Genomic DNA, 57,671 nt, shown 5'->3' with positions numbered 1-57,671 from the left:
CAGCCAAACGCAGTGAATTCGCTCCAGCCATGGGCTTTTCGCCAAAGGCTTCTGTTACTTCATGCTTTGCTTCATTTACTTCGCGGTTTGTTACGATAAACATAGTGCTCTCCGTCGTTAACTCCCTGCCACGAAATATGGCTTAACTAAAAGTAGTCACTATTTGCATGGCCGCAACGGCCGGAATTGTTTCATAGCCACAGGTGGGTTTAATTGCGGATTTAGCCGCGCCCTCACCTTCGCCGCTTGCCATTTATGATAAAAAAGCCGGGCGCTGCCCGGCTTTTAATCTACTCATTTACCCGGTTACAAATAAAACCTCGTCCCAGTTCTATTCGGTTCCCTACTGCGCGGATTTGTCTGATTGTTCCAATCTACTTACAACAGGGTTTTGAATGCCGGATGCACTATCACTATTTAAGTCTTGCACGTATATAGCGCCAGACTGCTGGCCGTTAGCATCATGATGGGGGGTGGCTATCACGGCAACGCCCTTTGATAGCGCAACATTCCAGCCGAATTGGTCGCCAGACTTAGCATTCTCAGCAACAACCTTGCTGGTATATCGCCAACCATGTGGGCCTTTTTTGTATACGTACAATGCCCCCGTATCGGTGCCATTGGCATCGTGATTCATGGCACTGATAATGGCGGTATCGCCACTTAACGCTACACCGCGGCCAAATCTGTCGTCTGCCGCGCCGTCTGGGGAGATCAATTTAACCTCTTGCGTCCAGGCATCCCCCTCTCGCACAAAGAGATAGGCAGAGCCGGCATCTACCCCCAGCTCATCAATATCGTCTCGCCTGGCCGAAATTAATGCGGTGTCGCCTGAAATCGCGGCCCTGACGCCAAAAATATCGGTTTTACCGCCATCAGATGCCACAAGCTTAGCTTGTTGCTGCCACTGATTATTTTGCACCACATAAACGTACACGGCCCCGGCGTTTTCGGCTTTTTCATCATGTAAGTCCGCGCCCACCAGAATGGTATTGCCGTCTATAGCCACACTGATGCCAAACAAATCCCCTGCTGCGCCATCACTGGCAGTGATTTTGCTTTGATAGCGCCATATGCCGTTTTCCCGCTGGTAAATATACGCCGCCCCGGAGTCGACGCCCAAGGCATCACTATTCGGCGCACCAATAACGAGGTAGTTATCAGTAAGTGCAACACTCTGGCCAAACGCATCCCCAGGCATGGCATCAGGTGCGGTAAAAATCTGCTTCTGTGTCCAGGTATTGGCGACACGCTCAAAAGAAACAACGGCGCCCGCGTCTTCACCTTTGTCATCCCTTCGCATCCCACCGAGCATGGCCACATTGTTTTTTAATGCCACTTTGCCGCCCAGTGTGTCGTCTGTGAAGATAGGATCAGCAACGAGTTTGGCTTGTTGGTACCAGCCCCGGTCACCTAAAACATAAACATACGCAACCCCAGCATCTTTGACGCCATTGATATCCGCTTTATGGGCACCAACAATTAGCGTAGCGCCATCGATATCCGCGCTGTAGCCAAAGTAATCCTCGGCCTTGCCATCATTCGCCAAGATAATGTGTTGCGTTGCCAAACTATCACCAGCCACTACAGTGAGTACGGCACAAAATTGAAGTTTGAGGCTATTGATAAATCTCACCCAATCCACCTGATTTTTATAGGATTTTCGGAGTGTAAAGGTATCAGAGAGAACAATTCAACTGACGATTAAGAATGGAAATATCTTGTTACTACATAGCTAAAGTAGTGGAGTTAAGAGGTGCCATCTACTGGACTTTCAACTGCTAAGATCTCACCCCGAAGGACACAGAGAAAACGAAGAAAAAGAATAGGTAACTAATGATTGGTATTTATCTTTGGGGGAAAGGTCAGGAGAAGTGCAACCACTTCAGTTATCTACAGCCTCAATAAACCTGCCCTCGTTGATCTCATATAGATTCATTTCACTCCACCTAAGCACGTAATTAACTTTATGATGAACAAAACTAAGAATGCTGCTCCACATAAAACTGCAATTATTCCCAGTAGGATAAAGATATTTGAATTTCTCGGACACCCCCAAGAACACATAGTAATGACCATCACACCTGAGGCTATAGAAGTTATGAGTAAACCAATAGTCAAAATAAGTAATTTCATTACTCAATTTATACCTTGCGTTTTATACAGCAAAAAAACGTGAGCGTAGCGAGTAGTTTTCCAATGATTTAACTTGCCTTATTTATTAATGCTTTTCATCACTTTGCAGTATCAAAATAGATGGCTCACTTGGAACAATATACCTTTCCAGTTCTCCTAACATTTCTTTTAATTCTTTTGCATATCTCTGATTACCACCAATAACAATTCTAATTGGTTCGTTTTTCGATTTAGCTGCATCAATTTTTTTGCGCAAAGTCTCTAGTGAGATATCACTACCATCAAGTGTAAGAGTATGATTTTTAGTTAAACCGATATGTAGCTCAAGTGCTGAGGACAAGGTGGTTACAAATGACAATGCCAACAAAGCATATTTAAGTCTCATATCTTCCCCTGAAACGTAACAAGCGCATGACCCTGTGCACTCTTTATGCCATATATGACAAAAAGCTGAGAAATCACAGTTTCCACTCATTTTTATCATACTAACAACTACTTGAAGAAACTCGCCAGCATTTTGTCTTCCACGTATCTGAGTGAAGCAACACTTTGGCTACTCGCCACCGGAGGACAATAAACAGGCTTTTGAGGCGGCTTTGCCGCCTTATGTAGCGAATACGGCTTCCCGGCGCTGCGGTAAGCTTGCAGTGAAGCCGAAATCAGAAGCCGTTTTGAGCGCAGGAGCTTTTGGCTCGCTGGGAAGCGAGTCATAAACCGCAAGGATGCGAGAGACATCCTTGCACTCAAAACCTACGACTCACTTAACCTACAAAAAAGCCGGGCAACACCCGGCTTCCAACTTAACCATTCAACTTATTACAAATCGAACTTAATCCCCTGTGCCAGCGGCAGCGCAGTGGAATAGTTGATGGTATTGGTCTGGCGACGCATATAGGCCTTCCAGGCGTCGGAGCCGGACTCGCGGCCACCGCCGGTTTCCTTCTCACCCCCAAAAGCACCACCAATCTCGGCACCAGAAGTACCGATATTTACGTTGGCAATACCGCAATCCGAGCCCCAGTGGGCCAGGAACTGTTCGGCTTCCAGCAGATTCTGGGTAAAGATGGCAGAGGACAGGCCCTGGGCCACATCGTTTTGCAGATTAATGGCCTGCTGCACATCACCGCTGTATTTAATCAGGTACAAAATGGGCGCAAAGGTTTCTTCCTGCACCATCTGGAAGTGATTTTCCGCTTCAACAATGGCCGGTTTTACATAACAGCCAGACGCATAACCTTCACCACTTAATACCTCGCCGCCGCACAGCAGTTTGCCACCTTCGGCCTGCACTCTATCCAGCGCCGCGCTAAAGGCCTGCACTGAGGCCTGGTCGATTAGCGGCCCTACATGATTATTCTGATCCAGCGGGTTCCCAATGCGTAGCTTGCCATAGGCGCCCACCAGGGCGTCTTTAACCTTGTCATACACCGACTCATGCACAATCACGCGACGGGTAGTAGTACAGCGCTGACCGGCGGTACCCACGGCACCAAAGGCCACACCGGGGATCGCCACTTTGAGGTCAGCATTAGGGGTGATAATAATAGCGTTATTACCGCCCAGCTCCAGAATGGTTTTACCAAAACGCGCCGCGACTTTCTGACCGGCATGGCGACCTACACGGGTAGAGCCGGTTACCGACATCAGTGGAACACGTTTGTCATCCAGCATCAGCTCGCCAATCTCGGCGCCGGTGCCCACCACCAGCGAGAACACGCCTTCTGGCAGGTTATTGCGAACCAGAATGTCCTTTAGGATATGCTGGCAAGCAATGGCGGTCAGCGGGGTTTTCTCAGACGGCTTCCATACTGTGACATTGCCGCACACCGCTGCAATCATGGCATTCCACGCCCATACCGCGACCGGGAAGTTAAAGGCCGACACTACGCCGACAATCCCCAGCGGATGATACTGCTCGTACATACGGTGCAGCGGGCGCTCGGAGTGCATGGTGGAACCACACAGCTGGCGAGACAGGCCCACAGCGAAATCGCAGATATCGATCATCTCCTGAACTTCGCCCAGGCCTTCCTGCAAGGATTTGCCCATTTCATAGGACACCAGTTCGCCAAGCGGCTGTTTGTAGTCACGCAGGGCCTGCCCAATCTGGCGGACAATTTCGCCGCGCTGCGGCGCGGTGACCTGACGCCAGGCCACAAAAGCCTGCTGTGCCTGTTCGATAACCTGCTGGTATTGGGCCTGAGTGCAGAGGCTAACCTTGGCGATCAGCTCACCGTTAACCGGGGAGTGAATGGCCAGTTGCTCAGCGCTGTCATCAGCTAACCATTGTTGGCCGGTGCTGGCACCTGCGTTGCTGGCGCCAAGGTTAAGTTGTTTCAGAAATTCCATCATTAATCCTCTTTTTGTCGTGGGCAGGGTTATTGACCCAAGCCCTTAAGACCGCTGCGTAAGGTGTCGAGGAAGCGGTCTGCTTCAGGTAGCCCAAATACCATGGGCGGCTTGATTTTCAGAATGTTGTTAAACGGCCCCTCAGTAGAAAGCAATATGCGCTGGGCCTTAAAGTGTTCGATCAGGGATTTGGTGTGCGCCGTGGCGGGGGCTTTACTGTCACGGTCGGTGACCAGCTCAACGCCGATAAACAGGCCAAGGCCACGTACATCACCGATAAGCTCAAACTCATTGGCCATGTCGTTAAGCTTGGCTTGCAGATAATCGCCGGTGCGTTTGGCATGGACTTGCAGTTGCTGCTCTTCAATCACCTCCAACACCGCCTGGCCGATGGCGCAGGAGACCGGGTTGCCACCAAAGGTATTGAAGTATTCCATGCCGGTGACAAAGGCATCAGCCACCTCGCGGCTGGTGATCACGGCCGCCATAGGATGGCCATTGCCTATAGGTTTACCCAGGGTGACGATATCCGGCACCACCTGTTGGGTTTCAAAGCCCCACATGGCCTCGCCAACCCGGCCAAAACCAATCTGTACTTCGTCAGCAATACAGATGCCACCGGCAGCACGCACTTGTTCATACACCGAAGCCAGATAGCCTTGTGGCATCACAATTTGCCCGGCCACACCTTGTACCGACTCACAAATATAAGCACCGGGCGTTTTGTTCTCAGCCTTCAGTTGCGCCAGCACCCGCTGAATGTCAGCAGCATACTGATGGCCGGTTTCCAGGCCGTAACCGGCATAGGGGCCGCGGTAAGGGTCGGGCAGCATCACTTTATGTACATGGGCAGGCGCCCCTTCACCGCCTGGGCCATCGAATTTATAAGGGCTGGCATCAATACAGGCATTGGTATTGCCATGGTAGGCGCCGTCCACCACCAACAGTTCGCGGCTTTGGCTGGCACAGCGGGCCATACGAAAGGCCAGCTCATTGGCCTCGCTGCCAGAGTTAACCAAAAAACACACCGACAATTTATCGGGGAAATACCCCAGCAGTTTTTCGCCATAGCTGACCAGGTTGTCATGCAAATAACGGGTGTTGGTATTCAGCAGGGCCATTTGCTGCTGCGCAGCGGCGACCACTTTCGGGTGGCAATGGCCCACATGGCAGACGTTATTCACCATATCCAGATAGTCGCGGCCCTGCTCATCAAACAAGTAAGCACCGCGGCCACGTACTATCTTGAGCGGCTCCTGGTAGCTCAGGCTCAGAGTACGGCTGAAATGGCTTTGGCGGCTGGCCAGCAGTGACGCTTTGCTGCGCCCACCTTGGGCAATACCCAGCAGCTCGGCAACCAGGTTCAAACCAATAACGGCCAAATCCAGTTGCTTAAACTGCTCCAGCGCCTGCCACACCGGGCGGGCCGAAATTAGCAGGTAGTCATTGTCCGGCGTCTGGCGAATCGCATGGGCAGAGTTACATACGCTCACACACAAACGCAGACAAATCAGATAAGGCAGCGCCTTCAGCTCATCTTCACTCAGGGCACGCTGGCTGTGATACCCCTTGGCGATAGTGCCGATCACCGCTACAGGATCGGGCTGATCCAGCATGGCGTAAGTACAAGTAATGGCCAGCTCATTGACCAGCTGGCTAAAGCACATATCACCAAAATCAATCAACCCGCTGATCTGGCTGGGGTTAGCCAGGTCATCCACCAACAGGTTGTAGTCGTTGGCATCGTTATGAATGGGGCCAGCCGGCAGTTTGGATAAAAACGGCTTAACCTGAGTTTGGTATTGCAGCAAAAAGCCTTCCACCAGCTTGCGCCTGTCACCTTCCAGCGCCGCCAGTTTGTCGCGGCAGACCTCCAGGCCAAAGGCCAGATCCCAGTCCAGGTAACGGTTCAGACCGGAGTGGCGAAAATCACCGAAGCTTTTATCTAAACGCCCCATAAACTCGCCAAGGTGCTGCCAAAGGGCGGGAAAGCCCTGGCCTTTAGGCAAGTCAGCATAAAACTGGCCAGGCAGATAGGTCAGCACCCGAATCGGAAAACGCTCACCCGTGCTGTCGGCTATTTCACCCAAGGTTCGGCCCTGTGCGTCAGTGAGTACCTGCGGTACAGGCAAACCACGCTTGGCCAGATGATTCATGGCCTGATTTTGCAGGTCCAGATACACGGGCGCTTCGCCCTCTCCCGCCACTTTGATAATAAAGTGCTGACCGGCCTGGGTTTGCAGGCGCAGGTTAAGGTCGCAGTAACCGGGTAGCCGGGTCAGCTCACCCTCTAGCTGATAATGCGCTGCCACATACTGAGCAATATCCGCATCCAAAAGTCGCGCCGTCATAGTCTTTCCTATCAACGAAATCGAAAGAGGCGAGCCCACCGGCTCGCCGGTTTATTTGGTTCTGGCGAGCCTCGCCGGGTTATCGCCCGCGCTCAATGGGATCAAGGTAAAGCCATACTGATAATCCTGGGCAGGGACACTGTATTTATCATGCACAGGACGGCCCCAGGAGGTGTCACCACCCACGCCCATCTGTTTGTGATCCAGGTTTAAGATAACCAGATCGCGCATCGGTACTTCCAGGCCATGCTTGCTGGTCACAGGTACCAGGCCCGAGGCCGATGCTTCGCTGTCACCGGCATAGAAGTCGATATCCGACTGCAGATAAGGCCAGGCGCTGCCCGACATCAACTGTTCACCCACCGCCAGTAAACCCGCGCCTTGCTCGTTGGTCAGAGCAATCCAGCGTAAGTCCTGCTTATTAGCATTTTCTTGGGGACGCACATAATGATGAATTTGATCGCGCACCTGGGCCTGATACAAGCCTACCCGTGCCGAGCGGAAACGGTCGGCGTAGCTCTCGTGGGGGCCGCGACCAAACCAGCTAACAAAACCGTATTCACCCGGGCTTTGCAGTTGCATACCGAACTTGGGCAACTTAGGCAGTTCCTGCCCATCAGCCAGATCCAGCTTGCTGTTTACCGCCACCCGACCATCGGCACTAACACGGTATTGCACCTGATAACTGCCTTTAAAATCCGGGCTGTGATAAAGCGCACTCACCACCACCTCAGTTTTCTCGGCCTTACTGGTCAGGCTTTGCAGCTTAAGTCTGTCTTCAGCGTGTTGCCAGATAGCCGCCCAACGGGGCATATCGTTACCCAGATCATTATCCGTGGGTGGACGCCAGAATTTCACTTTCAGCGGCGCCTTTAACAGCGCCTTGCCCTGCACCTGATACTGGCTCAGCCAACCTGTTGTGGCATCAAAGGCTAGTTGTACCTGCTCGTTGCCCACTTTTAGCAGATCGCTGCCTTTGTCTATGCTCAGAGGCTTTGCTTTAACCACAGGTTGTGGCAGGTAAATAGTTTTTACCGGCAAAGCAAACTGCTCAAAGGCCACCTCGTGATTATCATCCAGCAGGCCCATGGAGCGATTCAAACGGGCCGATAAGGTCAGGATATATTCCTGGCTGGCCGATTTGGGCAGCACAGGCAAGGCCAGCTTAACCTTGGCGGTGCTGCCAGCAGCCACCTGCGGCATGGGCTCCCGGCCTTTGGCAATCAGCTCGCCATCGGCTTCAATCTGCCAGGCCAGGTCATAACCTTGCAGCGACGCAAAGATAAACTTATTGCGCACTTCAAACAGGCCCTTGCTGATATCCAGCGCCTTGAATTTCACCGGCTCGTAGACCTTCTTCACTTCCAGCAGATGCGGATGCGGCTCACGGTCTGGATTGACCAGGCCGTTATTTAAGAAATTACCGTCGGTGGGCAGCTCGGGGTGGAAGTCTTTGCCGTAGGCCCAGATTTTCTGGCCTTTGTCGTTGGTGTATTCCAGCGCTTGGTCTACCCAATCCCAGATATAACCGCCCTGCAGCACATCGTACTTCTCAATCACATCCCAGTAATCCTGCAGATTACCTACCGAGTTACCCATAGCGTGGGCGTACTCAATCATAATGCCGGGGCGATCCTTGTGGGTCTGGGCGTATTCTTCCAAACGCTCAATGCTTGGATACATAGGGGCAAAAATATCGGTGTAATGATCGGTACCAGCCGGTTCATATTGCACCGGTCGGCTACCGTCGTGCTCTTTCAGCCACTTATAGGTAGCTTCAAAAACCCGGCCCTCACCGGCTTCGTTCCCCAGTGACCAGACAATAATGGATGGGTGGTTCTTATCCCGCTCGAACATACGCTTGGTACGCTCAAGATGGGCAGGCAGCCAACTTAGCTCGTCGCCAATTTGGGTGTCTTTATTGATGGCCAGCGGGTGTGACTCGATATTGGCCTCATCAATCACGTACATGCCGTATTTGTCGGTGAGATCGTACCAATACGGATCATTAGGATAATGGCTGGAGCGCACCGCATTAATATTGTGCTGCTTCATCAGCTTAATATCCAGCTCCATCGACTCGCGGGTGACCACATGGCCGCGGCGTGGATCGGTTTCGTGACGGTTAACACCACGAATATAAATGGCTTTGCCGTTAACCTTTAACTGGCCGCCCTCAATGGCAATGTTACGAAAACCGATATCGTCACGTACGCTTTGCAGCACCTGGCCATCCGCATCTTTCATGGTCATCACCAGAGTGTACAGATTCGGGGTTTCGGCGCTCCACAGTCTGGGCTTTTTAACAGAGGCGGCAAACTGCACTGAGGCGGTTTTACTCAGCGTTACTGCCTGCTCGCCACTGGCGACCAGCTGCATCTCGCGACTAGGGTCCAGCAGTTGGTATGCAACTGACACCGCCGCCGGTTCGGCGTAGTTTCGCAGGTCCACTTCAAGGGCCATCTTGCCTTCATCCAGGGCCTTATTCAGGGTTGGCCTGACATGGAAGTCATATAAATGCTGCTTGGGTGTGGCGTATAAATACACGTCACGCTCAATCCCGGAAACCCGCAGCATATCCTGGCTTTCCAGGTAGCTGGCATCAGTCCAGCGACGGATTTGCATAGCAATCAGGTTTTTACCCGGCTTTAAATAGGGGGTTAAGTCAAACTCGGCCGGAGTTTTGGCGCCCTGGCTAAAGCCGATGTACTGGCCATTGAGCCAAATTTCCAGGGAAGAACGAGCACCGCCCACATGAATAAAGACCTGCTTACCCTGCCAGTTTTGCGGCAGTTCAAAGCTGTTGCGATACGAACCTATAGGATTGTAGTCTTTAGGTACATCGGGCCATTTGGCGTCAAAGGGATAGCGCTCGTCCAGGTAAATGGGATAGCCGAAACCTTCCACTTCCCAGTTACCCGGCACCCGGATCTGCTGCCACTGGCTATCGTCAAACCCTGGCTGTTCAAAGCCTTGCGGAGCATCTTTGGGGCTGCGTTGCCAGTTAAACTGCCACAGGCCGTTTAAAGACAAGTAATTAGCGCTTTGCTGATAATCATCAACCATGGCCGCCGCCACGCTGGAATAGGCAAAACCGCTGGCGCGCGGGTCTTGTTTATTGATGCCAAAAACCTGGTGATCTTCCCAAGGGGCGCGGGGTGTGGCCATGGCCGGTACACACAGGATACCGGCCAGCAACAGGCTGGAAACTTTCTTCATAACAACCTCTGACGACAAATTCGTGTTATTTATAATACAAATATTTAACCCGCTGACAAGAGGGGCTCAAGTTTATTAACATGGCTAACGCCGTCGACCTTGTCAGATAAGATACCCGAACTTCCTGTAGGAATAAGGGCTGGCATGCAATATTCGACACGCGGAAGGTAAAATTGGTTGTAAATAAATACTATAAATAATACATTGAATGTTATCTTTTAGTTAACCGGGTAAGTTAAGCATGTCGTCATTGTCCTCACTCGATATATCCCTGTTCGCCGCCTATGTGGTGATGCTGGTTGCCGTGGCCTTTTGGGTCTCACGGGAAAAAGCCGGCCATGAAAAAAACACCCAGGATTACTTCCTGGCTGGTAACAGCTTGCCCTGGTGGGCCATTGGCGCATCCTTGATCGCAGCCAATATTTCTGCCGAGCAGATTATCGGAATGTCGGGTTCGGGCTACGCCATTGGCCTGGCCATTGCCTCTTATGAATGGATGGCGGCGATTACCCTGATTATTGTCGGCAAATACTTTCTGCCGATTTTCCTCAAACACCGCATTTATACCATGCCGCAGTTTCTGGAACAGCGTTTCGGCCATGACGTACGCCTGACCCTGGCGATTTTCTGGCTGGGCGTGTATGTATTCGTCAACCTCACCTCCATTCTGTGGTTAGGGGCGCTGGCTATTAATACCATCACAGGGGTGGATATGACAGTAGGCCTGGTGTTCCTGGCGCTGCTATCCCTCACCTACTCCCTGTATGGCGGCCTCAAAGCCGTAGCCTACACCGATATTATTCAGGTGGTGGTGCTGGTTGCCGGTGGCTTACTGCTCACCTATATCACCCTTGGCATGTTGGGTGACGGCGGCATTATCAATGGCTTTACCACCCTGCTGGATAAAGCCCCTGAGAAATTCGATATGATCCTGGCCCCCGAGCACGAGCACTACATGAGCTTGCCCGGTTTGTCAGTGTTGATCGGCGGCATGTGGATTATGAACCTGTCTTACTGGGGCTTTAACCAGTACATTATCCAGCGCACCCTGGCGGCCAAAGATCTCAAAGAAGCGCAAAAAGGCATAGTATTCGCTGCCTTCTTAAAACTGCTGATGCCCATTATCGTAGTGCTGCCTGGTATTGTGGCCTTTGTGCTGCAGCCCGGTCTGGAACCCGCGGATAAAGCCTACCCCATGCTGCTTGGCATGATGCCTGAAGGCATTAAAGGCTTTGTATTTGCCGCATTGGTGGCGGCGATAGTGTCTTCGCTGGGCTCCATGGCAAACAGTATCTCAACCATCTTTACCATGGATATTTATACCCACTATCGCCCCAACCTGGGTGATAAACACTACCTGCGTATTGGTCGTATTGTCAGTGTCGCGGCCATGTTGCTGGCGGTGATTTGCGCCAAGCCGCTGCTGGGTCAGCTGGATCAGGCCTTCCAGTATATTCAGGAGTTCACCGGCTTCTTTACCCCAGGTATTGTTGTGTTGTTCCTATTGGGTATGTTCTGGAAACCGACCACCTCCAAAGGTGCCATGGCTGCGGCTTTGGGGTCATTTGCCCTGTCACTTGCGCTGAAATTTATGGCTCCGGAGCTACCCTTTATTGATCGGGTTGGCGTGGTATTTATCAGCTGTTTAGTGCTGGCCATGCTGGTCTCCAAGCTGGATCGCAATGCCCAGGCCCGTGGCCAGAACCTGCTGGACGGTGTGCAATTTGCCACGTCAGGCTCGTACAATGTGGCCACCCTGGCCGTCACTGCCATTCTGGCAGCCTTGTACATCACCTGGTGGTAAGCATGCAGCATTCAGCCATTCAGGCCGAACTCATTACCCGCCTGCCGGTACAAAACCGGCTTGGCGAGGGGGTGTTGTATCATCAGGCCTCAGATTCGGTTTACTGGACCGACATTAAAGGTAAAGCGTTCTACCGCTACGACCTGACAGAACAGAGACTGGCGCAGTTTGCGCCACCTTTTGCCATCAGCGCCTTTGGCTTTACCGATAAGCCAGGCTGCTTAATTGTGGCTTTCGTGCACGCTATTGCCCTTTACTGGCCTGAGTCAGGCCAGACTGAGATATTGCACGAAGGGGAAAGTCATCTGCCAGGCAACCGCTTTAACGACGGCAAAGTGGGCCCGGACGGCAACTTCTGGATTGGCACTATGGTGGAGAACCCGGCAATTAACCCATCCGGGGCCAGTGCCAGTTTATACCGCTTTGACGCTAACGGGCAGTTAACCCCTGCTTTTGACGGTATCCGTATCTCCAACGGTTTATGCTGGAGCCCGGATGCCAGGGTTATGTACCATGCCGACTCACCCCTTGGGCAGATTTGCCGCTATGATTTTGCTGACATGCCAAGTAGCGGTAAGCTTTTTGTTCAGACAGAAAGCGGTGCCAGCCCGGATGGTTCCTGCACCGACAGCCAAGGGCGGATTTGGAATGCCCAGTGGGGCGCAAGCCAAATATGTTGCTATGCAGCGGATGGCCAGTTGCTGGGCAAATTGCCAGTGCCGGTCAGCCAACCGACCTGTGTGGCGCTCGGCGGCAAGCAGGGCGATTTGCTGTTTGTTACCAGTGCCTGGGATGAGCTGACTGACGCCGAGCGTCAGGCTCAACCTTATGCCGGCGATCTGTTTATCTACCAGGTAAATGCCAGGGCGTTAACCGAGCCTACTTTTGTGACCACAACAACAGACGGGCCGTAATTCCCGTTTTGTTGAGTAAACAACTGTAGGAAAACCAAACAGATATCTGGTATCCATGACCAGAACCCTTTAACATACAAATAGTATAAAAATACGGTGGCCACCATGCTTCAACCCGCCAGTCACAACAATCTTACTCACCAATTGGTGCATGAATTGGGTAAAGCCATAGTGCGCGAGCAATTTGCCGTGGGCGAAGGATTGCCTTCCGAAGCGGAAATCTGCAATCGCTATCAGATTAGCCGCACCGCTACCCGCGAAGCAGTTAAGATGCTGGCCGCCAAAGGGTTGCTGGTTTCCCGTCCGCGTAAGGGGATTACGGTACAAAGCCGCGAGCATTGGAACCTGTTTGACCCGGATGTGCTGGACTGGATCTTATCCAGCACCCCCAGCCTGCAAACCTTACGTGATTTTCTGCAATTGCGTCTGGCCATTGAGCCGGAAGCCGCAGCCCTGGCAGCCCGTAATGCCGAACAGTCCGATTTGGATGCCATTGCCGATGCCCTGCGCAGAATCAAAGCCGCCGAAGAAGGTATTGAAGACCCGCTGATCGCCGACATTGATTTTCACTCGGCCATTCTGCGCGCGAGCAAGAACCCGTTCTTTATGCAGCTGCGCAGCTTTATAGAAACGGCATTGAAGGTCAGTATCCGCTTTACGAACCAATTTAAGGGTGTGGACAGCGCCAGCTACCTGGATCACCGTAAAATCTATGATGCCATTGCAGCCGGTGACGCTCAGCTTGCCCATCAGACCTCCCATGTGATGGAAGCCGAGGCCCTGCAACTTATCGAAGACCGCATCAAAGGCTGATAACCGAGCCCCTATACGCTAAGGTACAATCAATCGGCTGTGCCTTGGCTCCTCTCACCCAAGTATCTTAGTGGTCTACCACCTTCTCCCGCGACACTTATTCAGTCACTTTGACTCATTATCTTGCGTTCACTTTCTCTTTTAAAAACAAAATACTAGCCTGAGTGAAATCAGGCATTGGATTTTTCTTATACTGAAGAGAATTTGGTTTGATTTGACCAATGTATAATTATATTATAAATAATATATCAAGAGTGCCATCATAGGATGTGCCAGGAGGGTCTGATGTTCGGACAATATAACGATCTCGCCGATGCCCGGGTGTTTATCACCGGTGGCGGCTCAGGTATAGGTGCCGCATTGGTCAGGGCCTTTGTCGCACAAGGTGCCCAGGTGGCCTTTGTAGACATACAAACCGATGCCGCAGCAAGGCTAAATGCCGAGTTGCAAGCCGAGTTTTGCCGTCAGGCCTATTTTCAGTCTTGCGACATTCGCGACATAGCCGCGCTGCAACGCTGTATAGAAAATGCCTGCGCCGAAATGGACGGGGTGGACGTGCTGATAAATAACGCCGCCTCGGATAACCGCCATAGTCTGGCCAGCCTGACACCTGAGCAATGGGACGACAGTTTGAATATCAACCTGCGCCCGCATCTGTTTGCCGCCCAGGCCGTGGCGGCGCTGATGGCCAGCCAAGGGCACGGCAGTATTATCAATATTGGCTCCAATTCCGCTCTTTTGGGCCTGACCGGCTACCCTGCCTATGTAGCGGCTAAATCTGCGATTTTGGGGCTGAGCAAAGCCCTGGCCCGTGAACTGGGGCCAAATGGCATCAGAGTAAATAGCCTGATCCCCGGCTGGGTAATGACAGAGCGCCAGAAACAGCTTTGGGCCACCCCCGATGCAGTGGCACAGTGCCTGGACCAGCAAGCCTTAAAAGCCTGTATTGAAGAGCAGGATATTGCCGAAGCGGCACTGTTTCTGGCTTCCCAGGCCTCCCGCATGCTGACCGGCCAGGCCCTGGTGGTCGACGGCGGACGAGTATGAGCATGCTTGCGGTTGACTGGGGCTCCAGCAGCTTTCGCGCCTGGCATCTGGATGCGCAGGGCGAAGTACTGGCTACCCTCAGCACAGATCAGGGCATTTTAGGTTTTCAGGGCCAGGGCTTTGCAGCCTATCTGCAAAACCACTGCGGCCCCTGGCTGGCCCAATCCAAGCAGGTATTAATGGCGGGTATGGTGGGCAGTCGTAACGGCTGGCAGGAAGTACCTTATCTGTCCTGCCCGGCTGGTGCGCAAGATATAGCCCGTGCGTTGGTCAAGCTTGACACTGAATTGCACCCAAATGTGCAACTGGTACCCGGCCTACAATACGCCGGACACAGCGGCTTGATGGATGTGATGCGCGGTGAAGAAACCCAGATTATCGGCGCCTTGCAACTAACAGATATGGCTGACGCGCTGTTGTGCCTGCCCGGCACCCACAGTAAGTGGGCCAAAGCCGAAAGCGGCGATATCGGCGCGTTTTCCACCTTTTTTACCGGCGAGCTGTTTGCTTTGCTGACTAAACACAGTTCGCTGGCCGGGGTATGCAATACCCATATTTTTGATGAGCCGGCCTTTTTACTTGGTCTGGAGCAAGCCGCGGATGTACGCGGATTATCCCATTTGCTGTTCAGCCCAAGAGCGGCGGTAGTTACCGGCCAAATGCGCCCCGAGCAGGCAGGCAGCTATTTGTCCGGGCTGGTTATCGGTGCCGAGATCCAGGGCGCCCGTCAGGCGATGGCCGAGCCAGGTCTGATAAGCACAGATAACCCGCTGTTGCTAGTTGGCTCTGAGGTACTCACCCACCGTTATCAGCAAGCACTTGGGTTTTACCAATTACCCTGCCGGATCGTTTCCGGCGAGCAGGCGGTATTAGCCGGCCTGCACCGCCTGGCCACAGGCCAGTAATCCTATGTTTCAGAGGTAGCACATGTCTGAGTCTTCTTACCTGCCGCTGGTTGCCATCCTACGAGGAGTTCAACCGCACGAGTGCCTGAGTCTGGGGCGTATTCTGGTGGATGCCGGTTATCAGATGATCGAAGTTCCGATGAATTCGCCCACACCGTTGGCATCCATCGAGTTACTGGCCAAAGAGTTTGGCCAGGATGTGCTGATTGGTGCAGGTACAGTGACTAGCGTGGAACAGGTTAAGCAGATTACCGCAGTAGGTGGCAAGCTGATGGTGGCGCCCAATACCAATGCCGACGTAATTCGCACTGCCAAACAGGCGGGCATGTACTGCATGCCAGGCTGTATCACGCCCACTGAAGCATTAATTGCCTTGGACGCCGGTGCCGACGCACTGAAGTTTTTCCCGGCCGAACTCACGCCACCCGCGGTGATTAAAGCTATTCGCACTATTCTGCCAGCCGGTACTTTAGTTTGTGCGGTTGGCGGCGTTACCAGCAGCAATATGGCCGATTATATGGCCGCAGGCTGCCGGGGTTTTGGTTTGGGCGGCTCGCTCTATCAGCCCGGCATCAGCGTTGAGGCCTTTAAGCACAATGCCGAAACCTTGATAAACCGTTTCATTTCCCTTAGTCAGCCCCAGGAGAATCAGGCATGAAAAAGGACATTTCACTGCGTAGCCGAGCGTGGTTTAACGACGATTCCAACCCGGATATGACCGCCCTGTACCTGGAAAAGTATCTGAACTACGGCCTGACCATTGAAGAACTGCAAGGCGGTAAACCTATTATAGGTATTGCCCAGACTGGCTCAGATTTAGTGCCCTGCAACCGCGCTCATATTGAGCTGGCGGAGCGTTTAAAAGCCGGTATCCGCGATGCAGGCGGTATTCCCATTGAATTTCCTGTGCATCCCATCCAGGAAACCGGCCGTCGCCCCACTGCGGCGCTGGATCGCAATCTGCAATGTCTGTCGCTGATTGAAGTACTGCATGGCTACCCTATTGATGCCGTGGTGCTGACCACCGGCTGTGATAAAACCACCCCGGCCCTGCTGATGGGGGCCGCCAGCGTCAATATTCCGGCCATTGCCTACTCGGTTGGGCCAATGCTCAATGGCCGCTATAAAGGCCAGTGTGTCGGCTCCGGGACTATTATCTGGGATGCCAGAAAACGCCTGGCCAAAGGTGATATCGACTACAACGAATTTATCGCTGAAGTGGCCAGTTCGGCACCTTCCACCGGCCACTGCAATACCATGGGCACGGCGCTGACCATGAACTGCCTGGCCGAAGCCCTGGGGATGATGCTGCCTGGCTGTGCTTCTATTCCGGCGCCCTACCGCGAGCGGGCGCAAATGGCCTACCATACCGGCAAGCGAATTGTGGATATGGTCTGGGAAGATCTGACGCCAGAGAAAATCCTCACTCGCGAGGCCTTTGAAAACGCCATCCGGGTGTGCTCGGCACTGGGCGGTTCGACCAACGCACCGATTCATATCAACGCCATTGCTGCCCATGCGGGCGTGGATGTTAAAATTCAGGACTGGCAGTCTGTGGGCCAGCATATTCCGCAGCTGGTCAACTGCCAGCCGGTGGGTAAATACTTAAGTGAAGACTTCCATAACGCCGGCGGCCTGCCCGCGGTGATCGGCCAGCTACTGCAAGCCGGGCTATTAAACGCCCAGGCCCTGACCGTCACCGGCAAGAGTATTGGCGAGAACTGCCAAGGCGCACCGCTGTATAACAGCGACGTGATCTATGAAGTTGAGCGCCCTTTAAAGGCCCAGGCGGGCCTGATGGTGCTATCCGGCAACCTGTTTGACTCCGCCATTATGAAAGTCTCGGCCATCGACCCGGACTTCCGTCAGCGCTATCTGTCAAACCCGGCTAACCCTAATTGTTTTACTGCCCGCGCCATCGTATTTAACGGCCCGGAGGAATATCACAGCCAGATTGATAATCCAGAACTGGATATCGATGAAAACTGCATTCTGGTGATGCGCTATACCGGGCCCAAGGGCTACCCCGGCTCGGCAGAAGTCGTCAATATGCAGCCGCCTAAGGCCTTACTCGCCCGCGGCATCAGCTCGCTGCCGACTATGGGTGATGGCCGCCAAAGCGGAACATCAGGCTCACCGTCTATACTGAATGCCTCGCCGGAAGCGGCCGACGGCGGCGGTCTGGCACTGTTAAAAACCGGCGATCTGGTCCATGTAGACTTAAACCAGGGCCGGGTCAATGTGCAGATCAGCAACGAAGAACTGGCCGAGCGTCGCGCCGCCCTCGACCTGCAAAGCCAGTACCCGGCCAATCAAACCTGGTGGCAGGAAATCTACCGGGCCAAAGTCTCTAATCTCGACGAAGGCGCGGTATTTGTGGATATGCTCAAGTACAGCAAGCTGCGGGATAAGTTGCCACGCCACTCACATTAATCGAAGTCAGCTAGCATGCTGTTCACCGCCGGTGAACAGCATGGCTTTCCTACAAACCAGCCTCTTTTAGATGGCAAGGAAGCCAGTCGATTCGTATCATCTATACGGCGTGACCAAAAGCCAGCCAAGTTTTCCTTTAACGGCTCTGGCTTACCAATACCTTCAAAGGATGAGCGCCTAACGTCGTATATAAGCTGGTTTATTCTTTTAAGCGTCTTTTTGTCCTGGGTTTGCCAATACGGATAATCGCGCCCGGATTCGTCGGTCCATGACAGTAAACGACTACTCATCAATCAAGTCTCTGCGAGCTACCTTACCTGCTTTAAATTGTTCAATTGAGCGATTCAAATGCTCAGCATTTGCCGGTGAACGCAGTAAGTGCACCGTTTCCATCAGACTGTTGTAGTAGTCTAGCGACATCACAACAGCATTTTCCGAATCACGGCGAGTAATCACAGCAACATCGGCGTCATTAACCACGGAATCTAGTACCGCTTTGAGGCTATTTCTTGCTTCGGTAAAAGACACAGTTCTCAAAGTTTCCCCACATGTACAATTTACTGCATACCTATAGCCTTAACCTCTAACATGTACAATAAGATGAACATGTCACCTTTAACCGCTACCGCGATATTAAGCGGCTCTCAAGGGGTTACCCATTAATCCTGGCTGATGTTGCTCTGCTTAAAAACTGTAAAAGCCAGAACTCGGTGTGATGAAGGATACCTTCTTCGAGCCGCTTCCGATCTTAGTGATCAAAAATGCTGTTAGATACCCCCACTACGATGAATGAAGGTAATGCACACAAAATCAATATCTTAAACTGTAGTAGCAGCTATTAACCCCTTCGTGTATTTCGTGTCCTTCGTGTTGATTTGAATTTTGTTTTCTCACCACGAAGATCAGAAGAACACGAAGAGGGGACAATCTCTGTCGTCCTTCGCGTATCTATATTGCCCCCAAGGTCGTCAACAGGTATCTAGTAAAGCAAGGTGAGACATTTGCAAATATGCGGGTTATCAGTAACCTCTTGTTCCCGTAGCAATAAGTTGGATCAATTCGTTCTGACCCTATTGATTCCATGGTAGATAGGCGAAAATAGTATAGCCTCTACAGTCCTAAACAGTAGTGATCACGAAGTCGCGTATGCCTTTACAGCATCAATAATACTGCCCCTTCATCCAATTAATCTTTCCTAATTTGCCATGTTTGAGCATCGTTACTCTTATCGTCGTAAACTTGTATTTTAGTACCCTTACTTGGCGTATTTCCTCTCGGCCAATCAACATCCATTACCAAGTGAGGCAATTTTGCGTTGTGGATTTCAATGTTTGAGTTGTACATCACTCTTTTATCCAATTCTTTCTCTGCGTTAGCAAGAGCTAGCTTTTGACGCTCAGTTTCCGAAAAATAGAGCTCGAACTTTTCAATTTTTTCCTTATTATGGTTTCTATAAGCCTCGATCTCCTCAGTGTACCGACTTGCCTTTGCATGAAAGTCTTTGAGCTCAGCAATTGTTTTAGCCGCCGTGCTCGACTCCAAAGCATTTTTTGCAGAATTAAAACTTATAAAACCTACGGCAACGAGGACACCTAAAAAGCCGCCAAATAAAGACCACAGTCTTCCTTGAGTAATAAGCACGTATTCTTTACCTAGTGCTTCCTTTAACTTTTTATATTCTTCACTTTCCATTTTCCGCACCCTACCTTTGTTTGATTGCAAACCGCTCATATAAATGGCGAGCAACTTGTTGCGAGTCCAGCGCGCACCGCAAAGCAATGTCTCTAAATGTCCTGTATTTGATGCGCTTGTCAGCCCGTCAGCCTAAATATCATCTAGTTCGACTTTCATTTTAGATGGTAGTTGATACTTGCACGACATTACTTCTTGCCCACTTAATACAGCCTTTTCCAGCCATGGTGATAAAAGGGGTTGATAAAAAGGTAGATTAGGTAGAACGGACAAAGAGCGGCAACAGCATTGCAGAGCGTTGTTCAAACATCAGGTGGTGGGAAAGCTGTTAGAAGATATTCGTAAGGCGGCGAATAAAGGGTTGGTTTTGGGTAATGAGCGATTTGTAGGCGAAGTTGAAGCACTTACGGGTAAAGCGTTGCGGGAAGGTAAACGCGGCAGACGGACAGGGTGGCGAAAAGAGAACACTCTGAACTAATTTGGATCTGACCCTGTTTATCCTTTTGTTATCCTTTTGTTAGCAGAAATTCTCACTCTATACATAAGAGGCTCGCCTTCTTTGTAGGGCCATACCGCAAAAACACTAGTGCCGATTTTTTGTTTATTCCCAGCAACCACAAACCTCTGGCCTATTTCATTAGGCCAGTATTGGTCATCTTCAAACCATGGTAAGCCGTTTATGCCGCAATCCGGAGTTAATATGGCATCAACAAAAGGCGATTGATTACCTTTGATTTTCTCTTGAACCTCGAACACAAAACCAGTGTAGCCTTTAACAAGGTCAGCTTGACCTGGTTGCCGGTATAGTCGAATAACTTTTCCAACGAATACAAAGTCTGCTTTTTCAACAGCCAAGAGGAACTTGTCCTCAGCAGACCAGCCTTCAAGATAGGTCTGCGAGCAAGCCAATCCAAACTCACTAATAAAAAATAAAACAAAAAGAAGGTGCTTCACAGTGCTCTACCAACCAATAATTTGGATAGTTTTCCTCCCCGTTTAGTTCGTAATCATTGAGGAGAGGTGTTTAGTTTTCAACAATTAAGGAGTCTGGGCCCTTGAGTGCTTACTTTGTTTGTTATGAGCTTACCGTTCTACTCATTCCATGAGAATTTATACGGCAGCACCATTTAGCAACGGAACTTTGTTGGATTTCATTTAGGACTGCCACCCCCTCAGCCAGCAAATATTCCTTCTCGCCACTTTCATAATGATTATATTCATACACTGCTACAGGTTTACCAACCTGCAGCAGAATAATATGGCCTGCTGAATCTTCCACTTCATCAGTTTTAGAGAGAAGCACCAAATTCGGCTCTATAAGCTCGTTGAAGTCCACTCTTATTCTTGGTTTGTCCATTCCAGTTCACATAAAGCTGAACAGCAGAAAACGTAAATGTTTTGGGTAAGGCTTTGCGAGTGATTTTGCGATGACTTGAATTGTTAGCCACCTTTGACTAAAAAATAAATTAATTGATCAAGAATTTTCTCAATCGCATGGTTTCGCGCCATCAAACCATCGCATTTGTCCATACTTTCTGGGCATACCGGTATTTCTGCAGCTCTTATGGAAAACGGAACACCATCAAGTTCCCCTTCCAATGTACCAATCAGAATATTAAACCTTTCTGGGTTTTCTTCTGGCGTGTATTGAGTAAATCGGTCCGTATTCTCATCGCATTCAATCAATGACCAAATAGGTCCTCTGTATATATTCCCTTCACGAAGCTGGTACTGCATATTGTTGTAAAATACAAAATTTGAGATCTTTAACTGCCTTGCATTAGGCAGTGTTTTTGAGATCTCGGCCTTTAAGAACTCTATTTTATTGGGAACAGTCCACTCATCACCTAGTCGCTGAATTCCATATTTACAGCTGGTTATCAAGTAAGAGAGCATCTCGGTTTCTTTTTGTTCAGTTGGTCTTTGGTCAATTACCAGCAGAGAGCTATTTGTGGGAACATATTCAAGTTGCGTTGGCTGAAAGCTGACGCAGCCTGTGACTATTGAAACTAGACCTATCAAAGCCAATGACTTCTTCAAAACTAAAATCTCCGTTTTGGTGGCTAACGCCGCATTAAGCGGAACAAATAGTTGGCTATGATGTGAGCGAAGCGAAACCAGCCAACTATTTTGTTTCCGCTTGAGTGTCATTGTTAGCATTTATCACTAGTGAATCAACAATGGAGCTCTCTTTGGTTTTAGCTATTTTCATATCTCTCTTGATATTAGGAACTGGAACAAAGTCAAATCCAGCAAGTACACTAATATTAAAAAAATTTCTGCCTCGAAAAGGTTTGAAAGCAAAGGCTCCTACGTAAGTGGTTTGGCCCGATTTTATTTCAAACTGATATGGAGGAAACTCATCAGACGTTGCATTCCAATTATTATTAAGCGCCGTCCAGCTAAAGATTTCATATTTTCCTGGTTTTAATGTTGCCACATGAACATATCCCATCCCTTCAGAATCTGAAAAATCTGATGGTTTTCCCCAAAACAAGTTTCCAGGAGAATAAGAAAAACTTTCATAAGTTTTTTGGCCTGATACCTCTCTAATTGTAATGTGGTATGTGGCAGTAGTCTCAGAACCTCTTCCCAACACGGTTGTTAATACTGCATGACCAGCATCTTCACCTTTATAATTTATAGATTCTAAAGACGCACAACCATTCAACATCAAGAAAAAAACAATAGTTATAAAAGCTTTTGACAAAACATACTCCGAATAATTTAAATGCTAACTATGTTATTAGCCGGAAGAGCTCCGTGTTTAAACACGGAACTTTTACATAGCCATTTTGTAGCATGCTTCTAACCCTTTGCCTAGCAAGGGCTTTTTAACCTGCTCCAAAATGGTGCCGGGGAAAGGCGGAACTGTTCCGTACCATTGCTGTTATACGGCACCGTCTCTGAATTCCTTGCATCTGTGATTGATAAAAACAGTCTGTTTATTGGTAGATTAGCCTCGTTCCAAATCAACCGATGATGCCCTTAAGCGGCCCAGCCGCTTTGATCCCGCTTAAAATCCTTATGAGCACGGCGTTTAAAAGGGCAATTAAGGCGGCTTTGCCGCCTAATGCAGCGAATACGGCTTCCCGGCGCAGCGGTGAGCTTGCCGCACTGGCGAACAGGACGTTCGCCAGAGGCCGAGAGCTTTGTCAGGGATGCTGCCTTCGGTCGGTGCGATCAGCAAGCTTGCTGTGGAGGCGGAATCAGAAGCCGTTCTGAGCGAAGGACCTTTGGGCCACTTTTGGGTCCTTCCAAAAGTGGCTGGCGCGCCAAGGACGGCGTGTCATAAAAAACAGGGAAGTAATTTAAAAATGAGCAGCTAGAGAAATGGCAAACGTTAGTCGTTTAATTCACTAAAACAACAGGCACATTTCAAGGAGCATGGAAGCCGAAGCTTCCATGCAACCAATCCTAATCAGCCTCTGGCACCAAATACTCCACTATCACCACATCCAGCCACTCCCCATTTAGCTGCCCATGGCGCTCATAAACCCCCACTTCCCGAAAACCGAGTTTGCGGCATAAGGCGCGGCTGGCCTGATTAAAGGTGAAAATGCGTGACAGCACTTTGTAAAAGCCCCAGGCGTTAGCGGCTACCAATAGCTCGGCTAACAGCTTAGTGCCTATGCCCTGGCCTTTGGCGTCATCGGCCAGGTAAATAGAAAACTCGGCAATGCCTTTATAGCAATCCCGCGGTCGGTACTCAGACAAGCGGGCAAACCCCAGCACCTGGCCATACTGCTCGGCCACCAACACCGGGTAAAGAGTGTCAGTTTTTAGCCAGTTGGCAATATCGCGATTGCTTCTGGGCTCGGTTTCAAAGGTGCCCAGGCCCGAGGCAATGCCCTGATTGTAGATAGCGCAGATGGACGGAATATCATCCCGCCCGGCGTAACGAATGTGTACGTCCTGTGGCATAAGCTTATCCAAACCAATGGCGGGTACGGTTGGCAAACCAGACCAGCGATAACATCACCGGCACTTCGACCAGCACCCCCACCACAGTGGCCAGTGCCGCGCCGGAATGCAGACCAAATAAGGAAATGGCCACCGCCACCGCCAGTTCAAAAAAGTTGGAGGTGCCAATCATACAGGCCGGAGCGGCAACATTGTGCGGCAGCTTCATCTGTTTGGCCGCGAAGTAGGCAATGGCAAAGATGCCGTAGGTCTGGATCAGCAGCGGTATGGCAATCATGCCAATCACCAATGGCTTGTCCAAAATGGTTTCGGCCTGAAAACCAAACAGCAGCACCACAGTCGCCAGCAGACCGATAATAGACCAGGGTTTAAGTTTGGCGACAAAAGCATTTAAGCGGCTGTGATCATCGGCCTTGTCCAGTTTTTTGCGGGTGATCACCCCGGCAATCAGCGGCAGTACCACATACAACAGCACCGACAGCAACAGGGTTTGCCAGGGCACCTGAATATCGCTGATGCCCAGCAAAAACGCCGTGATAGGGGCAAAAGCGAAAATCATAATAATGTCGTTGATAGACACTTGTACTAATGTGTAGTTGGGGTCGCCCTTGGTTAGCTGGCTCCAGACAAACACCATGGCCGTACAGGGTGCCACGCCCAGCAAAATCATCCCGGCGATATATTCACCGGCGGTTTGCGGGTCCACCCAGTCGGCAAACAGGCCTTTAAAGAACAGCCAGCCCAGCAGTGCCATGGTAAACGGCTTAATCAGCCAGTTCACCACTAAGGTTAGTGCCAGCCCCTTGGGCTTTTTACCCACATCTTTGATGGCGGCAAAATCAATCTGGATCATCATCGGGTAGATCATCAGCCAGATCAGCACCGCCACCACCAGATTAACATGGGCATATTCCAGTGCCGCCACCTGGGCAAACAGCCCAGGCGCCGCATTGCCCAGCAACACCCCGGCGACAATACACAGTGCCACCCACAAAGACAGATAACGTTCAAATAATCCCATTGCCCGCTTCCTTATAATGAACGCTGATTAACGCGCTGCATCAGTTGTTCAGCACTTTCCACCCGCTCGGAATAACGGTCCACCAGATAGGCACTGTTATCCCGGGTCAGCAGGGTAAACTTCATCAGCTCTTCCATCACATCCACAATACGGTTGTAGTAGCTGGAAGGCTTCATTCTGTTGTTGTCGTCAAACTCTAAAAAGGCCTTGGCCACCGACGACTGATTGGGAATAGTCAGCATACGCATCCAGCGCCCTAATACCCGCAGTTGATTGACCACGTTAAAGGACTGCGAGCCGCCTTCCACCTGCATTACTGCCAGTGTTTTGCCCTGCGTGGGCCTAACGGCTCCCATCGACAGCGGGATCCAATCAATTTGCGCTTTCATAATGCCGGTCATGGCACCATGGCGCTCGGGTGAGCACCAAACCTGCCCTTCTGACCAGATCACCAATTCGCGTAGCTCCTGCACTTTAGGATGGCTCTCGTCGGCATCATCCGGCAGCGGCAAACCGCTGGGGTCAAAAATTCGCACCTCGCCACCCATACGGGTCAACAGGCGCGCGCACTCTTCAATCACCAAACGGCTGAACGCACGGGTTCTAAGCGAGCCGTACAGCAATAAAAAGCGCGGCTTATGGCTGGATAAGGGGGCTTGTAATTGCTGTGCATCCGGCACCTGAAACTGGCTTTCATCCAGATTAGGCAGTGACATATCCTGTAGGCTCATTGACTGGCTCCCAGTTGTTGCAGGGCCTTGGCCCAGGTGGATTTATCCTGGCCAGCCAGGTCTTTTAGCGCCAATACCCGCGCTTTAATCAGGTCGATGCAGTGCCTGAAGGCCTCGCTAACTTGTTCATCACTGCCGCTGAGTTTGGACGGGTCTTCCAGCCCCCAGTGCAGTTTCAAGCTTTTGCCAAACCACAGTGGGCAACTCTCACCGGCCGCCGAGTCACACACCGTAATCACCAAATCCGCGGCAAAGTCCTCAAATTCATCCCAGGACTGGCTTTGCAGGCCATCGGTGGTAATACCGGCTTCGGCCAGGTATTTAAGTGACAGGGGGTGCACCTGACCGGCCGGCTGACTGCCGGCACTTCTGGCTTCAATCAGGCCATCTGCCAGATGATTGGTAATAGCTTCAGATAAAATGCTGCGACAGCGATTATGGGTGCAGATATACAGAATCTTCATATTATGACTCACAGGATGAACAGGCCGTCAGCTGTTGCTGGCAGTCGGCTAAAAATTCGCTGTTATGCTGCGCGGCGCTGGCAATAACCTCTTGCGCCCAGACTGGCAATTCGGGATGCAGGCGGTAATACACCCATTTGCCGCGGCGCTCATCGCTAAGCAGATTGCATTTGCGCAGATCGGCCAGATGCCGCGATACCTTAGGCTGACTTAGCTGCAATGCCGATTGCAGATCGCAAACGCACAGCTCCTCATGCAGGCTGATCAGCAGCAGGGATTTAAGCCGGGTATCCTCGGCCAGGCATTTAAAAAACGTCAAGGGTGATAGCATAAGCCCTCCTTTTACATGCGAAAAATCATATATATGAAATTTCAGATGTAAAGAGATTTATTCAACACATAGTGAAATATTCGGCGGGCAAAAATAAGAAAAGCCACATAGGTGGCTTCAGAACGCGTCAACCAAACTTGGTCACAGATTGATACTTACCCCTGTAACACCAAACTCGGGATCTCAGCCTCACCTAATTTGGCCGCCACATACAACGTGCCGCCGCTGATACTGACCGAGCACATCATAGAACGCTCAACCAGTGCAGCCAGAGACTGAATGGCCGGCCAGGGGAAACGCATTACGCTGATGGGCAGACGCCTGAACTGTGCTTGCTCCTGCTGCCACCACACCTCAGATTTTTGATTAAAACTGTAGATTTTGACTTCGCCAGCCTGGCGTGACGCCTTTTTGATGCGCTCGAAGGCAGGTTCACCCACATCTATCCAGGTCAGCAATTGGTCATCCAGGCTGCGCTGCCAGATATCCGGCTCATTGGGGGTACTAAGTCCGGTGGTAAACACCAGGCCTTCCCGGGCATTTAAACAATAGGCCATCACCCGCGCCATCATACGCTCGGTCGATTCTGACGGATGCTGCGCCACAGTCAGATGCAGGGTGTCGTAATAATCCCGATCCAGATCAGACAAGGAAATAATAAACTTAAAAATGGTGGGCTTAAGCGCCAAAGGAATGCCTTGTTTATGCAATACCGCCTCAGAATAAGGCGATTTGCCCTAGCCTAGCAGATAGCAAGGGCAAGACACTAGCGACTTAAGCCCTATGCTGCGTCAGCGTGGCGTGGCGCTGACAGGCTCAGACAGCTGAATATGCTGGTTACCGCGGCCTTTTATCCAGCCAGGAAAATGCCCATCCAGTTGTACCTTATCGCTGTATTCCAACCGCAGTGAAACTTCATTCCCGGCTATCTGGTTGTCTTTCAACGTCACATCACGGCTGCAACAGATATAAACCCCGGTTTTGCCTACCCCTTGGATGCGGTTGTTTTCAATCAGCAGGCCATTGTGCACCCCAGGGGCCATGGCACTGGACTCAGTGAGCACGGCTATGCCCGAAGCATCCATGTAGGTGCCATCCCCGTAGCCATTGCCAACCAGAGTATTGTTGCGGATCACTACATCCCGGGTACCAATAGACTCCATCCAGCCGGTGGCCGTATCAATTAGGATGCCGGTGCCGGTATTATCAACAAATTCATTGTTCTCAATCAGCGCGCCGCGGGATTGGAACAGAATTCCCCGGGCTCGAATGCGCTTTACCTGATTATTCTTAAACACTAACCGCGCCACTTTGCTGGCATTGGCCAATAGATCCGTAGGCAGCACTGCACTGTCAATTGGCTGGGCAAAATGCAAATCGGCACTGCCGTCGTCATTCAGCTCAATGCCGGTAAGGGTATTTCTGGCATAGGGTTTTAGGGTGTCGCCTCTGACCCACTCCATCTCATCACCGGGCTGCGGCCAGTCGGGTAACAGATCCTGGGTGTTCACCGACAAATAGGCCCTGACGCTATGAGTGGATACGCTTTTCTGTATGGACAGATAAAAGCCATGCACATTAGTGGCATCATCCCCCATGCCCTCAAAGTAGCTGTCCTGAATACGGATTTCGCCCGTGCAACTAATAAAATGCGTGGCATCAGTATTGGTGGACATCAAGCGGCCCCCTTTAGGCTTTACCTGCAAATTCTGCATCACAATGTCAGCACACTGATGACCGATAATCCCCATACCCGGTGCGGCCAGAATTTGCACGTCTTCAAACCTTACCTGACTTGTCCGCAGCAAATGAATAGCAGGACGATAGTTGCCTACATGACGCAGAATCACGCGATTCCCCACCGGCACAGCCTTGCTGCCACTGATCCTGACCAGCTGTGGCGCCAAAAGCTGCAGTGGAGCAGACAAGCGCCAGTCATCCACCAGCCCCAAGCGATTGCGCTGCACATCAAAATCCATCAGCGCCCAGACAGGTTCGCCCCCTTGCAGCGGAAAGTCGTTGTCCACCTGCAGATCAAAACCATCGGCGCGACTGGCCACCACAGTGCCTACCGAGAACGCCGGTCTTTGCCAGTCGATACTCAGCCCCTGCACGCGAACCTGCTGAGAATCGACAAACTCCATTGGCTGGACTAAACCGTGAAACACCAATCTGGCGTCTTCGCCGATGATCTCCACTTTGCTGAGTCCAACAAAAGACATGGCTTTATGATAGGCAATGCCCGGCTTCCCCCATTTAGTGTCGTAGTGCAGTTCCCCACGCATTAAACGCGCGAAATCTGCTTGTGCGCCGGGCAACTTGAAATGATATTCACCAGCAGGGAAACGCAAGGTGCCACCGCCCTGGCGATGCAGTTGTGCAATGGCGGCTTGCACTGCCTGGCTGACATCCGGTTTGCCAGGCACCGCACCAAAATCCTGCACATTGATGTCCTGGGCCTTAACCGAGGCGTGAAGGCTGCCAGCGAGCAGGCAAAGCAGCAGGAAAAGTCTAGCGAGTCTGGGTTGCATGCTCTGCCTCCGCTCCACCATTAAGCTGGGTATTGGGTAGCTGCAGGCGCTTCACGCCCAGCAGGGCCAATAAAATCCCCGTCAGTGGCGTCAGCCAGTTAAAGAAGGCATACAGGGCATAATCAAAGGGATTCACCAGCAGCACCGACTGCATATAGGCACCGCAAGTATTCCAAGGGATCAGCGCCGAGGTGCACGTGCCGCCATCTTCCACCGCGCGGGATAAATTCTCCGGCGCCAGATAGCGCTTTTCGTACTCGGGTTTAAACATCCGCCCAGGCATCACAATAGCAATATACTGGTCGGCGGCAATCAGGTTAGTACCAAAGGCGGTGCTGATGGTGGTGATAATCAGGCCGGCTACTGACTTGGCCATTTTGAGCAAGGACTGCACCACACGCTGCAATAGCCCCGTGGCTTCCATCACCGAGCCGAAGGTCATAGCCGAGATAATCAGCCAGATGGTATTTAGCATCGAGCCCATACCGCCGCCACTGAGCAGATCTTTGAGCAGCGGGTCAGGGGTTTCCAGATTTACCCCGGCATACATCGCCTTCCACACCACAGTGATAGTGCCGCCAACTTCGCCCAGACTGGGATCGGCCTGGGCCTGGATAAAGTCCTGCTGAAATAGCACCGCCATCAGAGCGCCAAACAAGGCGCCGATGCCAATGGCGGGAAAAGCGGGCACCTTGCGAAAGGCCAGAAACAAAGTGATCCCCAGCGGCAGCAATAAATACCAGGCTATATGAAACTGCATAGACAAACTGCCCAGCAAGGCGTCCAGTTCCACCGGCTGCGCACCGCGCCCTTCCTGCAGGCCCAGGATCAGAAATAACACCAGGGTCAGGGCAAAACTTGGCAGAGTGCTGTACAGCATAAAACGGATATGAGTGAACAGGTCGGTGCCTGCCACTGCGGGAGCGAGGTTGGTGGTGTCAGACAAGGGCGACAACTTGTCACCAAAATAGGCACCGCTGACAATGGCACCGGCGCAAATCACTTCCGACAGACCCAAGCCACTGGCGACCCCCATTAGTGCGACACCTATGGTGGCTGCCACTGTCCAACTGCTGCCGATGCTCAGCGCCACAATGGCACAAATAATACAGCTGCTCAGATAGAAATAGTCTGGGTTTAATAGCTTCAAGCCATAGTAAATCATGGTCGGCACGGTGCCGGATAGCAGCCAACTGCCAATGAGTGAACCCACCGCCAGCAGGATCAGAATCGCCCCCAGCGTCAGGCTGATGCCCTTCACTATGGCCTGTTCAATCTGCTCGCGCCGATAACCGTTATAGCGGCCAATCACGGTAGCCACCCCGGCACACAACAACAGGGCTATCTGATTGGGGCCAGAGGAGGAGTCATCACCAAAGTAATACACCGCCAGAAACAGCAGAAGCAAGAGCGCGGCAATAGGGATAAGGGCTTGCAGCAAACTGGGCTGACGAGGTTGGGACATAAGCGACATCTCCTTTGAGTCAACCTCCATTTATATTACAAGCCATTAACAATGACAACATTTATAATATAAATAAGATTATTAGTATTGAATGGCGAAATTCCACACAGCACGCAAAGGCATCAGCTCCGGCACAACGTCAGGGTTTTTCACAATGGTAAGCAGATAAAAAAATCCCGGGCATAGCCCGGGATTGACAGTAAAGGAGGTGCGTACACCTCCAGACAGGCACAGGAAACTTAGAACTTGGCGCGAACACCCAATGCATAACGAGGGCCGGTTTCAATCACCTGCAAGGTTTGATTGGCGTACTCGGCGCTCTTCACGGTCAGTTCATTGGTCAGGTTAATCCCTTCAAAGAACACAGTGAAATTCTCGTTGATGTCATAGCTGCCGCTGATATCCAGCTGCGCGAAGTCATCCACATAGTGACCATCACGCTGTCTGCTGCCCGAAGTAACCGGCTTGGTTTGCAGGAAACGTGAACGGTTGTTGTAGGCCAGACGCAGTTGGAAGCCGTCTTTCTCGTAGAACAGGATCAGGTTTTGCGAGTCTCCCAGACCAATCAACGGCAGACTGTCTTCGGTAGACTTGCTGTCCACTTTGGTCAGGTTGAAGATCACACCCAATCCATCAAACGGCTCAGGTAGGGTGGTAAACATATGCTGTACAGCAAACTCGTAACCATCCACCTTAGTGCTGTTTTCATTCACTGGACGAGAAATCTCGTACTTGTAGCTACCGCTTGGCAGATTCAGGGTCTCTGGCAACACGCTGGTGCCCAAATAACCGTCAATGTCCTTACTGAAGTAAGCCAGCGCAGCATAGCTTCCTTCCTCGTAATACCATTCCAGCGACAAGTCGACGTTTTCTGAGGTGTAAGGTGCTAGCAGCGGGTTGCTACCGGAGCCACTTAAACCATCGATTTGACCGTCACCATAGCTGGTCAGCGGGCTCATCTCGTTCAGTTCGGGGCGAGTCATGGAGCGTGAAATCGCACCGCGGCCTACCAGAGTGTCTGTAAAGTTGATATTGGCATTCAGGCTGGGTAGCCAGTCCTGATAGCTGTTGGTGATCTCCACTGGAACATAGTCGTCGGAGTACACAGCAAAGACCTTGTTAGGCTCATTCTGTGAAGGTAACAGATCTAGCAGGGCAATCTGTTTGCCGCTGGAGGTGCTTTGGGTATCCACATAACGCATACCGGCCACCAGGCTCCAGGGCATATCGCCTACTTCGCCTTCCAGTTTGAAGTCGGCATACAGAGCCAGCACTTCTTCATTCACTTCATAGGCGGACTGGTCTGGCACTATGCCGAAACCGTTGCGGCTGAATACCGCTTTAGCCGCTTCGGGATCATCGAGCAGTGCAATCACTTCGTCGCGGCTCAGATAGGCCATGATCTCGTCGGTGTTAAAGGTCGGCCACTGGTTAACCGGGGTACCTGAGGCACCAGACAGGAAGCCGTCGGCATCAAACAAGTTGAACAAAGAGTCAGGCAGCGGCACACGCACGCTGTTATCTGCATAGATCCAGGACAGTGGGCCTTCGGTTTCACCATAGACCTTATTCAAAGTACGGTCTGAATAATGGGCACCGAAGCGCACTTCCACCAGCGGACCGGCTTCCAGATACAAACGGTTATCCAGCTTAGTACCGAAAACCTCGTCTTCCAGCTTGGTGCCTTGCAACGAAGTCCAGCCAGCGGTCAGGGTATCGCCGGCTTGTAACTGATCGAAGGTCATGGTGGGCACTTGCTGGCCCTGCTGGCGGTCATAAGAGAAGGTGCCAGGACGGCCCACAACTACATCAGACCAACCTTTACCCGGATCGGACTCAGCTTTGGACGCACTGATATCCAGTTCCATACGCCAGTTGTCTGTAGCTTGCCATTCAGCATTAAAGCCGTAGGCATCCAGACTGCTGGAGGCATCAGACTGACGCGCCATAGACTCTACATACACATCGACGAAGTCGGCATAAATCAGGGTATTGTTTTCATCCAGCACCGGATTACGCACGTTGCCAGGGGTAAACCAGGAAGGATAAATATCCTGTCTGCCCTTCACATCATAGGTTGAGTGCATGTAATCCAGGGTCATGGTCAGATCTTCAGTTGGCGCATACTGGGCCACAAAGGTACCGCTTAAACGCTCTCTGTCTTCGCTTTGTACTATCTGATCATAGTTACGCGGGAAATAGATTTCGCCATAGTTCTGGCCGTCCAGATCACTGGTAGTCTTGAAATAGTAAGCAGTGTTAGCTTCTTCATAACGGCTTTCACGTTGGTAGCTGGCCAAAGACACCAACACACCAAATTTGTCGTCGTTAAAGGTATTGCTGATAACCCCAGATAACTGCGGCTTAGTTTTGCCGGTCATGTCATCGTACAGGGCCTTGGCACTGGCAACAGCCTGAAAACCTTTATTGTCAAAGGGGCGCATGGTGGTGATATTAATGGTCGCACCTATGGCCCCTTCCTGCAGCTCGCCTGATTGGGTTTTATATACTTCGGCGCCGTTGATAAGCTCGGTGGGCAGAATATCAAAACTAAATGCACGTCCACCTGGCGTACCTTCCCAGCTCATGGAGGAAGGATCGCCCACAGTCGCCAGCATCCGGCCGTTCAAGAGTACGGCGTTAAATTCCGGGCCCATCCCCCGCACCGTGACCAGTTGGCCTTCACCGCCTTCGCGGTCAATAGATACGCCGGTAATACGCTGTAATGATTCGGCAACGTTCTGGTCGGGAAACTTACCAATGTCCTCGGCTGAAATCGCGTCTACCACGTTGGCGCTTTCGCGCTTAATGTCCATGGAACGAATCAGACTTCCCTTAATCCCTTTGACATTAATGACTTCAACCTGTGCATCCTCACCTTGCAGGGCCTGGTCTTGCGCCATGGCAGGTAATGCCAGGCCCAGATTACAGGCCACCAACATGGGCAAGTACGCGAGTTTAGGTTTTCCAGCTAGCATGCTTATACCTCGTGCTTTAAATGAGTCCAAGTTTGTTGTTGTTCAGTTTCATGTGGAAGAAGGACATCGATGCTACGTCAGTAACAATACCATCACATTAAAACTATTTATAATATAAATAACTCAATTTCATTTTACAAACAATTAACAGAAGAAATTTCATGCAAATTCATTTGAGCGAGACACCCTTTGCCGTGAAAGCCCATGCACAAAGGCGATACAAGCCATCGACAAACAGGATGAATTTTCATATTGCATTATTTATAGTATAAAATGAAGCATCAAAAATAAGCACCGTCTTCCCTTGCCTCTTTGATGAGTGAAATGCAGGGTGGCAGATTGCGAGGAATCATATGTTCAGGACTACGTTATTGAAGCGCAGCGGTTTAGGATTATTGCTGACCACCAGTCTGCTATCTGGCTGCAGTCTGCACCAACAAGGTTTAGAAACCTTATCTGCACCACAACAGACCAAACTGGACCGCCACGGCAGTCCAGATGCCATGCGCATGCTGGATCAATTTGGCAACCAACGCTTTAATCCCTTGTTTGATCTGGGCGCCTGGCATGGGTTCTTGCAGCCCAGCAAAGTATCGGAGTATGGCACCTTTAATGGGCCAATGATTATCGCCGAGGAATACGGCCTCTATCTGGCCAGCCAGCTTGAGAAGCTGCAAATTGTCGATACTACCAGCGGCAAAGCATACCGTTACGAAGACGCCATAGTCCGCCTGGATGAGCAGGATGGACACCTCCAGCAGCACTACCAATGGTCGGATCTGACCCTGGTTCTGACTCTGGACTTCGTGACGCCACGCACAGCTTTGGTCAGCACCCAGTTGGTTAACAAACAAGACAAGCCAAGAAACCTTCAGCTTCACTGGCAAGGACAACTGCTGACAGACTGGCAAAAGGACCAAGCTGTCAGCGACCAGTACCCCTCCTGGCAACGCGGTCTTTCGGTCAATTCGAAAGAGGTAAATATTGCCCTGGGCGCGCAGCGCAGCACCTGGAATATGATGCTGTCCGGCACAAGCCTTTATCAGATCCGACGCTCTGTTAATGCCCAAAGTCAGGTGCACGGCGAGCTGGCCTATCAAGCTGAAACCAGCCTTTCCCTGGCTGGCAACCAACAGCAAACTTTGTACACCAGCCATAGCTATGTGCATGATGAACAGGAATGGCAAACCGAAGAGGCGCGTCTGAATCAGGTGTTTGATGCACCGCAGCAAGCCATCAAACAAAGCCGTGAACGTTGGCAGGCATACCGTAACTTAGGGTTACGTACCGATTCACTACTACCGGCCAGCCTGGCCGAGAAAGCCATGCAAACCTTATTGGGCAACTGGCGTGGCCATGCTGGTGCGCTAAAACATGATGTGGTTACCCCCTCGGTCACCGCCCGCTGGTTTAACGGTGCCTGGGCCTGGGATAGCTGGAAACACGCCGCCGCCATGGCACACTTTGCCCCACAGGTGGCTAAAGACAACATTCTGGCCATGTTCGACTATCAGGTGCAAAGCACGGATAGCCTTCGTCCCCATGATGCAGGCATGGTCATTGATGCAATCTTTTACAACAAAGACGGCCAGCGTGGTGGTGACGGCGGCAACTGGAATGAGCGCAATACCAAGCCGCCGCTGGCGAGTTGGGCAGTGTGGGAGCTATACCAAGCCACAGCTGACAAGACGCTAATTGAACAGCTCTACCCCAAACTGGTGGCGTACCATCAGTGGTGGTACAAAAATCGTGACCATAATCAGAATGGGTTGGCCGAATACGGTGCCACAGCCCACCCTTTACATAACGACAGTCAGGGCAATATACGCTTTGATATCAAACCGCAAGCTGACTCCACACTTGCACAAGGTATCCATGCAACATGTCAGAGCAAAGCGGACGGCTGGTACCAATGCGCGGGGGCCGACCTTTACGAACAGGTGCTGACATCCGGTCAGTATCTGGAGCTTGATATCGGCGCCCAGCACGGTGCCGGATGGGAGTCTGGTATGGATAATGCTGCGCGTTTTGGCTTTATCAACCAAGAACAACTGCAAGCGTATGCCAAGACGCATTATCAGGGCGATATCAAGCAAGCCAGGCAAGACTGGCAAGTGCGTTTTTTTGAAAACCACAATGCGGATGGACAACTGCTGGGTTTTTCCATCGATCAGGAGTCCGTTGAACTCAACGCTTATCTGGCAATGGAGAAAGGCTTACTGGCCAAGATGGCCTCCTTACTTGGACTGACAGCGCAAGCCGGGCAATGGCAGCAGCAAAGCCAGCAACTGGCTCAGAAGGTCAATCAGTGCTTCTTCGATACGCAAAGTGGCTTCTACTACGACAGGCAAATTGGCCTGAGTGAGCAGGATGACTCGGGTTGTGGCGGCAAACTACTGACCGCCAGGGGCCGCGGACCAGAAGGCTGGTCACCGCTATGGGCTGACATTGCCGACCAGCAGCGGGCCGACCAGGTTGCCAAGGTTATGCTATCCACCAGCGAATTTAACAGCCATATTCCCCTTGGCACAGCCGCCCTCAGCAACCCGGCTTATCATCCGGATATTTACTGGCGCGGCCGGGTGTGGCTGGATCAATGGTATTTTGGTGTGATGGCACTGGACAAATACGGCTATCACAACCAAGCCCGAGAGCTGGCTTTGCGATTAATTCACCATGCCGACGGCCTGCTTGAAGAGGGGGCCATTCGGGAAAACTACCATCCCCTGAGCGGGGCGGTGCAAGGCGCGAGCAATTTCAGTTGGAGCGCCGCGCACTTGTACCTGATGTACCGGCAGTTAGCCAAACAAGACTAGCCAGGGGTTAACCTTGCCCTGCGGTTTGCAGGGCAAGCTCCAGGTTATCCTGCCCCCAGAATGGCTCCTGCCCCACCATAAAGAATGGTGCGCCAAATATGCCCTGGCGCACCGCTTGCTGATTCACCACTTGCAACTTGGCCTTGCTTTCCGGGCTTTGCGCCTGTGCGATGATCGCTTCGGCATCCAATCCCAAGTCGCTCAGGATCTGACTGACTACCTCGGGATCAGCAATATTCTTGTCCTGCACAAAATTGCTTTGAAATACCGCGGTGACAAACCCGCTGAGCCACTGTGCGTCTTCATACCAACAAGCAATGCGAGCGGCAAGCACGCTATTTTGCGGAAAACGGGATGGTTTAAAGTAAGGCAATGCATGGCGTGCGCACACCCGCTCTATGTCACGCCACATGTAGTTGCCTTTGGCAGTAAATAAATTAAACGGCGAGTCCTGCCAGCCCTGGGCTTTAAAAATGGGGCCAAGCAAAAATGCGTGCCAACGCAGGGTGATATTGTGCTCTGCGGCGAGCGCTTCAATGCGCATCACAGCGGGATAGCTATAGGTACTGGCAAAATCAAACCAGAAATCCACAGGGGTCATTCCATTTACCTTTTCGGGCTGTCTGTCCCCAAAATATGGTCTGCCCTGGCAACCATGTAAAGGCAGTTATCAATACCGATGGATGGACCCGGATACTCGACATATGCAAAGCCCAGCGCCTCATAGCATCGGCGCGCTGTGGTATTGTCTGTCAGAACAAACAAAGACACCTCGCCGACCTGCAAAGCGCGGCTCCCCAACCTGACCAATTCCCGCACTAACAGCTTAGCCAGCCCTCTGCCACGATAGGCCGGGCTAATGACTAAACGCCCCAGGTGACAACGCCCTTCACGTAAATAGTACTGGCCAAACCCCTGCACTTCGCCATTCGCTGCGACCAAAGCCCAACTGGGCAGTTCCGCCAACCGCACATCCCGGCTGAAAAGCGCCAAATCAAAAGGAAAGGTCATACCCGGCCCACCCCAGGTCATCAGGCTGACCTGGCTGTCAAACCAGGCCATCATGTTGGTCAAATGCGCTTGTGTAGCGGGAACTAACGGCATGCTGCTTGTCCTTCTTGGTGATCATCAGCGCATACTCACACAACCGGTAAAAATAGAAAAGCCGCCAGAGCGGCGGCTTAAGGTGATGAGCTCAGATTCAGAAGCTAACGCTCACTTCGTCTGAGCAGGTATCACTGGCATCACAGACCTGATACACAAATTGCGTACCCACAACGCGGCGTTCGCGGTCACGGTAAACACCGGTGTTGTCGACCGTAGCGATTTTCACGCCATTGCGGTAAATATCCACCTGCGCGGCCGGTGACCCGCTATAGGCCAAATCAACCCGCAAATAGCCAAGTCCGGTCAGATAAGCCCGCTCGACTTCCAGACTAATCTCGCTATCAGACACCGTGACTTCCATACTGTGGCTGTCGGTCTGCCCTTCACTGTCTGTCACTGTCAGGGTGACTTGATAAGTACCGGAAGCACCGTACAGATGCACAGGGTTTTGTGCGTCGCTGCTGTTACCGTCGCCAAAATCCCAGCTCCAACTGACAATATCATTGTTGGAATCTGTGCTGGCGTCAGTGAAACTCACCTGCAAACCGTTACTCTCGGCACTGAAGGCAGCCTGAGGCGGAGCCGGCAGTACTTCACCAATGCCGGTGATGGTCAGCGACCAGCGATTCAGCGTCCCCACATCTCTGGACGCGTTGTCTGACACGCTCAGAGTCCAGTCACCGGTTGCCACTTCACCATTAAACACATCCAGGGGGAAATTGCGGTCGATATCATCCTCACCACTGCCGGTACGATTATGCAACACCGCTTCGGTGCCCGCTGGCGAGGTAAGTTTTACGATCAAATCACCTGACCAGGTATGGGTGATATTCACATAAGCATCAGTTCCAAACACGGTGATGTCGTCTGGAATACTGATCACCGAGGTAATGCCAGCAGCATCGTTATCAGGGATAGGCTGGGCGTCTTCATTAGTGTAGGTGAAGTCTGTCAGTCCCTGCGGCAATAAGGTCAAAGCGACCACCTGGCTTTTTTCCAGCTCGCCGCTGTTACCGGTTACACTGAACTCGTAGTCACCCCATTGAGTTTCAGCCGTTGTGGCGACATCCAGCATAAAGGTATCACCCGGTGATACCGTGCTGGCCGATAAGCTCGCTCCCGCCAGTGGCGAGTCCAGGCTGAGCGTCACACTGCCATCCCAGTCAGCCACAGAACTCACGCTGAACTCGTAGCTGGCCGTCTCCCCTGCGGTTATGGTGGTACTGCGCGGTGATACAGACAAACGGAATCCCGGCGCAGGGTCGGCCGCCTCCACCGCATTTAACAGATTCAGACGCTTGCCGGAGACAATCTTTCCTTGCATATCGGCGTTATCATCACCGCTGTCCATCAGCAGTTGTTTCACTTCCAGCGCGCTCAGACCTGGGTTCACCGCCAGCACCAATGCTGCCGCCCCGGCAACATGGGGAGACGCCATTGATGTACCCGATGCACTGCCATAGCCACCTGGCAAAGTGGATAGGATGTCAGAGCCTGGCGCAGCCAGGTCGACGCTGGTCAATCCCCAGTTTGAAAACCACGAAATCCCGTCATTGTGGTTGGTGCTGGCAACCGACAAAATAGATTCATGCTCGTAATTGGAAGGATAGTGAGGGCTAACATCATTGTTGCTGGTATCGTTACCGGCCGCCGCCACAAATAAGATATCCGCCTGTTCTGAAGCCGTAATGGCATCGCGTAGGGCCTGCTCTTCAGGACCGCCACCCCAGCTATTATTTAGCACCCGCACATTGTGGCCGGCATTCTTCAGAGCCACAAAATAGTCAACACACTGAATCGCATCGGCGGTACTACCAAAACCGTCTGCAGCCAGGAATTTACATCCCACCAGTGATACCTGATGGTTAACCCCGACCACACCGACGCTGTTGTTGCCCTCGGCCCCCACAGTACCAGCGACATGGGAACCATGACCGTGGTCATCCATAGGGTCACCGTTGTCTAAAATACTGTTAATCCCATGGACATCGTCTATGTAGCCATTGCCGTCGTTATCCACACCATCGCCGGGAATCTCGCCGGGGTTGCTCCACATATTGCCAACCAGATCCGGGTGCGTGTAGTCCACACCGGTATCAATGACGCCAACAATAACATCGCGACTGCCGGTTGAAATATCCCAGGCTTCAGGCGCATCAATATCGGCATCGGGGGTGCCCCCGGTTTGTCCCTCATTATGCAGACCCCATAGCTCACTAAATCGTCCATCGTCAGGTACACCTAAGGCGCGAACTTTGTAGTTGGGCTGTGCATAGCTGACCGCCGGATGCTTCTCCAGCTTTTCCAGCGCGACCTTTACAGACATGCCGCGTAGATCAAACTTGGCCATGCGACCGGCCAGCAAATGTTTAAATCTGTCGTCGACCTCGTCCAGATTACTGTCACTGATAGTGGCGGCCACCAAGCCTCTTACGGCACGGCGATCGGCCAGACTGGCCTTTTCCTTGTAAACCACAATCAGTGAATCCGGCGCATAGCCTGAGACCTGTTGAATATCCACAGAGGCGTTGGCCAACATTGGCAAAAGTGCCAATGAAAGAGCAGAAAGTTTGTATTTCATGGTTGGAATCCATCTTAGCTTTTTCCTTAAAACCGGCTAACGCCGGCGCCTGAAGGATTCTCCATGTCACTATCGGGAATTTTCGCAACGCTTCCAGAATTAGCAGAGTCAAACACGAGGTGCCAGTCAAACCGGCAAAAACACGACTTTTGCATGAGTTACCTCATTCTATTCACACATAACTAGTACTTATGCATGAATTCTTCTCTAGCACTTTTGTATGAGATTAACTGGTTGATGAGATGAGAAAACCCATTAGCAGGGGTGCAAACGAAGGCAGCGAGCGGTGCAGAAAAGTTAAGCTTTATTGGTGATATTCATCCTCTGGCAAACCCCCTAGAGTGAACTGGCGAACGTATCAAGTTAGTAGCACCACAATATGAAAACCAATAAAAACAACAATGCATTCAGGGAATTAGTCAGGTCACCAGGCCTGGGCTTTGGGGCATTTTGGCTGGCTTTCAGCACAATTGTGCACGCACAGGATCTACTCTCTGGTACTGATTTGCAGGACTCTCCTCTGTCAATCAGCCTATCGACATCGGTTCAACACCAGACCAATACCCTGGTACTTGGCCAATACGGAATTTTCAACAACGCAACAATCAGCCAGAGCGCTAATGGCGGTAACCAAGTTGCCTTACTGCAGCAGGGGGACAGTAATGTCGCCAACATTTTGCAGCAAGGAACGGATAACGCCGTCAACGCGCAGCAGTGGGGGCAAGGCAATCAATTGGACGTCATCCAACAAGGCAATGCCAACACAGCCAATATCTGGCAGAGCGGTGAGCAGCAGTTTCGGGTTCACCAGATAGGAAGCAACATGGTGGTCAACGTCTATCAACGCTGACCCCGGAAAAACAATTTGGAGAATAAGGTGAAAATCCAAAAAACCCTACTAACATGCGCCATTCTCAGTGCCCTCGGGGCCAGTCAGATGGCAATGGCCGATGACAGCAAAAGTACGGATGTCGTGATCAAAACCGACATCGTTGCTGACGCGGTCGGTAACGTTATTCAACTTACGCAAATCGCCACCGGCGGTGCCAGCCAAGGCAACAACGTTAGCTTGTTCCAGGAAGGTGACGTCAATGGCTTAGCCCTCACGGTAGAAGGTGATGCCAACCAAGCCGAGGTAACCCAGGTTGGCACCGAAAACCTCAGTGTCAGTACCTTAACGGGTGAAGCAAACTCCCTCAGTCTCAGCCAGATGGGTAACGAAAATGCCGCTGAAGTAGTGGTCACCGGTGACGGTAATGAGCTGAACATTACCCAGAATGAAGACATCGGCTATCTGGGCATTACCAACGAAGCCCAGGCTATTGTCACAGGCAATGACAACCATATCAGTATCGACCAGGGTGAAGGTGGTCAGTGGGGGTATGTGAAAAACCTGCAAGGCGCAGGCAATGACATCAGCATACTGCAAACCGGTGAATGGAACGAAACCCATTTAGATGCGCTGACGGGTGATGCCAACACCGTGGATATAGAACAGGATGGCTATTGGAACGTCAGCCGGGTGCGGGACCTGCAAGGCGACGGCAATGAAATTGAAGCCGTGCAGGACGGTCGTCGCAACCAGTTCACCTTATCTATGCTGCAGGGTGAAGATAATAATATCGAGATTGACCAGGATGGTGAGTATAACTCTGTCACCCTGGATGAAATTCTCGGTAGCGGCAATGACATCAGCATTGATCAAAACGGCGATGAAAACAGCGCCACTTCGGCGTTATTCACCGGCGATAACAATGACGTGATGGTCAACCAAACCGGCGACATGAATGTGGCCCAGTTTGAACTGATTGGTGAAGACAATGACTTTAACCTGATGCAGATAGGCACCGGCAATGATGCCTACATGGGTGTAATTGGCTCAGGCAATGACTTTACCACAGTACAAAATGGCGATGCCAACCAAAGCCATATGGTGAATTTCAACGGCAACGACAATAACGTCACCATCAACCAAAGCGGTGATGAAAACGTGGCTGTGGTGCAAGCCTCCTACCCCGATTTCAGCCTCACTACGGATGACAACGACATCAACCTGATGCAGGACGGCAACATGAACGATGCCGTAGTCAACATCAGCACCCTGCTCAACAGCAATAACAACCAAGTGGATATCGCCCAGAATGGCGACCTGAACGCACTGGATTTGTTGATTGAAGGCAGCAATCACCTCATTGACATCCTTCAGGAAGGCAATGAAAACATGGTGGTGGGTGAAGGTGGCAGCGCCATGCTAATAGGCGGTGATTCGGTGCAGTTATCCATCAGTCAGGTTGGCAATGGCAATATTGTTGAAGGCGCCGTGATCAGCAATGGCGGCAGTATCAGTATTGCCCAGGTGGGCGACTGGAACACCGCCACTATAGTTCAGCAATAGCGCGTGGAGGAGCGGGCCAAAGAGCTTTCTCGGCGGCCCGCCATTTTATGTTTTTGCCAAGATGTTTACTGCTACTGGCGCTTTGCAGCTTGCCCAGACCAAGCTTTGCCGAGGTCGAACTCGGTGGCTTGATGCTGGATAACACCTTCAGCCGTTTTGGCCGGGAGTTCTATCAGCAATTCAGTCGGCTCTGGCAGGATGTGCCACAAACCCAAAGCTTTAATGTTGTGGTTAAAGAGCAGGTGGTGCCGCGCGCTGGCACTCGCCTCACAGTGCAGTTGAACAATCAGGTTATCTATATCACCTACATGGGGCGGCGACAGTCTCCCATGGAAGACAAGGTTGAAGAGGCCATGCTGGCCCTGCTGCAAGCCATGGCTAATGCCAGATTTGACAGCAGCAGCCAGGATATGGCCGACAACGGATGGTAAACCAATGAACAAATTCACCTTAACCGCAATCTCGCTTAGCCTGATTGCCAGTCACAGTATCGCCACCGAGCTGGTATACACGCCAATCAATCCCAGCTTTGGGGGTAACCCCCTCAACGGCAGTCTGTTAATGGGCAAAGCTCAGGCCCAGAACAAACACAAAGATCATATTGAAGAACGCAGTTACGCTGAGAAATTTCAGGAATCCCTGGAACGGGCATATATCAATAAAATGGTGCGCGAAATAACGGATTTAGCCTTTGGTGAAGACGTTGACGATAGCGTGTTTAATCAGGACTCGGTGTTTGTCAGTGGCGATTATGAAATTCAAATTCTGACCAGTAACAGCGACAGTATCACAGTGCAGATCACCCATTTACTCAATGGTGAAATCACTGTGATTGAAGTCCCCAAGTTTGGATAAGCCCATGTTGCGTCTACTTTGCCTGGCGGCTTTGCTGTCTTTGATGGGATGCAGCAGTCTAGGACCCTTGTTTCCGCCGGACGAACAACCGGCCGTGGCCCTCAGCCCCACTGATAACTATCAGGATTTGTTGGCCTTACCAGCGCCCAAGGGCATGATTCCTGTGTCTGTGTATGCCTTTCGCGATCAGACCGGGCAATACAAACCCCAGGCCAATGTCAGTTCCTTTTCCACCGCAGTAACACAAGGTGCCACGTCAATACTGATGCAGGCACTGGCCGATTCCAACTGGTTCTTACCGGTGGAACGTGAGGGTCTGCAGAACATTCTGACCGAACGTAAAATTATCCGCGCCGGCTTGCAGGCTGACGGCAAAGAAGAGAAGGATGAGCTGCCTCCCCTTACTACCGCAAAACTACTGCTGGAAGGCGGGATCATCAGCTACGACTCGAATGTGCGCACCGGGGGCTTTGGTGCCGAGTACTTTGGTATTGGTGCATCCGAGTTGTACCGGGAAGACCAGATATCCGTCTACCTGCGAGCTATTGATGTGCGTACCGGTCAGGTGCTGCTGTCGGTATCCACCAGCAAAACTGTATTGAGTCAGGAAATGCGAGCCGGCTTTTTCCGCTACGTCAGCTTTAAACGCCTGGCCGAAGCCGAGGGCGGTTTTACTACCAATGAGCCCATGCATATCTGTGTAAAACAAGCCATTGAGAAAGCCCTGACCGACTTAGTGCACAAAGGAATAGATAAAAAAGTGTGGGCCGCTGCACAAAGCTAAGACTCTCGTATCCCTTAGTGTGCTTCGCGGCCTTAGTGGTAAGAAAACAAATACTCCATAGCACAGTGATTAACTGCGCACACCATATTCAAAGTTACAGGTACCGAACATCAAGTAGGTACGCATTGGGGTCAGCTGAATAACATCAGCCTTACCCAGTTGATCCTGCTCGGTACGCCTTTCCACCTGCAAATAGTAAGACCAGGTTTTATCCGCTTTGGGTGTCAGTGTCAGATACACTGACTCTTTTAATTCCCAGGAGCCTTGATGCCAGTCTGCTTCAAAAGGTACCTCTGCAACGGGTTGAATACGAAAAGTGTTATCAGAAAAAAGTTGCAGTCTTGGTGCTTTATCACAACCCACACTCTGGTAAAGGAAACTTAGGTTTTCAGGGGCAGTGGGGTTGGCGGGGTCAACCCCATCCGGTAGCAAGAATAAGCCCATACTGTCCTTGGTATACCAGTGGTTACCTTTAACCATGGCGGATATATTATTAACGTACCATCCCTGCTCGGCTGCCACGCCAAGCACGGTATCCAGTTTACTCACGTCGTTGAGCATTAAAGAATAAATCAAAGAGGATTGCTGTATGTCGCCAGGGAAGTTCAGGTTATTCACCTCCACCTGGTACCCAGCTGCTTTCAAGGCCTCACTCACGCTGTTAATTTGTTCTGGTTGCAGGTAGCGTCCATACAAATGCACTTGGGTTTTGGCGCAGCCAGTTAACACCAGGGTAAACAAAAACAGTAACATTCCTTTCATTACCTATCCTTCAAATAGCACTAATACTGCGCACATAGGAAAGGTAACTTACTTTATAAATCAGACAGTTGTCTACAGTTAGGGCTACATCAAAATTTGCATCGGCAAATGCTGCTGTACCCAACTGAGTAGCTCCAGACGGTTGCGGCAGTGGGTTTTTCTGAACACGCTATACAGGTGTGTTTTCACCGTGTTAGTGCTGATATGCAGTTGGTTGGCAATTTCTTTATTCTGCGCGCCGCTGGACAGCATACGCACAATGGTCATTTCACGTTTGGTCAGGGCATCAAATTCCTCATCCAGGGTTTGCCTGTTAAGCCCCACTTGCGGCGCACATTTAAGTAAAGTTTGCAGTGCCCTGTCCATAGCCTCTCGTCTAAACCAGCGCTGCTTGTCCAATAGCAGTCCTATACCTTTGAGGATCAAATCCGGCGGATCTTCCCGGTAGAACACACCATCAATACCGGCCAGCAAGGTCAGGGTCTCACATATCCCATTCCTGTCAGCATTAAACAAAGCAACTCTGTGGCTGGTTGCCAAATCCAGCAAATAGCCGGGCAACATTTCACCCCAGTAGGCTTGCTGAATATTGAAAAACAACAGATCAAACTGACCAGGATTTTGAATCATGGCGGGATCAAAAACCTGATGAATAGTGACGGGGCAGGTTTGTAATAATCGTAAGAAAACATCACTGTTTTGAGCTTGTTGTGCAGCGTGATTTAAGTGCACAACCTGCAGCGAATATGTATCCATATTCATACATCACCTCGTCCTTGAGTGATTTTTGTAACCCTTTGATTTTATACTGGTACAAGGATAAAACCTTGTCAAGAAAGTAAAAGACAAAGCCTAAAATCGTGACGAATAGGTATAAAAAACACAAAAAGCATTATTAGATAATGGCAAGCAAAGATGTTTGGCAACAGATTGATTGACGAAATAGCAACATTCGTCAAGTGCACTAAACTCTTTGTTATCCGGTCTGTTAACTGTTCAATGTCAGATGTTTAAAGCAGCTCCACCCCCTGCCCTGCTGTTGATTCTGATACTTTGGCTCTTGTGGGCGATACCTTGCGATGCCGTCGAAGTCAGCTATCGGTATCAGGGGCAGATACATAAAGTGATCGGAACGCGCAATGCGGAAGGCTACCTGTTTATGCATCAGGATGGACAGCTAGTTAAGGCTGCCACATTGGATTGGCCGCCCTATATAGGCGAAACGCTTTGCCTACATGGCTGGGTGCAGCAATTGACCGTTGCCTTGCTGCATAGCCAAGGCTACAGCATACAATCCAAGTTTTTACCCTGGGCACGGGCCGTTAGGGAAGTTGAGTCAGGCAAAAGTGACCTGCTTTACCCAGAGTATTGGATTGAAGAGCGCGCGCCATCGGATGTTTACCCCAATACTCTGCGACTTGCGCACGTGCAACTAAGTAACCCCTTTCCCGGCGGGAATATTGCATTTATGCAGAGAAAAAGTGATCCGGTGCGGTTTGATGGCGATCTAAGTAGCTTACAAAATCAGATAATCGGCGTGGTCAGAGGGTACCAGAATACCCCGGAATTCGACCGGCTGATGGATGATGGTTACTTTACAGTTGTAGAGGCGAACAATGACCTGCAAATGGCGCGCATGCTGTTAGCCGGGCGGGTTAATCTGATAATCGGAGATCCACAGGTCATTTTTTATAACCTCAGTCAGGCCCAACGCCCTTGGTTAAGTACTACAGACAATCTTAGCCAATTGGAAGTAGTAGAGCCGCTGCTCAAGCACAGTCCGTTGTACTTTGCAGTCAGTCGCAAAAGCGAACTGGCAGATAAGCTGTTAGCCAAGATTAATCATGCACTGGCTGAATTTAGCCAAAGTGGGGAGCTGGTCAGGCTGATAGAACAGACCTTTGAGCAATGTGCAGCAACAGCTGATAATCAAAGGTAAATACTTGATACGCATCATGGCAGTTAACCCGGCTTAACGATATGCTATAAAATCTGTGATCAGCAAGGAATACTTATGCAAGTCAAAGACATTATGACCAGTAATTTGCATACCCTAACGCAATCAGCCACCCTGCATGATGCGCATAATATGAGTCGTGAATTTGGTATTCGGCATATCCCGATTGTCGATGTACTGACTGGCAAGTACATGGCTATCGTCACCCAGAAGGCGTTGATTTCAAAAGTAATGAAACTGGCAAATCTATATGGTCAGGAACGTCTTAGCGAGCAAGAACAACTGGTGCCCATTATGGATGTAGCCATCAAAGACGGCGACACTGCCCTTGCCAACCAACCATTGCTGGAAGTGGCAGAGTATTTCGTCAACTACAAACACGGTTGCCTGCCGGTGGTAGATACCGAAGGCAAACTGGAAGGCATACTGACCTCTTCTGATTTCGTCAAGCTGGCCATTAAGCTGCTAAAACAAGCTTAGTCCGACGGTATTAAAGAGAAAAAGCCACCCAAAGGTGGCTTTTTTAGTCATTAAACTACTGTTAGGAAGATAACTCGGCTTTTAACCTTTCGTGGCTGACCTTTTCCGACTCCACGTATTTGCCCCATTGCTGGGCCATACGTTTGGCACTGTCAAACTTCTCAGCCTTGGCCAATTCGTTCAGGGCATCATTAAAGCGCTGCTTATTAAAGTACGCCATACCCAGCACCAAATGCGCCATACCCTGGTTACGCAGGCCGCCTTTTTGCAGCGCGGCCATAGTGGCATCAATGGCATTGTCGAACTTTTCCTGATTGAGGTACATCTGCCCCAACTGAGCATCTAGTTCGCCATCATCGGACAACTTAGCCGCCGCGGTTAATACCGGAATCGCCTTGTCATCATTTTTAGCCAGCGCCCAGCAGTTAGCTGCAAACTTCAGGTTACGCAGGTTACGCTCCAGCACACCGTCGTTCATGGCCTGTTCCATCAGTCTGGCACCTTTCACCGGAACCTGATGGTAGTAGTAGAGCTGGGCCAGGTTGAAGACATCAGAGCCAGAGGTGATATACCCCTGCTGATAGGCGGCTTCCAAAATGGCTAACTGCTTTTTCTCTTCACCTAACTCGCCATACATGCCGGCAAGCTGCGTCCAGTATTTGCCGTCATTGTAGTGTCTGACCATTTTGATCAGCACATCCTTAACTTTGCCTGGCTGTTTGAGTTCATAGAAAATAGCTCGCTGCAGCACATACCAGTTTTCTTCCGGTACTTTGCCTTCTTTTTCCACCATCTCCACGGCCTGATTGATAAAGCGCGACGCCCGCTCGTAATCCTTAAGCTGGTACATGGCCTGGGCTTTGATCAGGAAGTTTTTGGCGGGTATCTCGCCCTGATTCAAGGCTTCCCAGCGTTCCAAAAACGCCAGGGTTTTGTCGTAGTTGCCCTGCATCATGTGCAGTTGGGCCAGGCTGAACAAGGTCGACAATTCAAACGACTCGGGTATAGGCTGCTGCTCCACAACCTGCTCGAAAGCCTCAATGGCTTTGTCATACTGTTCAGCGTTGTAATGAATAAAACCGAAAAAGTTATACATCATGGCCAGCTCATAGCTGTTCATGGAGCTGGACTTGCTCTTAACGTTTTCCAGTGCTTCCAATGCTTCGGTTATCTTATCTTCATCGGCTAGGGTCTGAGCACGGGCCAACTGTTCATACACTTTGGCACGCAGCGCCGGAGTACGACGTGTCTTGCGTTCATCCTGCTTTTCCTGCGCCTGCGCCATACCTTGCTGGCTGACACTGGGCAGTACATATACAGTCGATGTCAGCAGCGCCAGGGCTACCAGCTGGCTGATTGTTTTCTTTGCAAACATGGCCTTCACCTTAACCATCGATCTGGAAGGTTATGCGGTTTTGAACGCCCGCAACTTCGCTGGCTTCACCATTCACAACCCTTGGCTTGTACTTAAACTTCATCGCAGCATCCATGGCTGCCTGTTCAAAGATCCCTTCCGGATTGGCTTCCACCACCACTGGATCTCTGACCGTACCGGCCTTAGTTACCGTGAATTCCACTATCACATAGCCTTCGATTCCACGCTGTAGTGCTCGTCTGGGATAGACAGGTGCGACCTTAACAATCGGCAGGTATTCACCATCACCACCTTCCAAGGCCAAACCGCCGGATAGCGCCATGTCTGAGCCAATATCGGCCGAGAAGTCCATGCCACCACTGCCTTCGGCATTGGGGGTGGGAGAGTCCATCTGCGGCTGCTGCATCTGTGGCGGCGGCTCTTCCGGCTTAGGCGGCTTCTTGGGTTTGCGGTCTTTTTTCTCGACCTGCTCTTCTTCTTTGACCCGCACAAAATCCAGCACCGAACCCACAGGTGGGTCGGTTAATGCGCTGCCACCACTTTTGATCAGCGATTGCATCAGAAAGAATAAGCTCAGGGTGACGATTGCCGAGAGCACCAAGGCAATCATCAGTCTGCCGAACATTGAGCTGCTGCCCGGCGCGGTAATAGTTGCATTAGCCATGCATCACTCCTGACTGAGAGTTAACGGCTTGCCTGAAAAATTGCACCGCCACTTACTCCTGGGCTGCAATAGAGACATCGAACACACCAGCGGCTCTGGACGCATCCATTACCTTGATCAGGGTCTCGGTGGTGGCCTTCTTATCCGCCTGGATCACCACGCTGCCCTGCGGGTTTTCGGCGTACAGACGTTCAATGTTGGCCTGCACCGCACGCTCGTCAATGCGACGCTTGTTGATCCAGATTTCATTTTTGTCACTGATAGCGATCAGGATGTTGGCGCGGTCTTTTTTCACTGCGGTGGCCGCTTCCGGACGGTTCACATCGATACCGGCTTCTTTAACGAAAGAGGCGGTCACAATGAAGAAGATCAACATGATAAAAACCACGTCCAGCATCGGGGTCAGGTCGATGGTGGCTTCTTCTTCGTCTACCAGATTCTGAAAATGCTGTTTCATAGTATTCTCTTAAAATGTCTGTGCTGGGCAGGCAGTCATCAGGCTTGCTGACGACTGGCTGCAACTGGCTCATGATCTAAGGTCATGGCGTCTTCAATATGCATTTTTTCGGTCTTGCTGATACGGGTTAACCAGGTAGAGGCAAATACCCCTGACAGCGCGCCCACCATGCCGGCCATGGTCGGGATAGTCGCCTTGGACACCCCGGATGCCATGGAACGGGCATTGCCCGAGCCGGAAATGGCCATCACGTCAAACACCTCGATCATGCCGGTTACTGTTCCCATCAGGCCCAGCAGTGGACAGAGTGCCACCAGCGCCTGAATGACCGGAATCGAGCCTTTCAGTTTCAGGCTGACCCGGGAAATCATGGCCTGGCGAATCTGCTCGGCAAACCAGGATGAACGGTCACTTCTGGCTTCCCAGGCAGCAATGGTCTGGTTCTTGAACTGCTTGTGCCAGATAAACACGTACAGGGCACGTTCCAGAATCAGCAACCACATGATGAAAATCAGCAGACCAATGACCAGCAGGACCTGGCCACCCGTCTCGGTAAAATCACGTATTGCTTCGAATATCTCGAACATAGCGATTAGCTCCGTTCAGCGCGTTCTGCAATCACACCTGAGGCTTGTTCCTGAAGAATGAACACGATGTTCTTACTGCGGGTATTGAGCATCGCGTACAGCAGTGTCATCGGGATAGCCACCACCAGACCCAGTACGGTTGTCATCAAGGCAGTTGAGATACCACCGGCCATCAGTTTAGGGTCACCGGTACCAAACAGGGTGATAGCCTGGAAGGTGTTGATCATACCGGTTACCGTACCCAAAAGGCCCATCAGCGGCGCCACCACAGAGATGATCTTAATCATGGTCAGATTGCGGCCCAGCTTAGGTACTTCACCGAGGATGGCTTCGGTTAATTTCAGCTCCAGGGTTTCGGTATCCACGTTGGGGAACTCTTCACGTACATGCAGAATACGACCCAGTGGGTTGTCTTTGTTTGGCTGTTGGTTCTTCAACTGACGGTCAACCTTGGCTTTAATCAGGGTCAGGCTAATCAGGCGTTCCAGTGCCAGCAGCAGACCTACCGCACCCACGGCAAGAATGATGTAGCCAACCAGACCACCTTGCTCAATACGCTCCTGGAAGTTAGGCGCTTGCACCAACAGGCCGAGGATAGAGCCACCGGTTGGGTCCAGACCAAATTCCACCAACTCACCGTTGGAGGCTTGCAGGTTAGCTGCGCTCTCACCATAACGGTCAGCCGGCTGGCGAATCAGCTCGGCAACCGTGCCGGTAGACGGGTTCATATCCAGGTACTTACCGTCGGCTACCAGGGCGAAAGAACCGACGCGAACCACTTCTTTATTGACCTTGTTGCCACCGGCTTCCACCACGTCGGTGGTGAACTTGGTGACCTTGCCGGACTCGGTCATTTCACGCTGAATTTCAAACCACACGCGCTCGATTTCATCGATGGAGGCCAGTTTGGAGCTGGATCCCATGGACTGAGCCAGGCCGTCCAGGAACTCTGCGCGGCCAGGCACCTGCGCTGAAATTACAGAGTTCTGGAATTTACCTTTGGTATCGCCAGACACTTGCTGCAACACACCAAAGAGCTCTTTGAGTGACCCCAGACGATTGGTCAGGGCATCATTCAAATCGGCCAGTTTGAATTCGTTTTCCTGGAACTGACGCTCGAGGTTTTCGCTGTTTTTCAGCTCGTCGTTGCGCTTGCCGGTGGCGTCCTTGAGCATTTGGTCTTGCTCGGCAACCTTGGCAGCAAATTCTTTTTCACGACGCTGGTTATCTTTATTCTGGGCAATCTGGCCCTGCTCCAACTGTTTCAGCAGTTGATCCAGATCCAGGGCTTTGTCACTTGCACTCTGCGCCATGGCGCCAGTGGCGACTAAAGAGGCAAACAGACCAGTGGTCAGAACTTTAACGATGGATTTCATGGTTTCTACTCTCTTAGTCGGTCAGGGCTACTGGCAGGGACAGCAAGTCAGGGGCTAGTTGCTTTTTAGCCATACGCAGACCTTTAGTTACCTGGGTACGGTAGCTGGAAGGCAACGCTTCCCACTGACGGGTTTGCTTGTTCCAAATACCTTGCTGGCTGGCATCGCGGGTTTGGTAAATCAGGGCAGTGCGGCCGACGCGCAGGAAGTCCACATCACGTTCCTGACCATCAACCGTATGCAGGCCACTGTAGGCTTCCAGGGTGCGGCCGTAGTCCATCTCAATCTGGTAAGCTTCCATCACACGACGGAACTTTTCAGAAGGCGCCACGTCAGCACGCTCCATTAAACCGGCTAAATCGGCCAGGCGCTTGCTGCGCTCTTCGGGCAAAAAAGGCACATCCAGTTCAACAAACTGCTTGAGGCCTTCAATCATGCGCAACATCAGCGGTGTAATCTGACGCTCAATCACGCTCACTTCATCAATGGCTTTGTTCAGGTCGGCGACTTCTTGAAGCTGATTGTCGATTTGCTTACGCAACTGCGCGTTGTATACCATCAGACCATCGATTTCTTTGTTGATGGTCTTGAACTGCTGAAGTTTGCTGTCGATCTGATCTGTCATTTTGTCGATCTTCTGCTGTGAACCAGCAGCCGATGTATTGATCTTACCGGCCTCTTTCACAACAGGTTCAATATACTTGTCTTGCTGCGCCATTGACGGGGCAGTGACTGCCAAGGTCGTGGCAAGCACGGTCAGCGGAAGTAGTTTCAAAAGCCTCATACTGTCAAACCCTAATTAAACACGATCAGCGGGATACTGACCTTTTGGAATTCGCGCACAGGATAGGGGTTGTCCGTGACAGTTTTATTACAAATTGAAGACTATGACGTGATTCATAATCCCCCTGCATCAACTGTTTTGGCCCGCTGTCCCAGTAAAAAAGAAAGGGCCGCTTAGCGGCCCTTCTGCTTGTTTAGAAGTCGTACTTGTAACTGAGCTGGAAGGTGGTTCCAACACTGCGACTACGCACTGTGACGCCGTCCTGGGTTACTTCCTGGTCTTCACCCAGCAAGTTACGCACGCGCAGCTTGATGGTGCTGTTGAAGTCCATGTAATAGGAGTAAATCATATCCAGCGAATGGAACGGTTGCTCATAGGCATCCTGACGACCATCAATACCTGAAGCGAGGATACGTTCACCAAATACGTTGTAGACCAAAGAGGCACTGTGCTCGCCATTGGCAGAGTCATAGCCCAGCTGGAAGTTAGCGACATACTTGGAGTGACCGTTCATACGCTTGGTGGTGTTGGTTAAGCTGCCGGCATCAGAGGCTTCAATATCTACCTCAGAATCACTTAGCGTGATGTTACCTGAGGTAAAGAAACCATCTACCGCCCAGCCCAGGTCATACAACCACTCGGCCTCGATACCATAGAGTTCTGCCTGAGAACCGTTGGTAAAGCTGGCGGTATAGGTTGAGTCTCCTACTCGCAATACGGTTTCAATGGGGTTAGTGATGTCTTTGTAGAACAAAGACAACGCCAGGTTATTTCCCATCTCGCCATACAACTCGTAGCGCAGGTCGTAGTTTTTCAGGGTGCTGGACACCAACTGGGTATTACCCGTGGTACGGATATCGGTGAGCGGGTCGAAATAACCAACCGGCACCACTTCACGCAAGTCTGGACGCACCACTGTCTCACCGTAGCCCGCACGCACCTGATAGCTGTCGCCACCAATGTAGGTCAGGCTCAATGACGGAAAGAAGTCATCGGTATCGATACTACGCGCCTTGATGTTTTCCGCATTGAAAAACACATCTTGATCTTCGGCAGTGAAGATCAAACTGGAGGTTTCCAGGGCTACCTGCTTAAAGGCTTCGTAACGCAAGCCGCCACTAAAGCGCCAGGTGTTGTCAAAAATGACATCAAAGGCACCATAGCCGGCATCAATCTTTTGCGCCGCCAGATAATCATCTGCTTCCGGCGCATCAGGTTCGTTGAAGGCCACAAACAGATTCTGCTCGGCGATAAAGGCATCGCTCAGATAGGACGGCAGATTCAGCAGCTCAGATTCTTTGTCGCTAATACCAATGGCCGTACCACTGTTATTCACAAAGAAACTGGACGTTGTGTAGTAACGGGCACGGTCAACAAAGTCCCAGCCGCCTTTCAGTTCCACTTCAAAACGACCCAGCGTCAGAGGCAATGTCACATTACCTCCCCAGTTTTTCATATGATCGTCCATGGAGACGTAGTCATACTCTACCTGGCCGTTACCGCCGTTGACGTCGGTTTTCAGGTACTTACCGTTGCCGTCATACTTATTGCTGAAGTTAAAGGTAGCTTGCAGCGGAATATCGGTTTCGGCTTCGGACTGCGTGTAGTGCCAGTCAACCCCCACGCCCCACCAATCCAGAAAGGTATGCTGGCCACGGAACTGATCCACATCCAGTGAACGCTCTTCGTAGGTGAAGCTTTGTGAATAATCGGCTATCCCGTCTGCGGCGATGGTCTGGTTCTGAGACGGGTTTTGCGCGGTGGCAATTTCCGACTCATCTTCATTGTCTTCGATCAGGATCTTGGTATAGCTCAGACTATGGGTATTCCAGCGATAGCCCAGCGTGAATAAGCCATTAATACGCTCATTCTCACTGGTGACCTGAGAGTCCACCATGCTGTCAAAACAACTGTTGTTAACGTCTTCTGCAGTTTGCATAGACTCTGAACAATTTTCTGGCAAGCTGGCGCTGACCACGGCGTTACGACGCTCTTTGTAATTCCATTTATTGTCGTAAGCCACCGAGGCTAAAAAGCCAATGGTACCGCCCAGCCAATCTTCTTCAAAGCTGTTACCAATATAGGCCTGAGCTGAATAGTTGGGGTCCAGCGATTCATCTTTAAGCGCCATGTCTCTTGGCAAAGAGCGCAACAGGCCGTCATTAATAGCGATAGCTTGCTGTGCAGCAGTACCGTTCTCGTTGTTGTATAAACCATCACGCTGAATGATGTTACGCAGCGAGAAGTCACCACGGTAATGCACTATGGCATCACGCAGCGCGGCTGGTGTACCACTGTCATTACGATTGTAAGTAAAGCCGTCGGAATTATCTGAATTGGCTTCCACACCTAATTGGATCCCGGCGACGAATTCACTGGGAATAGACTTGGTGCGAATATCCACATTACCGCCACCAAAGGCAGCTGGCATGTTGGGTGAATAGGCTTTTTGTACCGACAGGCTTTCAATTACATTGGAAGGAAAGATATCCAGCGGGATAACATTTCGGGTCAAGTCTGGACTGGGGATGCTGGCGCCGTTTAAGCGGGCGCTGGAATAACGTTCACCCAAACCACGAACGTAGATGAATTTACCGTCTACCAGGGTCAGACCTGTCACCCTGCGAAGGGCCGAGGCAGCGTCACTGTCACCAGTACGGGAAATTTGTTCCGCACCCAGGATGTCTGCCACAAATGCCTGGTTCTTACGTTCTTCGATCACTGCCGTGGCAGTCCCCTGCAAACGTGTTCCAGTGGCAACCACTTCTTCAATCGCGTTGTCTTCCTGTGACTGAGCCAGTACCGACCCGGTCAACAAGCAAGCGCCGACGGCTATTGAAAGTTTATTCACTCTGAATCGAGTCATCATCATTTTTTCCCACACTTAATCGACAAATAGGCGCTACCGGGGCGCCTACTTGTCTCGATACAAAATGCTTATTCGTCGTTTGCGTTATCAAACGCGGCTTTCGCCCACTTGTACCAATCTGAGGAAGTGTCGGATGCGGCAACCGCACCGATAAAGTTAGTGGCTTCGAAGAAGCTGTTAACTGTGGTCATGTCGGTAGGTGTTACAGTCACCTCGGCAGACGTTGAGAAGCCGTTGTTGGCCAATACCGTGTCTGAACCATTAACCACTTCACTTGCAGCGTCTTTGGTGAACCACTCGGTTACCGTAGTCGTACCGCTGGCAGTAGTGACGGTTTCTTTGCCTGTGGCAGACAGTGCCGCACAAGCTGCGATAGACGACTTGATGGATGCACGGTTTGTCACAATTTCATCAGCCGCGTCACCTGAGTAGTTGATACACCAGGTTTGGGTTGCCGCTTCTTTCTTCAGAACCATGTTGTAGAAAGTGGCGTTGATGAAATCATCCAGCTTCATGGCCAAAGAAGGATCGTCGTCACGGGCTGACATTTCGTCAGTGGTGATAACAGTCACGTTAGCAATATGTGGTGCAGAAGCTGGCGCCTGAGCGGTGGATGAACCTTTACGGCCGTCCGCTTCAAATCCGCCATTACCCATGTTCAGGGTTTCACCACTGGCATTTTTTACGCTACCGTGTTTAATCAATACGAACTGGGCATTACCCTGCCAACCAGCATCGATGTCCAAGCTGTCATCCTGAGTATCAGTGATAACTATGTGCTTCAGGTTTACCGCACCACCGAACAACTCGATACCATCATCGTAACCGGCGTAAATATCGATATAGTCGATTTCAGTACCAGAACCTACAGAGTTCAGGAACAGTGAGTTCAGGTCGTTACCCACTTCAGCACCCGCTGGCAGACCACCTGCATAGTGGATTTTCACAAATTTCAGTGAACCGCTGTCGTCCTGGTTGTTATTACCACCGTAGTAAGACACTGCACCTTCACTCTCAGCGTTACAGCTGCCAGCTGTACGCTCTGCGTCAGAACACTGGTCAGTGATACCGAAACCATTGATGATCACACCGCCCCAGTCTTGTGGAGAAGGGCCTGAGCCTACGGAGTCAAGGGCAGCGATAGCGTTAGCAGAAGTAAAAGTAATTGGCTTAGCCAGTGTACCTACCGCTTCGATATTGGCGCCACGGTTAATCTGAACACGAGACGCCGCGTTGTCGAATACCACGGTTGCACCAGCATCAACGGTCAGGGTAGGACCGTCCATATCAACACTACAGCCCTGGCTGGTGTTACAGTCCTGACCTACAGCCAGAGAACTCTTAAAGTAATGCACCAGGTCAGTACCTAATGTCACGTCAACGGTCAGCGGCTTAGCTGCGCTTACGAAGGTAGTGGAGTAAGTACAAATCTTGCTGCTGCTGTCATAGGTGCCCTGCACCGTTTCACCGCTGGCTTCATAGGAAGCACAAGGATTCTCATCACCGCCATTATCGCCACCGTTATCACCACCGTTTGATGGAGGGTTGTTTACAGTGCTGTTGTCGTTAACGGTTGGGGTGATATTGATATCTCCGCCACAGCCAGCCAGTACCAGGGCTACAGCAACGGCAGATACCTTAAACATGGTTTTGAGTTCCATTGAGCTCTCCGAAATTTTGAGAATATGGGTTAACAAATCGGAGGCAAGGTTAACTGGCGAGAGTGACACTTTTGTTACAACGCCGCAGTGTCACAAAAGTTTCACGGAACTTTTCAGTTCCAGCAAGAATAAGCTATCTCATTGTTTTTAAAGAAAGTGTATTAATTATTCAGCATCTTCTTATATTCAAAGCCGTTGTTTGTCAGGCAGCAACGGCTTGAAGAGCGTGGAATTTACGGCTACGCAAAATGACAAAACGGCGGACCACTCAGCCCGCCTGACAGGCTAGCCTTAAGGCCATCCCGTCTTGAGACAACCTGCGGTGGCGCACATCTTCGTGACGGGCCTGTTTGAGCGCACTTGCCCACCAACTGAGTTGGTCCAACATTTTCAGCAAGGTGCGGCGTGGGCGTTCTTGCTCACGAAGCACACCGTTTGAATCGAATTGTTCCCAGGCATTAATAAAACACACCGAATCTCTGACACTGGCACTTTGCAGTTCCACAAATACCTGTCTGAGTTGTTCGACCGCCCGCAGCCCGCCGGATACCCCGCCATAACTCACAAAACCTACCGGCTTGGTATGCCATTCGGAACTGACAGAATCAATCAGTTGCTTCAAGGGTGCAGGAAAGCTGTGGTTATACTCGGGTGTGACCACAATAAAGGCGTCCGCCGCCCCAAGCTCAGAACGAATGCCTTGCATAACCAGTTCAGACAGTCCGCCAGACGGCTCACAAAAGTCTTTTGGATCTATTAAACTCAGGCGAAATGCATTCAGTGCAGCTAATTCCCCCATTAACCAATCAGTCACACGCTCACACAAGCGTCCCTCGCGGGTACTGCCCATAATAACGGCGATATTCAGTTTGTCTGACATGCAATACTCCTTGCTAGGCGAAGAACAGATTCACTCAGCGGCCTAAATCATTTTTACACAGCACTATTACTGATTTACACAGCCAGCGATGTCACTTAGGCTAAAACCTCAAGCAAGGTTAAGGTCAAGCGTCAGATGAAAAAAAATTCTGAAACAAACCCAACTGATTGTGG

53 protein-coding genes (2 of these 53 cut by a window edge) are annotated in these 57,671 nt (G+C 51.1%); 17 read left to right on the top strand and 36 right to left on the bottom strand.

All coding sequences use genetic code 11. The annotated features are described in order from the left end of the window. The 6 genes from KJY73_RS03400 to KJY73_RS03375 all read right to left on the bottom strand — a co-directional run. Positions 1-103, bottom strand: the 5' portion of a protein-coding gene (locus tag KJY73_RS03400; RefSeq protein WP_214340334.1) for an alpha/beta hydrolase. It extends 974 nt beyond the left edge of the window; 103 of the gene's 1,077 nt are visible here — the first part of the coding sequence; the start codon lies at positions 101-103; its stop codon lies off the left edge, out of view. Between the two features lie 240 nt (positions 104-343). Next, on the bottom strand, positions 344-1,636 hold the full coding sequence (locus KJY73_RS03395; RefSeq protein ID WP_214340332.1) for an FG-GAP repeat protein: 1,293 nt from the start codon (positions 1,634-1,636) through the stop codon (positions 344-346). 585 nt (positions 1,637-2,221) lie between these two features. Beyond that, a complete protein-coding gene (locus KJY73_RS03390; RefSeq protein WP_214340330.1) occupies positions 2,222-2,521 on the bottom strand; it encodes a hypothetical protein in 300 nt (99 codons plus the stop codon). Positions 2,522-2,952: 431 nt separating this feature from the next. Further along, positions 2,953-4,488: an L-piperidine-6-carboxylate dehydrogenase gene (gene amaB, locus KJY73_RS03385; RefSeq protein ID WP_232848379.1), complete on the bottom strand. Its 1,536-nt coding sequence runs from the start codon at positions 4,486-4,488 to the stop codon at positions 2,953-2,955. Between the two features lie 26 nt (positions 4,489-4,514). Beyond that, the gene (locus KJY73_RS03380; protein WP_214340328.1) at positions 4,515-6,836 is read right to left on the bottom strand and encodes an aminotransferase class III-fold pyridoxal phosphate-dependent enzyme; all 2,322 of its coding nucleotides are present in this window, start codon (positions 6,834-6,836) and stop codon (positions 4,515-4,517) included. A gap of 51 nt (positions 6,837-6,887) precedes the next feature. Next, entirely contained in the window at positions 6,888-10,055 is a 3,168-nt protein-coding gene (locus KJY73_RS03375; RefSeq protein WP_232848378.1) for a glycoside hydrolase family 2 TIM barrel-domain containing protein, read from the bottom strand. 241 nt (positions 10,056-10,296) lie between these two features. On the opposite strand from KJY73_RS03375, the gene KJY73_RS03370 reads away from it, so the two are divergent. The 7 genes from KJY73_RS03370 (at position 10,297) to KJY73_RS03340 (ending at position 17,971) form a co-directional block, all read left to right on the top strand. After that, a complete protein-coding gene (locus tag KJY73_RS03370) occupies positions 10,297-11,859 on the top strand; it encodes a sodium/sugar symporter (RefSeq protein WP_214340326.1) in 1,563 nt (520 codons plus the stop codon). Between the two features lie 2 nt (positions 11,860-11,861). Further along, positions 11,862-12,773 (top strand): SMP-30/gluconolactonase/LRE family protein, encoded by a 912-nt coding sequence (locus tag KJY73_RS03365; protein ID WP_214340324.1) that lies wholly within the window; start codon positions 11,862-11,864, stop codon positions 12,771-12,773. A gap of 105 nt (positions 12,774-12,878) precedes the next feature. Next, the gene (locus KJY73_RS03360) at positions 12,879-13,586 is read left to right on the top strand and encodes a FadR/GntR family transcriptional regulator (protein ID WP_214340322.1); all 708 of its coding nucleotides are present in this window, start codon (positions 12,879-12,881) and stop codon (positions 13,584-13,586) included. 285 nt (positions 13,587-13,871) lie between these two features. Beyond that, entirely contained in the window at positions 13,872-14,633 is a 762-nt protein-coding gene (locus KJY73_RS03355) for an SDR family NAD(P)-dependent oxidoreductase (protein WP_214340320.1), read from the top strand. After that, a complete protein-coding gene (locus tag KJY73_RS03350) occupies positions 14,630-15,538 on the top strand; it encodes a 2-dehydro-3-deoxygalactonokinase (protein ID WP_214340318.1) in 909 nt (302 codons plus the stop codon). Before KJY73_RS03355 ends, KJY73_RS03350 begins: the two co-directional genes overlap by 4 nt. A gap of 22 nt (positions 15,539-15,560) precedes the next feature. Further along, positions 15,561-16,196: a 2-dehydro-3-deoxy-6-phosphogalactonate aldolase gene (locus KJY73_RS03345; RefSeq protein ID WP_214340311.1), complete on the top strand. Its 636-nt coding sequence runs from the start codon at positions 15,561-15,563 to the stop codon at positions 16,194-16,196. Then, positions 16,193-17,971 (top strand): IlvD/Edd family dehydratase, encoded by a 1,779-nt coding sequence (locus tag KJY73_RS03340; RefSeq protein WP_214340309.1) that lies wholly within the window; start codon positions 16,193-16,195, stop codon positions 17,969-17,971. Before KJY73_RS03345 ends, KJY73_RS03340 begins: the two co-directional genes overlap by 4 nt. On the opposite strand, the gene KJY73_RS03335 is transcribed toward KJY73_RS03340, so the two are convergent. From KJY73_RS03335 to KJY73_RS03325, 3 genes are all read right to left on the bottom strand, one after another. After that, entirely contained in the window at positions 17,968-18,261 is a 294-nt protein-coding gene (locus KJY73_RS03335; RefSeq protein ID WP_214340307.1) for a Txe/YoeB family addiction module toxin, read from the bottom strand. The genes KJY73_RS03340 and KJY73_RS03335 overlap by 4 nt on opposite strands. Then, complete coding sequence (locus tag KJY73_RS03330; protein ID WP_214340305.1) at positions 18,254-18,508, bottom strand: type II toxin-antitoxin system Phd/YefM family antitoxin; 255 nt, start codon at positions 18,506-18,508, stop codon at positions 18,254-18,256. Before KJY73_RS03330 ends, KJY73_RS03335 begins: the two co-directional genes overlap by 8 nt. 648 nt (positions 18,509-19,156) lie before the next feature. Next, positions 19,157-19,663, bottom strand: coding sequence for a hypothetical protein (locus KJY73_RS03325; protein ID WP_214340303.1), 507 nt, complete (start codon positions 19,661-19,663; stop codon positions 19,157-19,159). Between the two features lie 298 nt (positions 19,664-19,961). On the opposite strand from KJY73_RS03325, the gene KJY73_RS03320 reads away from it, so the two are divergent. Then, positions 19,962-20,141, top strand: a complete 180-nt coding sequence (locus KJY73_RS03320; protein ID WP_214343346.1) for a hypothetical protein — start codon at positions 19,962-19,964, stop codon at positions 20,139-20,141. A 17-nt stretch (positions 20,142-20,158) separates the two neighbouring features. Here KJY73_RS03320 and KJY73_RS03315 read toward each other — a convergent pair whose 3' ends face one another. The 13 genes from KJY73_RS03315 to KJY73_RS03255 all read right to left on the bottom strand — a co-directional run bounded on the left by KJY73_RS03315 (position 20,159) and on the right by KJY73_RS03255 (position 33,108). Further along, entirely contained in the window at positions 20,159-20,617 is a 459-nt protein-coding gene (locus tag KJY73_RS03315; RefSeq protein ID WP_214340301.1) for a hypothetical protein, read from the bottom strand. Between the two features lie 121 nt (positions 20,618-20,738). Continuing rightward, positions 20,739-21,020, bottom strand: coding sequence for a hypothetical protein (locus KJY73_RS03310; protein WP_214340299.1), 282 nt, complete (start codon positions 21,018-21,020; stop codon positions 20,739-20,741). 83 nt (positions 21,021-21,103) lie between these two features. Next, complete coding sequence (locus tag KJY73_RS03305) at positions 21,104-21,823, bottom strand: hypothetical protein (RefSeq protein ID WP_214340297.1); 720 nt, start codon at positions 21,821-21,823, stop codon at positions 21,104-21,106. Continuing rightward, complete coding sequence (locus tag KJY73_RS03300) at positions 21,789-22,373, bottom strand: hypothetical protein (RefSeq protein WP_214340295.1); 585 nt, start codon at positions 22,371-22,373, stop codon at positions 21,789-21,791. Before KJY73_RS03300 ends, KJY73_RS03305 begins: the two co-directional genes overlap by 35 nt. A gap of 707 nt (positions 22,374-23,080) precedes the next feature. After that, positions 23,081-23,587: an arsinothricin resistance N-acetyltransferase ArsN1 family A gene (locus KJY73_RS03295; RefSeq protein ID WP_214340293.1), complete on the bottom strand. Its 507-nt coding sequence runs from the start codon at positions 23,585-23,587 to the stop codon at positions 23,081-23,083. Between the two features lie 4 nt (positions 23,588-23,591). Beyond that, positions 23,592-24,608, bottom strand: coding sequence for an ACR3 family arsenite efflux transporter (arsB, locus tag KJY73_RS03290; protein ID WP_214340291.1), 1,017 nt, complete (start codon positions 24,606-24,608; stop codon positions 23,592-23,594). 11 nt (positions 24,609-24,619) lie between these two features. Then, positions 24,620-25,339: an arsenical resistance protein ArsH gene (gene arsH / locus KJY73_RS03285; protein ID WP_214340290.1), complete on the bottom strand. Its 720-nt coding sequence runs from the start codon at positions 25,337-25,339 to the stop codon at positions 24,620-24,622. Continuing rightward, positions 25,336-25,803 (bottom strand): arsenate reductase ArsC, encoded by a 468-nt coding sequence (locus KJY73_RS03280; protein ID WP_214340289.1) that lies wholly within the window; start codon positions 25,801-25,803, stop codon positions 25,336-25,338. The genes arsH and KJY73_RS03280 overlap by 4 nt, the downstream gene beginning before the upstream one ends. Position 25,804: 1 nt before the next feature. Then, positions 25,805-26,134 (bottom strand): metalloregulator ArsR/SmtB family transcription factor, encoded by a 330-nt coding sequence (locus KJY73_RS03275; protein ID WP_214340284.1) that lies wholly within the window; start codon positions 26,132-26,134, stop codon positions 25,805-25,807. Between the two features lie 155 nt (positions 26,135-26,289). After that, the gene (locus tag KJY73_RS03270; RefSeq protein ID WP_214343202.1) at positions 26,290-26,823 is read right to left on the bottom strand and encodes a YaeQ family protein; all 534 of its coding nucleotides are present in this window, start codon (positions 26,821-26,823) and stop codon (positions 26,290-26,292) included. 102 nt (positions 26,824-26,925) lie between these two features. Then, entirely contained in the window at positions 26,926-28,665 is a 1,740-nt protein-coding gene (locus KJY73_RS03265) for a right-handed parallel beta-helix repeat-containing protein (RefSeq protein ID WP_214340282.1), read from the bottom strand. Further along, on the bottom strand, positions 28,646-30,130 hold the full coding sequence (gene nhaC, locus KJY73_RS03260) for a Na+/H+ antiporter NhaC (RefSeq protein ID WP_214340280.1): 1,485 nt from the start codon (positions 30,128-30,130) through the stop codon (positions 28,646-28,648). Before nhaC ends, KJY73_RS03265 begins: the two co-directional genes overlap by 20 nt. A 239-nt stretch (positions 30,131-30,369) precedes the next feature. Then, positions 30,370-33,108, bottom strand: coding sequence for a TonB-dependent receptor (locus KJY73_RS03255; protein ID WP_214340279.1), 2,739 nt, complete (start codon positions 33,106-33,108; stop codon positions 30,370-30,372). 353 nt (positions 33,109-33,461) lie between these two features. Between KJY73_RS03255 and ygjK the strand changes: the two genes are divergently transcribed. Next, complete coding sequence (gene ygjK / locus KJY73_RS03250; RefSeq protein ID WP_214340278.1) at positions 33,462-35,924, top strand: alpha-glucosidase; 2,463 nt, start codon at positions 33,462-33,464, stop codon at positions 35,922-35,924. A 7-nt stretch (positions 35,925-35,931) separates the two neighbouring features. Here the strand turns inward: ygjK and KJY73_RS03245 are convergent, their stop codons facing one another. The 3 genes from KJY73_RS03245 to KJY73_RS03235 all read right to left on the bottom strand — a co-directional run bounded on the left by KJY73_RS03245 (position 35,932) and on the right by KJY73_RS03235 (position 39,612). Then, positions 35,932-36,525: a 2-hydroxychromene-2-carboxylate isomerase gene (locus KJY73_RS03245; RefSeq protein WP_214340277.1), complete on the bottom strand. Its 594-nt coding sequence runs from the start codon at positions 36,523-36,525 to the stop codon at positions 35,932-35,934. Between the two features lie 5 nt (positions 36,526-36,530). After that, positions 36,531-37,028, bottom strand: a complete 498-nt coding sequence (locus tag KJY73_RS03240; protein ID WP_214340276.1) for a GNAT family N-acetyltransferase — start codon at positions 37,026-37,028, stop codon at positions 36,531-36,533. A gap of 97 nt (positions 37,029-37,125) precedes the next feature. Then, the gene (locus tag KJY73_RS03235) at positions 37,126-39,612 is read right to left on the bottom strand and encodes a S8 family serine peptidase (RefSeq protein WP_214340275.1); all 2,487 of its coding nucleotides are present in this window, start codon (positions 39,610-39,612) and stop codon (positions 37,126-37,128) included. Positions 39,613-39,991: 379 nt separating this feature from the next. Between KJY73_RS03235 and KJY73_RS03230 the strand changes: the two genes are divergently transcribed. The 5 genes from KJY73_RS03230 to KJY73_RS03210 are packed head-to-tail and all read left to right on the top strand — an operon-like array spanning position 39,992 to position 43,646. After that, positions 39,992-40,462, top strand: a complete 471-nt coding sequence (locus tag KJY73_RS03230) for a curlin subunit CsgB (RefSeq protein ID WP_214340274.1) — start codon at positions 39,992-39,994, stop codon at positions 40,460-40,462. Between the two features lie 27 nt (positions 40,463-40,489). Continuing rightward, a complete protein-coding gene (locus KJY73_RS03225; protein WP_214340272.1) occupies positions 40,490-42,007 on the top strand; it encodes a curlin in 1,518 nt (505 codons plus the stop codon). Between the two features lie 47 nt (positions 42,008-42,054). Then, entirely contained in the window at positions 42,055-42,438 is a 384-nt protein-coding gene (locus KJY73_RS03220; RefSeq protein WP_206592453.1) for a CsgE family curli-type amyloid fiber assembly protein, read from the top strand. 4 nt (positions 42,439-42,442) lie between these two features. Further along, a complete protein-coding gene (locus KJY73_RS03215) occupies positions 42,443-42,862 on the top strand; it encodes a curli assembly protein CsgF (RefSeq protein ID WP_214340270.1) in 420 nt (139 codons plus the stop codon). Between the two features lie 4 nt (positions 42,863-42,866). Next, positions 42,867-43,646, top strand: a complete 780-nt coding sequence (locus tag KJY73_RS03210) for a CsgG/HfaB family protein (protein ID WP_206592451.1) — start codon at positions 42,867-42,869, stop codon at positions 43,644-43,646. Positions 43,647-43,715: 69 nt separating this feature from the next. On the opposite strand, the gene KJY73_RS03205 is transcribed toward KJY73_RS03210, so the two are convergent. Both KJY73_RS03205 and KJY73_RS03200 read right to left on the bottom strand, forming a co-directional pair. Beyond that, positions 43,716-44,408, bottom strand: a complete 693-nt coding sequence (locus KJY73_RS03205; protein ID WP_214340269.1) for a hypothetical protein — start codon at positions 44,406-44,408, stop codon at positions 43,716-43,718. Between the two features lie 84 nt (positions 44,409-44,492). After that, the gene (locus KJY73_RS03200) at positions 44,493-45,170 is read right to left on the bottom strand and encodes a helix-turn-helix transcriptional regulator (protein WP_214340268.1); all 678 of its coding nucleotides are present in this window, start codon (positions 45,168-45,170) and stop codon (positions 44,493-44,495) included. 244 nt (positions 45,171-45,414) lie between these two features. Here KJY73_RS03200 and KJY73_RS03195 point away from each other — a divergent pair, with 244 nt between their 5' ends. Continuing rightward, a complete protein-coding gene (locus KJY73_RS03195) occupies positions 45,415-46,347 on the top strand; it encodes a substrate-binding periplasmic protein (RefSeq protein ID WP_214340267.1) in 933 nt (310 codons plus the stop codon). 75 nt (positions 46,348-46,422) lie between these two features. Then, the gene (locus KJY73_RS03190; protein ID WP_214340266.1) at positions 46,423-46,845 is read left to right on the top strand and encodes a CBS domain-containing protein; all 423 of its coding nucleotides are present in this window, start codon (positions 46,423-46,425) and stop codon (positions 46,843-46,845) included. Between the two features lie 61 nt (positions 46,846-46,906). Here the strand turns inward: KJY73_RS03190 and KJY73_RS03185 are convergent, their stop codons facing one another. From KJY73_RS03185 to KJY73_RS03145, 9 genes are all read right to left on the bottom strand, one after another. Further along, complete coding sequence (locus tag KJY73_RS03185; protein WP_214340261.1) at positions 46,907-48,220, bottom strand: tetratricopeptide repeat protein; 1,314 nt, start codon at positions 48,218-48,220, stop codon at positions 46,907-46,909. Between the two features lie 10 nt (positions 48,221-48,230). After that, positions 48,231-48,845, bottom strand: a complete 615-nt coding sequence (locus KJY73_RS03180; RefSeq protein ID WP_206592534.1) for an energy transducer TonB — start codon at positions 48,843-48,845, stop codon at positions 48,231-48,233. A 91-nt stretch (positions 48,846-48,936) separates the two neighbouring features. Continuing rightward, positions 48,937-49,341 (bottom strand): ExbD/TolR family protein, encoded by a 405-nt coding sequence (locus KJY73_RS03175; protein ID WP_102797796.1) that lies wholly within the window; start codon positions 49,339-49,341, stop codon positions 48,937-48,939. A gap of 38 nt (positions 49,342-49,379) precedes the next feature. Continuing rightward, positions 49,380-49,928, bottom strand: a complete 549-nt coding sequence (locus KJY73_RS03170) for a MotA/TolQ/ExbB proton channel family protein (protein WP_188692704.1) — start codon at positions 49,926-49,928, stop codon at positions 49,380-49,382. Positions 49,929-49,933: 5 nt separating this feature from the next. Then, positions 49,934-51,304: a MotA/TolQ/ExbB proton channel family protein gene (locus tag KJY73_RS03165; protein WP_214340260.1), complete on the bottom strand. Its 1,371-nt coding sequence runs from the start codon at positions 51,302-51,304 to the stop codon at positions 49,934-49,936. A 13-nt stretch (positions 51,305-51,317) separates the two neighbouring features. Next, the gene (locus KJY73_RS03160) at positions 51,318-52,088 is read right to left on the bottom strand and encodes a DUF3450 domain-containing protein (protein WP_206592445.1); all 771 of its coding nucleotides are present in this window, start codon (positions 52,086-52,088) and stop codon (positions 51,318-51,320) included. A gap of 193 nt (positions 52,089-52,281) precedes the next feature. Beyond that, on the bottom strand, positions 52,282-54,957 hold the full coding sequence (locus KJY73_RS03155; RefSeq protein ID WP_206592444.1) for a TonB-dependent receptor domain-containing protein: 2,676 nt from the start codon (positions 54,955-54,957) through the stop codon (positions 52,282-52,284). A gap of 68 nt (positions 54,958-55,025) precedes the next feature. Then, complete coding sequence (locus KJY73_RS03150; protein ID WP_214340259.1) at positions 55,026-56,618, bottom strand: hypothetical protein; 1,593 nt, start codon at positions 56,616-56,618, stop codon at positions 55,026-55,028. Positions 56,619-56,886: 268 nt separating this feature from the next. Next, complete coding sequence (locus KJY73_RS03145; RefSeq protein ID WP_214340258.1) at positions 56,887-57,498, bottom strand: NADPH-dependent FMN reductase; 612 nt, start codon at positions 57,496-57,498, stop codon at positions 56,887-56,889. 135 nt (positions 57,499-57,633) lie between these two features. Here KJY73_RS03145 and soxR point away from each other — a divergent pair, with 135 nt between their 5' ends. Then, positions 57,634-57,671, top strand: partial view of a redox-sensitive transcriptional activator SoxR gene (gene soxR, locus KJY73_RS03140; RefSeq protein WP_214340257.1) — the start only. Its footprint extends 439 nt past the window's final position; only the first 38 of its 477 coding nucleotides appear in the window; it begins with the start codon at positions 57,634-57,636; the stop codon falls past the right edge of the window.

The organism is Bowmanella yangjiangensis, assembly GCF_018531185.1.
Lineage (GTDB): Bacteria > Pseudomonadota > Gammaproteobacteria > Enterobacterales > Alteromonadaceae > Bowmanella > Bowmanella yangjiangensis.
The sequence above is the reverse complement of the archived record's forward strand: the minus strand, read 5'-3'. Positions and strand labels throughout refer to the sequence as shown.

Excerpts from the sequence above, each read along its gene's own strand:
- KJY73_RS03390 (WP_214340330.1), bottom strand. The coding sequence starts at position 2,521 with ATGAGACTTAAATATGCTTTGTTGGCATTGTCATTTGTAACCACCTTG.
- amaB (WP_232848379.1), bottom strand. The coding sequence starts at position 4,488 with ATGATGGAATTTCTGAAACAACTTAACCTTGGCGCCAGCAACGCAGGT.
- KJY73_RS03380 (WP_214340328.1), bottom strand. The coding sequence starts at position 6,836 with ATGACGGCGCGACTTTTGGATGCGGATATTGCTCAGTATGTGGCAGCG.
- KJY73_RS03375 (WP_232848378.1), bottom strand. The coding sequence starts at position 10,055 with ATGAAGAAAGTTTCCAGCCTGTTGCTGGCCGGTATCCTGTGTGTACCG.
- KJY73_RS03370 (WP_214340326.1), top strand. The coding sequence starts at position 10,297 with ATGTCGTCATTGTCCTCACTCGATATATCCCTGTTCGCCGCCTATGTG.
- KJY73_RS03365 (WP_214340324.1), top strand. The coding sequence starts at position 11,862 with ATGCAGCATTCAGCCATTCAGGCCGAACTCATTACCCGCCTGCCGGTA.
- KJY73_RS03360 (WP_214340322.1), top strand. The coding sequence starts at position 12,879 with ATGCTTCAACCCGCCAGTCACAACAATCTTACTCACCAATTGGTGCAT.
- KJY73_RS03355 (WP_214340320.1), top strand. The coding sequence starts at position 13,872 with ATGTTCGGACAATATAACGATCTCGCCGATGCCCGGGTGTTTATCACC.
- KJY73_RS03350 (WP_214340318.1), top strand. The coding sequence starts at position 14,630 with ATGAGCATGCTTGCGGTTGACTGGGGCTCCAGCAGCTTTCGCGCCTGG.
- KJY73_RS03345 (WP_214340311.1), top strand. The coding sequence starts at position 15,561 with ATGTCTGAGTCTTCTTACCTGCCGCTGGTTGCCATCCTACGAGGAGTT.
- KJY73_RS03340 (WP_214340309.1), top strand. The coding sequence starts at position 16,193 with ATGAAAAAGGACATTTCACTGCGTAGCCGAGCGTGGTTTAACGACGAT.
- KJY73_RS03335 (WP_214340307.1), bottom strand. The coding sequence starts at position 18,261 with ATGAGTAGTCGTTTACTGTCATGGACCGACGAATCCGGGCGCGATTAT.
- KJY73_RS03325 (WP_214340303.1), bottom strand. The coding sequence starts at position 19,663 with ATGGAAAGTGAAGAATATAAAAAGTTAAAGGAAGCACTAGGTAAAGAA.
- KJY73_RS03310 (WP_214340299.1), bottom strand. The coding sequence starts at position 21,020 with ATGGACAAACCAAGAATAAGAGTGGACTTCAACGAGCTTATAGAGCCG.
- KJY73_RS03305 (WP_214340297.1), bottom strand. The coding sequence starts at position 21,823 with ATGCTAACAATGACACTCAAGCGGAAACAAAATAGTTGGCTGGTTTCG.
- KJY73_RS03295 (WP_214340293.1), bottom strand. The coding sequence starts at position 23,587 with ATGCCACAGGACGTACACATTCGTTACGCCGGGCGGGATGATATTCCG.
- arsB (WP_214340291.1), bottom strand. The coding sequence starts at position 24,608 with ATGGGATTATTTGAACGTTATCTGTCTTTGTGGGTGGCACTGTGTATT.
- arsH (WP_214340290.1), bottom strand. The coding sequence starts at position 25,339 with ATGAGCCTACAGGATATGTCACTGCCTAATCTGGATGAAAGCCAGTTT.
- KJY73_RS03280 (WP_214340289.1), bottom strand. The coding sequence starts at position 25,803 with ATGAAGATTCTGTATATCTGCACCCATAATCGCTGTCGCAGCATTTTA.
- KJY73_RS03275 (WP_214340284.1), bottom strand. The coding sequence starts at position 26,134 with ATGCTATCACCCTTGACGTTTTTTAAATGCCTGGCCGAGGATACCCGG.
- KJY73_RS03265 (WP_214340282.1), bottom strand. The coding sequence starts at position 28,665 with ATGCAACCCAGACTCGCTAGACTTTTCCTGCTGCTTTGCCTGCTCGCT.
- nhaC (WP_214340280.1), bottom strand. The coding sequence starts at position 30,130 with ATGTCCCAACCTCGTCAGCCCAGTTTGCTGCAAGCCCTTATCCCTATT.
- KJY73_RS03255 (WP_214340279.1), bottom strand. The coding sequence starts at position 33,108 with ATGCTAGCTGGAAAACCTAAACTCGCGTACTTGCCCATGTTGGTGGCC.
- ygjK (WP_214340278.1), top strand. The coding sequence starts at position 33,462 with ATGTTCAGGACTACGTTATTGAAGCGCAGCGGTTTAGGATTATTGCTG.
- KJY73_RS03245 (WP_214340277.1), bottom strand. The coding sequence starts at position 36,525 with ATGACCCCTGTGGATTTCTGGTTTGATTTTGCCAGTACCTATAGCTAT.
- KJY73_RS03240 (WP_214340276.1), bottom strand. The coding sequence starts at position 37,028 with ATGCCGTTAGTTCCCGCTACACAAGCGCATTTGACCAACATGATGGCC.
- KJY73_RS03235 (WP_214340275.1), bottom strand. The coding sequence starts at position 39,612 with ATGAAATACAAACTTTCTGCTCTTTCATTGGCACTTTTGCCAATGTTG.
- KJY73_RS03230 (WP_214340274.1), top strand. The coding sequence starts at position 39,992 with ATGAAAACCAATAAAAACAACAATGCATTCAGGGAATTAGTCAGGTCA.
- KJY73_RS03220 (WP_206592453.1), top strand. The coding sequence starts at position 42,055 with ATGTTTTTGCCAAGATGTTTACTGCTACTGGCGCTTTGCAGCTTGCCC.
- KJY73_RS03215 (WP_214340270.1), top strand. The coding sequence starts at position 42,443 with ATGAACAAATTCACCTTAACCGCAATCTCGCTTAGCCTGATTGCCAGT.
- KJY73_RS03210 (WP_206592451.1), top strand. The coding sequence starts at position 42,867 with ATGTTGCGTCTACTTTGCCTGGCGGCTTTGCTGTCTTTGATGGGATGC.
- KJY73_RS03205 (WP_214340269.1), bottom strand. The coding sequence starts at position 44,408 with ATGAAAGGAATGTTACTGTTTTTGTTTACCCTGGTGTTAACTGGCTGC.
- KJY73_RS03200 (WP_214340268.1), bottom strand. The coding sequence starts at position 45,170 with ATGAATATGGATACATATTCGCTGCAGGTTGTGCACTTAAATCACGCT.
- KJY73_RS03195 (WP_214340267.1), top strand. The coding sequence starts at position 45,415 with ATGTTTAAAGCAGCTCCACCCCCTGCCCTGCTGTTGATTCTGATACTT.
- KJY73_RS03190 (WP_214340266.1), top strand. The coding sequence starts at position 46,423 with ATGCAAGTCAAAGACATTATGACCAGTAATTTGCATACCCTAACGCAA.
- KJY73_RS03185 (WP_214340261.1), bottom strand. The coding sequence starts at position 48,220 with ATGTTTGCAAAGAAAACAATCAGCCAGCTGGTAGCCCTGGCGCTGCTG.
- KJY73_RS03180 (WP_206592534.1), bottom strand. The coding sequence starts at position 48,845 with ATGTTCGGCAGACTGATGATTGCCTTGGTGCTCTCGGCAATCGTCACC.
- KJY73_RS03175 (WP_102797796.1), bottom strand. The coding sequence starts at position 49,341 with ATGAAACAGCATTTTCAGAATCTGGTAGACGAAGAAGAAGCCACCATC.
- KJY73_RS03170 (WP_188692704.1), bottom strand. The coding sequence starts at position 49,928 with ATGTTCGAGATATTCGAAGCAATACGTGATTTTACCGAGACGGGTGGC.
- KJY73_RS03165 (WP_214340260.1), bottom strand. The coding sequence starts at position 51,304 with ATGAAATCCATCGTTAAAGTTCTGACCACTGGTCTGTTTGCCTCTTTA.
- KJY73_RS03160 (WP_206592445.1), bottom strand. The coding sequence starts at position 52,088 with ATGAGGCTTTTGAAACTACTTCCGCTGACCGTGCTTGCCACGACCTTG.
- KJY73_RS03155 (WP_206592444.1), bottom strand. The coding sequence starts at position 54,957 with ATGATGACTCGATTCAGAGTGAATAAACTTTCAATAGCCGTCGGCGCT.
- KJY73_RS03150 (WP_214340259.1), bottom strand. The coding sequence starts at position 56,618 with ATGGAACTCAAAACCATGTTTAAGGTATCTGCCGTTGCTGTAGCCCTG.
- KJY73_RS03145 (WP_214340258.1), bottom strand. The coding sequence starts at position 57,498 with ATGTCAGACAAACTGAATATCGCCGTTATTATGGGCAGTACCCGCGAG.